This window comes from Tamilnaduibacter salinus (assembly GCF_003096655.1).
Classification (GTDB): domain Bacteria; phylum Pseudomonadota; class Gammaproteobacteria; order Pseudomonadales; family Oleiphilaceae; genus Tamilnaduibacter; species Tamilnaduibacter salinus.
Genome location: NZ_QEKQ01000003.1, coordinates 1 through 57,671, shown reverse-complemented (window position 1 = coordinate 57,671; position 57,671 = coordinate 1). Strand labels below are relative to the sequence as shown.

Genomic DNA, 57,671 nt, shown 5'->3' with positions numbered 1-57,671 from the left:
CCGGGTCGACTTCCTGGAATCGCTGATCGACAAGGCCGGCTCCTCATCGCGCCTGCCTTCCATCGGCGAGCTCGAACGACTCTGGTATGAGATGCAGCAGGAGATGGTCGCCTCAGGGGAAGTGGCCCGTTATCCAGCGAACGTCGTGGCGGACAATGGCGAAACCAACGAACAGTCGGTCGTACGCGTCGGCACCTTCAATGTCGTCTCAGACGGTCAATACCTGCGCTGGGAGCCGGAGACGAGCCAGCTGGTGCAGCTGCCGCGCCAGCCGGGGGCCCGTTACACGGCTCAGGCGGAAGACTTCAGCCAGGCATCGGCCGGTGAGCTGAGCGACTTCTGGGTGGATCCGTCCGGCGGGTCGCTGCTGTCCCTGCTGATCCAGGCGCCGGAGCTGAAGGATCGGATCAATCAGGGCGGTGTGATCGGTTACATCATCATTGGCATCGGCGCGTTCGCCCTGCTGCTGGCCCTGGAGCGACTGATATCGCTGGGTTTGCTGACCATGAAGGTCCAGCGCCAGGCGAGGACCGACCAGGCGAGCCCGAAGAATCCGCTGGGGCGCGTCATGCAGACCTATCAGGACCATCGCAACAAGGATACCGAGACGCTGGAGCTGAAGCTGGGCGAGAGCATCGCCCGGGAGACGCCGAAACTGACTCGCTTCCTGCCGTTGCTGAAGATCATCGCGGTGGTGGCCCCGCTGCTGGGTCTGCTCGGTACCGTCACCGGCATGATCAATACCTTTCAGGCCATCACCCTGTTCGGTACCGGCGATCCCAAGCTGATGGCCGGTGGCATCTCCCAGGCACTGGTCACCACGGTGATGGGCCTGGCAGTGGCGATCCCGACGGTGCTCCTGCACACGGTGGTGAGCGGTCGCAGCAAGCGTCTGCTGCAGATCCTTGAGGAGCGCTCGATCGGCATCATTGCGCGGCGCGACGAACAGCAGGGACAGACTGCCTGAGGAGCGAACCAGCATGCTCGTAGCCCTGATAGAGGCGTCTGAACAGATCCTCCAGTTTCTCGAGCGCGGAGGCGATGTCCTCCTCGTGATTCTGGGGGTCATATTCTTCATGTGGCTGTTGATCCTTGAGCGCCTGATGTACTTCACCATCGGCCACCGTCGGGTGGCGGATGGGGTTCTGGCGAGCTGGGAGGCTCGCGGCGAGCGCCAGTCCTGGGTGGCCCACCAGGTCCGACAGGATCTGGTGTCCGAGGCCGCCATGGGCCTGCGCCAGTCCCTCGGGCTGATCAAGTCGCTGGTGGCGATCTGCCCGTTACTGGGCCTGTTGGGCACGGTGACCGGCATGATTGAGGTGTTCGACGTGATGGCCGTGATGGGCACCGGCAGTGCCCGGGCCATGGCCTCCGGCATCTCCAAGGCCACTATCCCGACCATGGCCGGCATGGTGGGGGCGCTGACCGGCGTGTTCGCCATCACGGTTCTGCAGCGCAGTGCGCGCCTGAAAACGGTGCGCCTCGAAGATCAACTGACCTTTGACCACTGAGACCGATCATCATGCGTAGACCGTTTCGTTCCATTGCCAACAACGAGGCCGAGGAAGAGGAGGGCATCGACGTCACGCCCATGCTGGACGTGGTGTTCATCATGCTGATCTTCTTCATCGTCACGGCCTCTTTCGTCAAGGAATCGGGCATCGATGTGAACCGGCCCGAAGCCTCTACGGCCCAGCCGAAAGACCGCGCCAACATCCTGGTGGGCATCGACCCGGATGGCGACGTGTGGATCAACCGTCGGAACGTCGAACTCAATTCCGTCCGGGCGAACATCGAACGCCTGCACGCCGAGAACCCGCAGGGATCGGTGGTGATCCAGGCGGATGAGGAAGCGGCGACGCGTTACCTGGTCGCCGTCATGGATGCTGCCCGTGAGGCGGGTGTCTATAACGTGTCCATCGCCGCGCAGGAGCCGTAATGACCGCGATTCAGACCGTCTCCCGCTATGCCCTGGCGTTTGTGGTGGCCACCGTGGTCACCTTCGCCGTGTTCTTCCTGATGCAGACACTGATCGCATCGGGCGAGGGCGTGCTGTCCGGCGACGACGAGCGCTTTGTGGTGGACTTCGTCCGCGTCCAGCAACAGGAGCAGGTGAAGGAAAAGGAACGCCAGAAGCCGGAGCCGCCCAAGCCGGAGAAGGAACCGCCCAAGCCGCAGACCCCACAGAACCAGGCGCAGCAGCAGGCGGTGTCCGGAGAGAGTCTCAGTATCGGGCCGGTGGCGATGGACACCAGCCTGAATCTGGATGCCGGTATTTCCGGCGGTGGCAGCAGTGAGTACCTGCCCATCGTGAAGGTGCAGCCGAATTACCCCCGCCGGGCATTGCGCCGTGGCATCGAGGGGTACGTGGTGGTGGAATTCACCGTGACCCGCTCCGGTACCGTCAAAGACCCACGCGTGGTTGAGGCGGACCCGCCGGAGCTGTTCAACAGTGCCGCGCTTGAGGCGGCAAAGAAGTTCAAGTACCGACCCAAGATGATCAATGGCGAGGCCACCCAGGTGGCGGGTGTCCGCAACATCATCCGGTTCCAACTGGATAAAAAGAGGTGACCGTCATGACCCAGCGTGTTCTGACATCCTCGTTAGCCATTGCCCTCACCGCGGCCTGTTACATGGGTGGCGGTGCGGTGCTGTCCACAACCGGGATGCCGTCTCCGCTCGTATCGGCCCAGGCGGCTGACAACGACAATGTTCGCCGGACACCGGCGATGCGCCAGAACATCTACAAGCGCTTCAGCCGGATCCGGGAGCTGGCCAACCAGGGCCAGATGGCCAAGGCCTTCGAATCACTGGAGGACCTCCGCAGCGGCACGGACATGAACAGTTATGAACGGGCCCTGATGTGGAACCTGACGGCCTTCCTGCACTATCAGGAAAACAATCAGGCGGAAGCCGCACACGCCTATGAGAAGCTGCTCGAGCAACCCAACCTGCCCCTGAGTCTGGAGCAGGATACCTGGTACAGCCTCGCCAAGCTCCGCATGGTGCTCGAGAACTACCGCGGCGCCCGGGAGGCGCTGAACGAATGGTTCGCCCTGAAGGAGGAACCGGGGGCTGACGCGTACATCATGCAGGCGCAGCTGCGTTATCAGTCCGAGGCCTATCGTGAGGCCCTCGAATCGATGGATCGCGCCATGGCGCTCAAGGGCGGTCGCGCCAGTGACGTGCCTGAGAACTGGTACCTGTTGCAGCGGGCCTGTTACTACCAGCTCGAGAACTATCAGGGTCTGGAAGACGTGCTTGGGAAACTCGTCGCCCACTACCCGAAGCGCGATTACCTGATGCAACTCTCGGCCGTTTACGGGGAGCTGGACCAGCCGGAGAAGCAGCTGGCCGTGAAGGAGGCAGCTTACGAAAAAGGCTTCCTGACCTCGGAACAGAATGTCATGAGCTTTGCCCAGTTGCTGATGTCCCAGGACGCGAGTTTCCGGGCGGCCCGGGTGATCGAGAAGGCCATCGATGAGGGGCAGGTGCCCGCATCGACCCAGAACCTTCGTCAGTTGGGGGATGCCTGGCTGTTGGCGAAGGAATACGACAGCGCCCTCAAGGCCATGGGGCAGGCCGCCGAGCAGGCTGGCGACGGCAGCCTCTACTTCCGGATGGCGCAGGTGTCCGTGGATCTGGGGCGATGGGAAGACGCTGAAACCTACTCTGAAAAAGCCATCGCGGTCGGCGGCCTGGACAGCCCCGGCATGGCCCATGTGCTCAATGGCCTGGCACTGTTCAACCAGGACGCCTTCGATGGTGCTCTGAGTGCCTTCCAGAGGGCATCGGACTACAGCGCCACCCGGAACATGGCGCAGCAGTGGCAGGAATACGTCAGAAAGTCCCAGAAGCGTCAACAGGAGCTGGAAGCATCGATCCCAAAGGATGATCCTCCGAAACCGGCGTGAGTAACCGCAGCCCGGCGGTTGCGACTGTCCATGAGTGACGATTCACGTTAAAGTGTTCCCGCGATGGGACGCACCCTAACGGATACAGTCTTCACGCATACTGGACGGAGCACTCGGAGGCGATGGACGATCTGCACCACATCGTAGTTGTCGGTGGCGGCGCCGGCGGACTGGAGCTGGTCACGAAACTGGGCAAAACGCTGGGCAAAAAGAAGCGCGCGCGGATCACCCTCGTAGACGCCGTGCTCACTCACGTCTGGAAACCGCTGCTCCATGAGGTCGCGGCCGGGTCACTCGACTCCCACGCCAACGAAATCAACTTCCGCGCCCATGCCCGCAAGCATCACTACGAATTCCAGTTGGGGCGCCTGAATGGCGTGGATCGCGACGAGCAGTCCATCATTCTGGCGCCGATCACCGGCGAAGACGGGGAAGAGGTCGTCCCAGAGCGCCGTCTGGCCTACGACACGCTGGTGATCGCGGTCGGCAGCACCGCCAACGATTTCGGCACGCCCGGTGCCCAGGAGCACTGCCTGTTCATCGACAGCCTGGCGCAGGCCCGTCGGTTCCATAACCTGATGCTCAACGCCTTCCTTCGCCGCAATTATGAGGCCAGACAGGGTGAGTCCGGCGAGTTGCCCATCACCATCATCGGGGCCGGTGCCACGGGCGTGGAACTGGCCGCGGAATTGCGGTTGGCGTCCCGGGAACTGCCTGTCTATGGCATGAATCAGCTTCGGCCGGACGATGTCCGGATCACCGTGGTCGAGGCCGCCGAACGCATCCTCCCGGCCCTGCCGCCACGCCTGTCCGCGGCCGCCACCAAGGAGCTCAATCGGCTGGACGTGCCGGTCGTGGCGGGTCAGCCGGTTCAGGAAGTGTCATCCGATGCGATTACGCTGGCGGACGGCACCGTGATGGCGTCGGCCATGACCATCTGGGCCGCGGGTATCAAGGCGCCTGCGTTCCTCGCCGAACTGGATGGACTGGAGGCGACGAAGACCAACCAATTGGTGGTCGAGCGCACCCTACAGACCACCAGGGACGCCAATATCTTTGCCTTTGGTGATTGTGCGGCCTGTCCACAGCCGGAATCCGACCGGCCGGTGCCACCGAGGGCGCAGGCAGCGCATCAGGAAGCCGATACGCTCTACGACAACCTGGTCAAGCGCCTCAACGGCGAACCGATGGTCGAGTTTGAGTACCGGGACTACGGCTCGCTGATCAACTTCAGCCGCTACACCACCGTCGGCAACCTGATGGGCAACCTCTCAGGCCGCAGCCTGATGGTTGAAGGCAGGATCGCCCGCCTGTTCTACGTCTCGCTCTACCGCATGCACCAGGTGGCCCTCCATGGCGTCCTGCGCACCGGCATTATCTGGCTGATGGACCGGATCAGCCGCGCGATGCACCCCCGGTTGAAGCTGCACTGACGGAATTGGCCACCGGATTCGTCGTCGCTGGATAACCGTGTCTGGCCGGTCCGGTGGGATACTGTGGGGCCATTTCGCGGACTCCGGAGAATGATCCCATGCCCCCCACACCGCTGACCGACTGGCTGGGTTTCAACCCACACCTGGTGACGCTGGCCCTGGCCCCGGCGTTTCTGCTGGCCATGGCCGCCGAATACCGACAGCTTCGCCGGGATGCGACCGTACCGGCGTCCGGGCGCTACACGCTGGTGGACACCATCAGCAATCTCACGCTGGCGGGGCTTTATCAGGCCAGTGATGTGCTCTCCGCATTGCTGACCATCGTGGTCTTCAATGCGTTATTTGACGTGCGCCTGTTCGACATCCCGTTTAATGGCTGGACTGTCCTGTTGCTGTTTGTTGTGCAGGACTTTTTCTACTACTGGTTCCATCGGGCGCATCATCGCATCCGCTGGTTCTGGTGCTCCCATGTCGTGCATCACTCCTCGGAAAAGCTGAATCTCTCGACCGCATTCCGTCAGAGTGTCACTTACCCCATCACCGGCATGTGGCTGTTCTGGCTGCCAATCGTGCTGATCGGCTTCCCTCCTGAAACGGTGATTTTCGCCGTCGCGATCAGCCTCGCCTACCAGTTCTTCATCCACACCCAGACGGTCGGCAAGCTGGGCTGGCTGGAGTGGGTCTTCAACACGCCGTCCCACCACCGGGCGCATCATGGCCGGGACCCGGAATACATCGACCGGAACTACGGCGGCATCCTGATCATCTGGGACCGCCTGTTCGGCACCTTTGTTGAGGAGGAGAGAACGCCGGACTACGGCATCATTGGCCAGATTCACAGCCACAATCCTGTCACGCTGAATTTTCACGAGTGGCGCGACATGCTGCGGGATGTGGCGACGCCGGGCCTGTCGTGGCGCCAGCGGCTGCGGGTCCTGTTCGGCCCGCCTGCGGCGACCGCTACCATCCATCGTGAACGACGGGCCATCCCGCCGGAAACTGCTGTCGACGCCTGATGTCAGGATAACGGGCGTGGGGAGTTGGAGCGGGTGAAGGGAATCGAACCCTCGTCGTAGGCTTGGGAAGCCTCTGCTCTACCATTGAGCTACACCCGCTGAATGGTGGACGCGTTGCCACGCCCACAAGGCTAACCGGAATATACGATGCGATCAAAGCCGTTACAATGGTCCGCAGCGGTGCGACTGTCTGCTGCGCAGGCTCCCGGGGCCGCCGCCGCAGCCCGTCACGATCCTCGCCAAAGGGAGACTCGATGGACCCGACACTGATTCTGATCGGTGCTCTGATGCTGGTGATCAGCATCCTGCTCAGCCCCCTGTCCAGTCGGCTGGGCATGCCGGTGCTGCTGATCTTCCTGGTAGTCGGGATGCTGATGGGGGAGGACGGCCCCGGCGGTCTGGCCTTTGACGATTTTGAGCTGGCGTTTGTCGTCGGCAACCTCGCCCTGGCATTGATTCTTCTGGATGGCGGGATGCGGACCCGGGCGGAGACCTTTCGGGTTGGTCTGAGGCCCGCACTGCTGCTTGCCTCTATCGGCGTGTTGATCACGGCGACCGTCGCGGCGGTGACCGCCTGGTGGTTGTTTGATCTGCACTGGATGACGGCCGCGCTGATCGGCGCCATCATCTCTTCCACGGACGCCGCGGCGGTCTTCTCCCTTCTACAGGGCCGGGGGTTGCACCTCAATGAGCGGGTCGGGGCGACGCTGGAAATCGAATCCGGCAGCAATGACCCGATGGCGATTTTCCTCACCTTGCTGCTCGTCACGCTGATCGACGGTGACATGGCCTCGGGCTGGAGCAGCCTGCTCCTGCTGGTGGAGCAGTTCGGGATTGGGTCGGTGCTCGGTATTGTTGGGGGCCGTTCGATGGTTTGGGTCCTGAACCGCGCCAGGCTGATGCCTGCCCTCTACCCCCTGTTGGTCGCTGCCTATGGTCTGGCGCTGTTCGCCGCGACCAACCTGCTGGGCGGCAGCGGTTTCCTGGCGATCTATCTGGCCGGCGTGGTGCTCGGCAACCGTCACGTCCGGATGATGCCAATGATTCTGCAGGTGCACGACGGGCTGGCCTGGCTGGCCCAGATGTCGCTGTTCCTGATTCTGGGGCTGCTGGTGAACCCCAGCCAGCTTCTGCCCCTGGCCGGTGGCGGACTGGTGCTGGCTCTGGTGATGATTCTGGTGGCCCGCCCGCTGGCCGTTCTCTCGACGCTCTGGCCGTTCAGTTTCAATCTCCGGGAACTGTCGTTCATCAGTTGGGTGGGCCTGCGCGGTGCCGTCCCGATCGTGCTGGCGCTGTTCCCCGTTATGCACGGCATTGACGAAGCAGGACTGATTTTCAACATTGCGTTCTTCGTGGTGCTGGTGTCGTTGGTCGTTCAGGGCAGTTCGCTGGCGTCACTCGCCCGTTGGCTCGAGCTGGAGGTTCCGGCGGCCGGGGAACCCCACCGGCGTTTGCCGCTGGATGTGCCAGCCGCCGGTGACCATGAGCTGATGCTGTTTCCGTTGCAGGGCGAGCGCTGGGAGCGCCCCTGTCCGGTGGGTCGGCTCAACCTGCCGGAGGGCAGTGATCTGGCCGGGGTGTTTCGCGAACGGGAGTGCCTGCACCCGGAGCCGGCGCTCACCGTGGGCAAAGGGGATGTCGTCGCCGTATTCGCCCGACCCGCCGCGCTGGATGAGCTGGGGCGCTCGCTCAGCGGTCGTGAGCCGCCACGCTATTTGGCTCAGCGCGCTTTCTTCGGTGACTTCGTGCTCAACGGTGACGCGCTGCTCGGTGACGTGGAAGAGGTCTACGGTATTGAGTTCGATGCGTTGTCTCCGGAACTGACGCTGGCGGACTGCTTTGCCCGGCGTACCAAGGGTCACCCTGTGGTGGGCGATCGCGTGCGTCTCGGTCCCGTCACCCTGGTTGCTCGCGAGACGGAGGCGGACCGGGTGACGCGGGTTGGCCTAAGGATGGACGAGGGCGCTCGCTCGTGAGGCCGTGGGTGTCGATCCGTTCATCGCTCCGTCAGCTGCTCTATGCTATAAACGAACTCGTTAGTTATCAGGTTGACGGTAATCGGATGTTCAGAACGCTCTGCCTACTGATCGCGACGTTACTGGCATGGCCGGCGGCTGCCGATGAGCTGGCCATGGCCAACACGCGCTATGAGTCGGTGCCTGAGAGCACGAAAACGGGGACATCGCCGCCGGTCTCCGAGGTCGTCGTGCGAAAGGGAGACCGGGAGCTGTTGCTGATGTCCGGCGAGAAGATTCTGCGCCGCTACCGGATCTCGCTGGGTGATCGCCCCGAGGGGCATAAGCTCTGGGAAGGGGACGAGCGCACGCCGGAAGGCCGATACACGCTCGACTGGCGCAACCCGAACAGCGATTACTACAAGTCCATTCACATTTCCTACCCGAACGCAGAGGATCTGGAATTGGCACGCGCCTGGGGGCTCGATCCGGGCGGTGAGATCATGATTCACGGCCTGCCGAACGAGGCTGATGACATGGCCTTTGCCTATGAGGGGCTGGACTGGACGGATGGCTGCATTGCAGTCAGCAATCAGGCCATGGATGAAATCTGGTCCCTGGTCTCGGATGGAACCGAAATCCGTATTCTGCCGTGACACGAATAGCAGTCCCGGGTTCCTTGCGGCAGGCTTACAATCCGGTAAGCCGGCTGGCGCTGTTAGACGTATGGATTTACACTGTTTTGCAGTTTCTCTTTGGTCATACAGTGTTCTACACTGAGCCGGGTTTGACCGGAGACTCGTATCCGACGAAACCTCTTCCCGGAGGAAGACATCAACACCAACAAGGGGTAAGACAATGCGTAAGCTCACTTTCGCAGGTATTGCAATGGCCACGGCCCTGACCGCGGGTTGCGCCAGCACTGGTAACAACCAGGAAGCCATTGATGACGCGATGTCCACGGCGAACTCTGCCGAGCAGACCGCCAGCAACGCTCTGAGCACTGCCAATTCCGCTGAGAGCCGCGCCGACGCTGCGTATGCCAAGGCAGAAGAAGCCATGGCCGCTGCCATGGATGCACAGCAGTCTGCTGACGAGGCAAACGAGCGCGCCAAGCGTATGCTTCAGAAGGCCAGCATGAAGTAAGTATCGGCTGGATAACTGGTGGTGTCCGCCACCAGTGGCCTGAAGAAAACCCGTGTGACCTGAATCGGTCACGCGGGTTTTTTATTGGCTCAGGCGTTTCAGGCGGGCATCCAGCTGCTGCCCGTTAATGAGATGATCGGTGATAATCTCCAGGCGGCTTTCGGATTGTTCTGGCACTTCTGACGTGGTGATGGTTTCCCCTGCCGCGTTGATGGCCCGCCAGCCTTCGGTTGTGTTCAGAACCCCTTTGAAGCGTCGCCATTGGGGTTCGTGCGCCAGAGCGTGCAACCCGGCGAAGTCCAGTTGTGTGTCAGGGTGAATGCGCCAGCCGCAGCTGAAGTGCCCCTCACCCTGGTTCAACGCCTGTTGCCAGGGCACGGAGTCAAGATCTTCCCATTGCCGTCGGGGCGGTGCGTCGTGCGTGGCATGACCGACCGGCGGTGTGATCGACAGATCGGCATGGCGCTCGTCCAGCCATTCGGGCGGAAACCGCCCCTGCGTCGTCTGGTGTACCCGTCGTTTCGGGGGCTGTTGTGAGTGGGCCCAGCGCTCAAACCCGGCGAGGGTGGGCTCATCGCAATGATCGGTCTTGTTCCCGATCAGCACATCGGCGATGTCGGTTTGTGCCCGGAAGTTCTCGTTCGCGAGCACCTTCGGGTTGTCGAGTTTGGCCGGGTCAATGATCGTCACACACGTCCTGATATCAAGGACGTCTTGATAGAAGGTCGATGTCAGCGTTTCAAGGATCTGGTGCGGATGACCCAACCCGGTGGGTTCGATCAGAAGCCTGTCGGGGCTGGACGCTTTGATGAGCATATTCAGCCCCATCTGCATCGGTAGTCCGGCGACGCAGCACATGCATCCGCCGGGGACTTCCCGGATCGTTGCACCCTTTTGGTCCAGCAACTGACCGTCGATGCCCACCTCGCCAAATTCGTTGACCAGAACGGCCCAGTGTTCGCTGGCCGGTTTGCGCTCCAGAAGGCTCTGGATGGTGGTGGTTTTACCGCTGCCCAGGAAGCCGAAGATCAGGTTCGTTGGAATCTGTTTGTGCATTCATTCCTCGCTGAGGGTTGCGCATAAAATATGTTATAACATATCGTTTATGATTCTCGAGCGCATTGAGTGGCAGAGCAGATGCTCAGCTGACAGATGTCGGCATTTATTGCAATGTTATAACATGTTTGGAGGTCAAATGAGATTCAAGCAAGCGGTTCCGGGTCGATCGCTGGTACTGGCCGGCTCGGTCAGCCTGGTGGTGACAGCCCCAATGGGGTGGGCTCAGGACGAACCGGTCCCATCGACTCAGTCACTGGAAGAAATCGTGGTTGAGGCCGGCGCGCCGGCTCCGGGGTCGCCCCTGATGCAGGCGGCCCAGGTGGATGTCCTCCAGGGTGCTGAAAAGGACCGTCGGGAAGCAACGTCTCTGGGCAACATGCTGGATGACATGCCGGGCGTGGATACCGTCAGCGCGGGCAATCAGGTGGGTAAGCCAGTCATCCGGGGGCTGTCCGGGAATCGGGTTCGCGTGCTGTCCGGTGGTATTGGTGTGGATCACCAGCAGTTCGGGACTCGTCACTCCCCGAACATCGAGCCGTTCCTGAGTGACCGGATTGAAGTCGTTCGCGGAGCCGCCAGCCTGCTGTATGGCTCCGATGCGATCGGGGGTGCCGTCAACGTGGCGCCTCTGGCACTCGAATTCAGCGAGGATGGTGAACGTCACTCCAGTGGTGACGCCCTGTTGGGTTACGCCACCAACAACGATCAGAGCGATCTGGGCCTGAAGGCCAGCTCCCGCGGTGATCGCTGGACAGTCGCGGGTGGCATCATCCGCCGCAACGCGGACAATCTCACAGTGCCGGATGATCCGACTTTTTTCCCGCCGCCTCCCAGTGATCCGGAAAAGCGTCGTGCGCCGGCCTACACCGGCACGCTGGACTACACCGACTTCGATCAGCTGAACGGTCAGGTGGGCGTTGGCTATCGGGCCGGTTTCGGTGAGATCCGGCTTCGTTACACGGGCTGGCGGAATGAGCAGAATTTTCTCCTGCCCCCACCGGCTGGTAACAAGCCGCCCTCGCAGGGCCCGGAAGGGGTGGGACAGAATCTCGAAAATGACGACATCCGCCTGGATGCCCGTCTGCCGGTTGATGCGACCTGGACGGTGGAGCCCACGTTGGTCTGGCAGAACAATCTGCGCCAGTCGAACGCGGCCGGCACGCCACGTGACCAACTGTTCGACGGGACCATCGATATTGAGTTTGACCAGTACACCACCCGCGTGGAAGCCCGGCACAAGCAGATCGGGCTTTTGGATGGTGGTCGCCTCGGCGTGGCATACCGGACCAGGGATCAGGTGTCACGGGGCAGCACCCAGCTGACGCCGGGCGGGACGGTGACGAACGTGGGCGTCTTTGCCTTTGAGGAAAGCACGATTGGTCGTCTGACGCTTCAGGCTGGCCTGCGTCAGGACTGGACGGAAACGGTGGCAAAAAGCAGCAAAACTGCCGCACCCACCACGTTTGCCAGCGAGGATGAGAACGATTACGCCGTCACGACCGGGTCTGTCGGGGGCGCCTACGCGATCACGGATCAGCTCACCCTGGCGAGCAACATCAGTCGCGGTTTCCGGGCGCCCACCTTGTTCGAGCTGCACGCCGATGGGGTGCACGCCGGAGTGGCGGCCGTCCAGCAGGGCAACGCGGATCTGGAGGCGGAAAAATCCCTGAATACCGATCTGGCTCTGCGCTGGCGATCCGAGCGTCTGAGTGCCAGCGCCACGGTCTACCGCAACGTCATCGACCATTACATCTTCCTGCAGGACACCGGGACCACCCAGAATGGTCTGCCCGTGTTCAGCTACCAGCAGACCGATGCGGTCCTGACGGGGGCTGAGCTGACGGCAACCGCTCAGCTCACCGATACGCTCGAGCTGGGAACCACCTACAGCACGGTGAACGGTGAAAACGACCGGACAGGGAATGATCTGCCGCTCCAGCCGGCCGATGAGGTGTTGGTCGAGGGTGTCTGGCGGCCGGGCCACCTGGGATGGCTGCGCAGCCCGTATGTCCGTCTTGGCGTCCGCCACAATGCCTCGAAGGATGCGGCACCGGGTGAGCCGTTCGCGCAGTTCGATAACGCGCCGTTCGGAACCGCCTCAACGGACGCCTACACCGTCGCCGATCTGGGTGTCGGTTTCGGGGTGGGGCGCCGCTCTGGCAAACCGGTCCGGATTGATCTGTCCGTCCGCAATCTCACCGACGAGAGCTACCGGGATTTTCTCGACACCTATAAGGGCTATGCCCTGAGCCAGGGCCGGAATGTCAGTGCCACCCTGCGCGTGCCGCTGGGCGGTTGATTCAAACCACTTGGAATGCGCGGGGCGACCATGCCCCGCCCGACCAACAGACTGAAAGGAGACTCGCAATGGGCTCTGCGGTACCGTCTCAATGGCTGGATCGGCTTGCCATTGGCATGTCGACACTGTGCGCGCTGCACTGCCTGTTACTGCCGTTTGCGCTGGTTCTGATTCCGACTCTGGGGGCATCGTTTCTGGGTGATGCTGCCTTCCACCGTGCCCTGCTCTGGCTCGTCATCCCGTCCAGTCTTCTGGCCGTCGGCCTTGGCTGCTCCCGTCACCGCGACCGGCAGGTCTGGGGCTATGCACTGGCGGGCCTGACCGTCATGACGGTCGCGGCTTTCTGGGGACACGGCCTCTTTGGTGAATGGGGCGAGAAACTCGTTACGCTTTCAGGCGCTGGACTGCTGTGTGTGAGTCATCTGCGCAACCATCGTCTGTGTCGGCAGGATCACTGTGATCATGAGGCCGGTGAATGCTGAGTGGCTGGAGACGACACCCCGGGATCACTCCCGGGGCATCAGTCCGTCGATCAGGCTCCGTCGGTAGGCCCGAAGCGCCGGCACCAGCGATATCAGCAGCGCGCACAGCGGCACGGCGCCAAGCAGCCCCCACTCGACGGCGCTGAGCGGACGGAGTGATAGCCGGAGCCCGAGCTGGGCCTCAATCAGCGGCATCATCAGGGTGAGCCCGCCGTAGCTGGCGCCAAGTGCCAGCGCGACGCTGACCATCGCGATCAGGACCGATTCAATACTGAACAACGCCGCAATCAGTCCCGGAGGGGCACCGATGGCGCGAAGGACGGCCATTTCGCGACGGCGATGGGCCTGTGTGGTGAGCAGCACCGCGGTCATGCCCACCAGACTGGTCGCGACCACGAACCCGGTGATGGCCAGCAGTGCGGTCTCAAAACCATCCAGAAGCTGCCATAGGCGGGATAGGGCCACGCCCGGCAGGATCGCCGTGAGCGGCTCATCGTGCCACTGGTTCCAGGTGCGCTGGAGGCGGAAGGTGAGTACCTTGCGCTTGACGCCCACCAGCGCGGCGGTGATCTCACCGGGCGTGAGATCGGCCTGGCGGGCCTGTTCCGCCGAGGTGGTCTGCCCTGGCACCGGGACCCCAGCCTGCCAGCCCAGATGAATGGCCTCTATGGCCTCAAGGCTGACGTACAGAGCGTTGTCGACCGGTGTTCCGGTTGGATCGAGAACGCCGACGACGGTGAAGGGTTTGTCGTCGTGCTCTACGAAGCTGGTGCTGCCTGTGCCGTGCGAGAGAATGATCTCGTCGCCCAGCTGATAGTCATGCTCGCGGGCCACATCCGCCCCGATCACGACGTCGAAAACGTCTGAAAACGGGCGACCGGGTGAGATGGTCAGCTGTTGCGCCTGCCCATATTCAAAGTGCTCGAAAAACCCGGTGGTGGTGCCCACCACCCGGTGGCCTTTGTGGGAGTCGCCCAGGGACATGGGCACCATCCAGTCCACCGCATCGTTCTGGCGGATGGCCTGATACGTTGACCAACGGACGTTGTTGGTGGCGTTGCCCACATGGAACACGGAGTAGAGCAGGAGGTTCAGTGGACTGCTGCGGGCTCCGACAATCAGATCCGTGCCGCTGATGGTGCTGACGAACGATTGCTTCACTTCGGTCCGCAGGTACTGCACACCGAGCAGCAGCGAGACGCTCAGCGTCAGAGTCAGGACCACCAGAGACAGTGTGCCTCGACGATGCCAAAGGCTGGCCAGTGCAAGCCGGATGGTGGTGCGGACCATCATGCGGGCACCTCCTGCCATTGCTGCATGTCATGATGCTGCGAGAAGCGTCTGCCCAGGGCCGGGTCGTGGCTGACAAACACGATGGTGCTGTTGGCCTGGCGGGCCTGGTCCATCAGCAATTCAAGGAACCGGTCGCGATTGTCGGTGTCCAGAGCTGAGGTGGGTTCGTCCGCCAGGATCAGCTCGGGCGCGCCCAGTAATGCCCTCGCGGCCGCTACGCGCTGCTGCTGCCCGACGCTGAGCGCGGTGACCGGTGATCGCCAGAGCGATTCCGGTACGGCGAGCGTCTGGAGCAGGTGCCGGGCGGCGTCATAGAGTGCGTCATGAACGCGTTCGCGGCGGCGTCTCGAGAAGTGTCCGGGCAATTGCACGTTGTCGATCGCGGGCAGGTATGGCACAAGGTTGAACTGCTGAAAGATAATGCCGATGTGATCGGCCCGCAGCCGGTCGCGCTGGCGTCGGGAGCGACTGGAAAAGTGCTGCCCAAGCAATGTGATCTTGCCGCTCTGGGGGACGGTCAGGCCGGCGAGCAGAGCCAGCAGTGTGCTTTTGCCGGAGCCGCTGGCCCCGTGCAGGAAGCCGTGTTCGCCGGCCCGTAACTGCAAGTCAGGGATGTGCCAGGCGGTGGCGTTGCGGGGCCACTGGAAATGCATGTTGTTGATTGTAAGAACAGCGCTTGCCGTCCGGGCATCATCAGGGGTGGTCATCGTTGCCGTTGTCCAATTCATCCAGTCAATTCATCCAGTAAAGGAGCGTGTCATTGAGCCGGAGTCACCGTTTGAGCAGTGCCATCGTACTCGTGGTCCTCTCGTCAATCAGCCTGGCTGTCACCGCAGAACAGTGGCAGGAAATGGAATGGCCGGAGCTGATGCCGCCAGAGGATCTGGAGATGTTGGAAACCATGCCACAGATTGAGCACACCGGCGATGGACCGCCTCAGCTTCCGGACGCCATCATGGAGGGGCGCGTGCGAACGGAACTGGATCAGACGCCCATCCGGATCCCCGGGTTTGTCGTGCCCCTGACCGCCAGCCCGGACCAGACCATCACTGAGTTCTTTCTGGTGCCCTATTACGGGGCGTGTATCCACGTACCGCCACCCCCGCCGAATCAGATCATTCACGTCACCTATGACGATGGATTCCAGATCGAGGCGCTCTATAACCCGATCTGGATTGAGGGCGTGCTGCGCACCGAATCCATGAGCAATGACGTGGCCGAGGCGTCCTATGCGGTCACCGCCGAGTCGATCGAGCCCTACGAAGAGGCCCCGTCACCGTGACAGCGTCAGGGTCGGTCGATCGGTCGTCAGGCTCGCGCCGCCCTGTCCGCTTCCAGAGACCCAGGCCGCCTCAATCACCTCGATTCCCGCAAATTCGGTGAAGAGACCCGTGGTCAGTGTCTGGCCGGCCAGCGGCTCGTCACAGGCGAGCGTCTGCATGACATGGAACTCGCTGTGGCTGGATGCCTCTGCGTGGTCATCGTCGTCATGGTGACTGTGTGCCTCATGGTGGTCTTGCTCTCCGTGATCACCGTGGTCCCCGTGATCGGCCTGATGCGTTTCCGGATCAGCGCGCCCGGCGAGCCGTTCGACGCGACTGTCGGTGATGGCACAGGTATCGCCGCTTCGGTCGAGCAGGGCGTGGTGTTCCAGGTGCCCGGTGGCGTCGGTGATCGCCTGACGTTGCTCAGGCGTGCGCGGATCATGCTCGAAACCGACCAGGTTCATGGCTGGCGACTCAAATCGGATGATTGCGGTGCGCCCCTCAATGGCCACTTCCAGCCGTGCCTTGCCATGCTCATGGGCGCCGGGGTTGCTGGCAGCGGCGGCGAACGCTGCGCTGGTTGTCAGTAAGCCAAGCATGAGAGCAAGGTGGGCACCTGATCGGTTTCGGGTAGACATTGCGAACTCCAGGAAATGTAATAACATTACTATTATGATCGAAACGCGATCGACGTCAAGCGTGGACCGTGGGCGAGGGCGCAGTGCCCACGGTCGCTTACCGATCATGCCTTGTCGGTGTCCGGGCTCCCGGATGCGCCTTTGGCTGGGGTGTTGCCGCCCATGAAATGCGACATCATGTCCAGCGGCAGAGGGAAGACAATGGTAGAGCTGTTGCTGGTGCTCATGTCCGACAGGGTCTGCATGTACCGCAGCTGCATGGAGCCGGATTCCTGGCCCATAACGCGTGCCGCTTCGACGAGCTTTTCAGAGGCCTGCAGTTCGCCCTCGGCGTGAATCACCTTGGCGCGACGTTCCCGCTCGGCCTCGGCCTGCCGGGCGATGGCCCGGATCATGGAGTCATCCAGATCCACGTGCTTGATTTCCACGTTCGCGACCTTGATGCCCCACTCCTCGGTCTGTGTGTCCAGGATTTCCTGAATGTCGTCGTTGAGCCGGTCCCGCTCGGTCAGCATTTCATCCAGGTCGTGTTTGCCGAGCACCGAACGCAGTGTCGTCTGGGCAAGCTGACTGGTGGCCCCAGCAAAGTTCTCCACCCGGATGATGGCCCGTTCCGGGTCGACCACGCGGAAGTACAGCACCGCGTTGACCTTGACGGTGACGTTGTCTCTTGAAATGACATCCTGCTCGGGCACATCGAGTGCAATGACCCGCAGATCGACTCGGGTGAGCTGTTGGATGCCCGGAATCACGATAATCAGGCCCGGTCCTTTGACGCCCTGGAAGCGCCCCAGGAAGAAGACCACGCCGCGCTCGTATTCCGGCAGAATGCGAATGGCCGCGGCCAGTACGATCAGCACCAACACGGTTGGTGCCACATAGGGAATCAGACTGCCAAGCATAAATGCGCCTCCTTTTCGGGACGTTGGGGAACGCTCCGCTGATGATCAGCATGTGTGTTGTGATGGCCGTCCATGATGGCGGCCATGCCGTTGTTACTCACCGTCAGTCGGGGAGACCTGAGCCGTCAGCCCGTCCACCCGGTTCACCCGGACCTGTGCGCCCGCCGCGATCGGCGCATCACTGATGGCATTCCAGCGTTCACCGTGCATCTGGACATGGCCGTGATAGCGGCCATCTCCGGCCTGCTCAAACCCATCCTGAGCCAGCGCGATTTCGCCGGGAATCCGCTCCGGTCCGCCGGCAACGGGGCGTCGGCGCAGTGCCAGGAAGCGGGTGACCACCCACAGCAGGAAAGCGCCCGCCACGGCGGCCGTACCGCCAATCACGGGGAGGGAGACGGCCTGGTGCTGCCCGTCCATAAGTATGACCGATCCCACCACAAAGGCGACCAGTCCCCCGATGCCCAGTATGCCAAAGCTGGGCATGAACGCCTCGGCGACGATGAACGCCAGCCCCAGCAGGATCAGTGCGAGCCCCGCATAGTTGACCGACAGAACCTGGAATGCGAACAGCGCCAGGATCAGGCAGATGGTGCCAATCACCCCTGGCACGAGGCTGCCGGGGTTGGCCAGTTCGAAGATGATGCCGTAAAAGCCGATGATCATCAGGAAGTAGGCGACGTTCGGATCGGTGATCACCGACAGCAGTCGGGTGCGCCAGTCCGGGTCGACACGCTTGACGGTCATGTCGGCGGTGGACAGGGTCTGCTCACCGTCTGACATCACGACCGTGCGGCCATCAATCGCCGTCAACAGCGCGGAGACACTGGGTGCTGTGAGGTCGGCCACATTCATATCGACCGCCTCGGCGGCGCCCAGGTTGACCGCCTTGCGCACCGCCTTCTCCGCCCAGTCGGCGTTGCGACCATGGCGGTTGGCCAGCTCGCGGATGTAGGTGGCGGCGTCTTCCAGCATTTTTTCATCCATGCCCGGCTTTGCCGCCGGTTGGTCGCTGTTGTCCGGTATCTCTGTGCCTTTTCCGTTTTGATCGCCTTCCGGTTCGGTGGCATCCGGCGGTGGGTCCTCGCTGCCTGGCATGCCTCCCATCCGAACGGGTGTGGCCGAGCCGAGTTGGGTGGCAGGGGCCATGGCCGCAATATGACTGGCAAGCAGAATGTACGTGCCGGCGCTGGCGGCCCGGGCGCCGGAGGGAGCCACGTAGGTGGCGACCGGTACCGGGGAGGTGAGAATGCTCTGGATGATGTCGCGGGTTGCCGTCATTAACCCGCCCGGCGTGTCCATCTGGAGGATAACGAGACCGGCGCCCTTTTCCTCGGCGCGCTCCAGGCCACGAAGGAGGTAGTCGGCGGTGGCGGGGGTAATCGCCCCCTCTATCGTGAGCAGATGGGCCTGCCGGTCACTGGAGGGTTGCGCGAGACTCCAGGCCGACAGGATCAGTCCTGTCAGAAGGGTGATGAGCAGACCGGATCGTAGGGATCGGGGCATGCGGCAGCTCCTGTCTCAAAATGCGGAACCCGGCCAGTCCGGCCCATGGTGCATTCGGCAGGGCTGGTCAGGAATCCGTCTGGGTGTCGGCTTTGGCCATGGTCGTGACCTGCTCGCCCACCATCACTGGGACGCCTTCCGCCTGGTCAATGGCCAGCTCTACGGCGGCGCGACGGAATTCAATGTCCGGATGTTTGCCCAGCAGCTTGTCCATCTCGGTCATCACCGACCGCCAGAGGCGATCCTTTTCAGACGCTCCGAGGGATTCACCCGATCGGTGCACTTCCAGCCAGACTTTGCCCTGGGAGATACCCACTTTTACGGGCTGATCGATGAATCGGACCGGTGTCCCTTTAGACACATCATAGATGATGCTGGCGATGTCGTCGTTGTACATCCGGATGCAGCCATGGCTGACCGGCATGCCGACCCCGAACTGCTTGTTGGTGCCATGGATCAGGTAACCATCAGCGGCCAGTTTCATGGCAAAGGGTCCGAGCGGATTGTCGGGGCCAGGCGGGACCATCCGCGGTAGCGGCGTGCCGTCACGGCGGTACTCCGCGCGGATGCTGGCCGGTGGATACCAGGCGGGTGACTCCAGATTCATGGTGACCTGGGTTTCGGTCAGCGGCGATGGCGTCTGGGACTTGCCCACGCCTACTGGAAACGTCCGCACGCCCTGCTCCGTGAAGTAGTAAAGACGGAATTCGGCCAGATTGATCACGATACCCTGTCGGGGGCTGTCCGGCAGCACGTAGCGGGTCGGCAGTGTGATGCGGGTGCCGTCCCCCGGCAGCCACGGATCAACGCCGGGGTTGGCCTGAACGAGTTCCATGAACCCCAGGCTGTGGCTATCGCCGATATCGGCAAAGGTGTCTTCGTACTCGGTCGTCAGCGTCCTTGTCGATCCCGCAAGATCGCCCTGGATGTCGAGTGGGCGGGGCTTGTCAGCCCCGGCCTGCTGCTGGCGTGTCAATCCGTTTTCCACCGGTTCAGCCGCCGTCATCCCAACAACGCTCAGAGCGGTCAGCAGAACGGTGATGCGAAGAACTGTCATTCCAATGCCTCAAGTCCATACCATGCCCGGCTCCGGGCCGACGAGCGATACCGGGTCGGGCCCGGCATGACAGCTCGGCCGAATGGCCGGAGACGCTCTGGAGAATAACATCATCCGGCCCCATGCGGGTATGACAACCCTGTCATCCCGCGGCGTGTCGATAGCCGGTCCCGGTCGGTCACTGGCGAAGTCTGTGGATGGGGACCAGCGCCAGCAGGATGCAGCCGGTCATCAGCCACCAGACCGCGTGGAACGCCTCAACAGTGGGCATGCCGTTGCGCTGATCGCCAAAGGCCAGTGTCAGGGCCGCGGCATTGACGCCGTAGGCGCCCCCGAGCATCCGCATGAAGTTGATGATGCCAGAGCCATGACCGAGTTCCTGTGTGGCCAGCGGGTTGAGTGCGCCCGTGGACAGGGCCGGCAGCATGAAGCCCAGACCGATGCGGCCGATGACGGCCCAGAGCGCCAGCCATCCGAATCCGAGCGCGATGTCCGAGAGCGCGAACAGGCTGGTGGAGACGGCAAAGATCAGAATGCCCGCGACAATCAGGCCGCGCGCCGGCCGACGGTCGGCGAGTCGGCCGGCGACCGGGAACACGATGCCCAGGACAACCCCCGCCGGCAGCATCAGCAAGCCGGCATCGGTTGCGCTGTAGGACAGCGGCGGTGACTGGACAAATAACGGGATCAGGTAGGTTGAACCGAACAGGGCGAGGCCAAGCGCCAGTGCACCCAGGCAGGCGGCGCGGAACGCCGGCTGGGCCATCAACGGCAGATGCATCAGTGGGTGTGTTGCGCGCCTTTCCCGGCGCACGAACAGGGCCAGCGAAAGCAGTGTCAGGACGATTTCGGCCACGATAACCGGCACTTGCTGGCTGCCATGTTGCAGCCGGTTAAGGGCATCCAGCGACAGGGCGATGGTCAGTGACAACCAGAGAAGGCCGGCCCCATCAAACGGGACATGCCGGAGCGGATTGACCGGATGCGGGATGAAGCGCCGGACCATGAACAGCCCCAGGAGCGTGACAGGTGCTGGCGCGAACATCACGAAGCGCCAGTCGAGCTGATCCACCAGAAACCCGCCCAGGACCGGTCCCAGCGCCGGCGCCAGAATCACGCCCATCCCGTAGATGCCCATGGCGCGGCCACGCTGATCCCTGGGGAAAACCCGGAAGACCAGGTACATGGCCATTGGTTGCATGAGACCGGCCATGACCCCCTGTCCGACCCGCGTGAGAATCAGCCAGCCAGGGGACGGTGCCAGACCGCCCGCCACGGAAATCAGTGTGAAAAGGGCCATGGCCGCGCCCAGGGTGCGACGCAGACCGAACCGGTCCAGAAACCATCCGGTGGCCAGCATGCTGGTCGTCATGGCGGCAATGAAGCCGGTTGCGAACCAGTGGGCAATGCCCTGGTGGATGGCAAAATCCGCCATGATGTCGGGCAGTGCCACATTGACAATGGTGGCACTGAGGACGGTGGCCATGGTGCCGAGCATGACGGTGGCCACCGCATACCATCGCCACTGATCGCCGTGGCGCTCCCGCAGGGCATCCAGCGTGAAGTCGGTCAAAACGTCTCCACTTGGTTGGGGGCGGTCGGTGTGACGACTTACTGGTCCGGGTTCTCCTTGATCTTTTCACTGTTGGCGAGGATGCCTTCAAAGACCTCCAGCGCCACGGCGATCTTCTCATCCGGGATGCCGTCCAGCATTTCCTCCCGCATGGCCTGTGCCCGGGTGTTCATGTCGTTCATGAACCGGTGGCCCTCGTCAGTCAGGAACAGCCGGCGGGCCCGCCGGTCGTGCTCGCACGGGCGGCGTTCGATGAGGCCCTGTTTCTCAAGGCTGTCGAGCAGACGGACCAGGGTCGGGTTCTCGATCGCCATCAGATTGGCCAGTTCCCGCTGGGTCAGCCCTTCGCCGCCGCGCTCCAGGTAGAACATGGTGCTCCAGCGGGCCTGGGTAACGCCGAGGTTTTTCAGGCGTTCATCCAGCATTTTACGCCAGCGCCGGGTCACTCGTGCGACGGCGAATGGAAACTGGTCTCTCATGCGGGGATACTCCATTGGAAATCGCGTTAACAGATCGCATCGGCCGCCATCAGTCGTGGACTGACACGCGGTGCGCCATTTGATATGACGCCATAATAGTTTGCTAATTGTTCCAACAGAAACCCGTCAGGTAAAGAGGCCCGAGTGGGTGAAAACCGAAAGTCGCCTGTCAGGACGTGCCTTTTACCCCGGATTTAACGATGTTTAACATTAATGAGGCGTAACCACCGGTTGGCATCAAAGTTGGTAGGATGCCGGAAGATTGAAGGCTGGCCAGGGATTTGGCCGGGTGTGTCCCAACGCGTTATTGAGCAAGATTGCATGATGAAGAAAACAGACTGGCCCATTCGCTGGGATCTGCTGCTGCGCTACCGGCTGATTGAAATCATCGCTCTGTGGGAAGGGCGCCTGACGACCAACCACATCTGCCACGCGTTCGGAATTGGCCGTCAGCAGGCCTCCAAGGACATCAACACCTACCTGCGCGAGGTGGCGCCGGGCAACCTGGCGTATGACCGTCATCGCAAGGGCTATGTGCCGGCGTCTGACTTCCAACCGGCTGTGACGCGTGGCGAGCCCGGAGAGTATGAGGAATTGTTGGGGCGCCACGAGGCCTTGAGTCAGACGTTTGAGTCGCTGGATATTGGCGCGCCTGACACGGGGGTGGTTCCGGTCATCCGCCGACAGGCCCGGCCGGAGATGGTTCGCGGGCTGGTGCGTGCCATCCGGGAGGGTCGCTGCGTGGACCTGCAGGTCGTGTCGCCGGAGTGCCCGAGTGGCTGGTCGGAGCGGTTTGAGCCGCACCATCTGGTGTGCGATCGGGGCAGCTGGCTGGTGCGTGGCTGGAGTCAGGCATCTGACGCCTTCTGTAATCGCCTGGTGCACCGCCTGCGCGGGGAGCCGCGGTTGCTTGCCCGTCGCAGCCAGCACCACAGTGACGACGACGAAAGCTGGCACACACAGGCGCGGCTGGTGATTCGTCCGGCCCGTCACCTGAGCGATGGTGCCCAGTCGGTGATCGCTGACGACTACGGCATGGCAGAGGGCCGGATGGTCCTGGACGTGCGGGCCGCACTGGTGCCCTGGATTCTGGACCAGGCCGGCCTGGCCCATTCTCCAACGCTCGATCTGGAGCTGGAACTGGCGAATACGGAGGAACTGACACCCCTGTTAGGTCAGGAGGAGCTGGCCGGCATCGCCTCGGCGTCCTGAACCTCTGCAAACGTGGGTGTCTCGCAGCGGTGGGGGCTATCGCAGCGAGCGATGCCAGGCGCGGATCTCCTCCGCCCACTGCTCGGCACGGCGTCGGTTGTTGCCAGTGGGCAAGGCGACGCTGTGGTGATCCGGGTCCTCCAGCCGCAGAACCACTTTGTGCTGCCCGCCGCCTTCGTCGATCTCATGGCTTTTCAGGTCCACGCCGAGTAGCTGGTGCGCGTCATAGACCCGGTAGTCCCCGGGCCAGACGATGGCGAAGCGCTTTGTACCCTGTTCGGTCACCAGTGAGATGGCGGACGACCAGTGTTGGTCCGGTCGGAAACCGCTTCGTTTCAGGGCACCCAGCGACTGGTCCTTGCGGCGTTTCTGAATCAGGGCGATGGCAAGGATCGCGGCCAGCCCCAGCGCGATCCAGACGATCATGCCATTCATTGCAATGCCTCCCACCTCTGATGACACTATCGGAAACCCTACCGAAACAGGACCGGCCGCGCGAATGGCTAACAGGACGTCCCTGCTCTTACTGCTGTTGTTCCCCGGCGTCGTTGCGGGCCAGTGTGGCGACCCCGCTACCCCGATTTCGGCCGTTCAGGGGGACGACTGGACCTCGCCGATGGCAGGCGACACCGTGACGGTGGAAGGCATCGTGACGCTGGATGCCCGTGGCAAGACCGGTCTCGGGGGCTTCTACCTGCAATCGGGGGAATCGGGGGCGGATGACGACCCCGCCACGTCAGAGGCGGTGTTCGTCTATACCCGTGACTCGCAGTCCGGCACAGGGCGACGGGCGCGTGTGACTGGCGTGGTCAAGGAATACGAAGGGCTGACCGAGCTGTCACCCGTCCATGATGTGACCGACTGTGGACCGGCGACGCTCCCGGCGCCGGAATCACTGATGACGGCCTGGCCTCTGTCCGGCCGGAACGCCGAGCGGCTGGAAGGCATGCGCGTCGGCTCGGACAGTCCGCTGACCGTGATCGATACCTATCAGCTGGCCCGGTTTGGCACGGTCACACTGGCGTTGGCCCCCCAGTATCAGCCCACCCGAACGCGGTCGCCCGGTCCGGCGGCCCTGGAACTGAAGGCGCGGCAGTCGAAACACCGGCTGCTGTTGGACGATGCCCGGGCGGTCCAGAATCCGGTGATGGTCCACCCGCCCGAAGCGGGCCTGTCAGCCGATCGCACGCTGCGGGCCGGCATGCGGCTGGGCATTGAGTCTGCCGTGCTCGACTATCGCTACGATGAGTGGCGCCTGCAGCCGATGCAGCCACCAAGGGCGCTGGCGGGCAATGAACGACCCAAACCGCCAGGGCCGACGGAGCCGGGGGTCTATCGGCTGGTGTCGTTCAATCTCGGCAACCTGTTCAATGGTGACGGTCAGGGCAGTGGGTTCCCGACAGAGCGAGGGGCGGACACGGCCCGTGAGTGGCAGCGTCAGCGTGCCAAGCTGGTGGCGGCGATTGACCGGCTGGATGCGGATCTTCTCGTGTTGTCGGAAGTGGAAAATGATGGCGCCGGTCGTCATGCGGCACTGGCGGAGCTGGTCCGGCTACTGGACGGAGACTGGCGGTGGGTCCTCCCCGGGCGGGGCGGTCCCGGCACCGATGCGATCCGGGTCGCCCTGGCGTATCGGGCCGATCGGATCAGAACGGTGGGAGAGCCCGAGACCGTCACCGGAGGCCCCTTTGACGCCCTGAGCCGGGTGCCGCTGATTCAGCGTTTCCGGCCGGTCGATAGCGGGCAGCTCTTCCGGGTGGCCGCCAACCACTTCAAGTCGCGCCGCTGCCAGGGGGCGACCGGCACGAACCGGGCGGCTGGCGACGGTCAGGGGTGTTATAGCGCGGCCAGGATGGCCTCGGCGAAACAGCTTGCCAGCGCCCTGTCCAGCTCTGATAGGGCAGTCCCGACCGTTATCGGCGGCGATCTCAACAGCTATGTCCGTGAAGACCCGATCCGGACCTTGCAGGCCGCCGGCTATGGCGTGCCGGTGAACCCGCCGCCGCCCACCTATCGCTATCGGGGCCGCGCCGGCACGCTTGATTACCTGATGATCGATCAGGCTGGCCATTCGCGCGTTGACGATTATGGTGTCTGGGCCATCAATGCGAACGAACCCCGGGCGCTGGACTACAATCTTGAGTACCATCCGAAGGGGCGGGCTGAGCGATTGTTCGAGCCCGGCCCCTGGCGTTCGTCCGACCATGATCCGGTCTATCTGGATCTGCGGCTCCGGCCCTGACCTTGCCGGTTTGCCGAGCCGTCGCCGGGGCCGGTACGTTCAGCCATTCCGGAACATTGCCGGGGCGTTACACTCATTCCGTCTGAACCATTCGCAGGAGCCCTCATGTCCGTGGACACCTCCCTGACCCATACGATTCGCGACACCCTGAAGCAGATGGTCCGCTGGCCGGATCCCTGGCCACTGTTGCGGGCGGGCCATCGGGTTCTGCAACGGGCGCGGCGACGTGAGGATCAGGTCGACGGTCACCGGATCGTCTGGCTGGAACAGGGTCATCCGTCGCCGGATCGGCCGACGGTCGTCCTGCTGCATGGCCTGGCGGCCATGAAGGAGAACTGGGCGCTCTGGCTCCCCATGCTGCCGAAGGACTGGCACGTGCTGGCCGTAGACCTGCCGGCATTTGGCGAAAGCGACTACCAGCCCGGGGCGGATTACGGTTATGTGGCTCAGGCGCGGCGGTTGCTTGACTGGCTGGCGTCGATGGATCTGGGGCCGGTGCATCTGGTCGGCAGCTCCATGGGTGGCGGCATCGCCACCATGATGCGCGGGGAAGCACCGGATCGGGTGGCGTCCCTGTCGGTGCTGAACAGCGCGGCGATTCCCGCCCATGCGGATGTGGACCTCAATGGGACGCCGGACCGGGACGGGTCCCTGATGATGCCCGAGGACTGGCAGGGCGTGTATCGCATGTTCCACGGCGTCGGGGACGGCCGCCCCAACGCCATGAGTCTCGCCATGATGGGCGCGCTGGGCACCGACCTGATGCGACGGTCCGGCCAGAACCGCCATGTTTTCTCCGACCTGTGCGATGATCCCTTTGCCGCCGTCCGGGTTCTGGACCCGGACGTCAGCCCGCTGCTGGTCATGTGGGGCGACCGGGACCGGGTCACGCCGCCTGGTTGTGTGGATCATTTCCGCCACCACACACCACAGGCTGAGATCCATGTCTTCCGGGGCGTGGGGCACCTGCCCATGATTGAGCGTCCGCGCCAGTCCGCGGATGTTCTGATCCGATTCGTGCGTCGGCACCACGCCGGCTGACCGCTCCTCGCTGTTAGAAATTGGCGCACAATAGTGCGCCCAAAAACTGCCAAAGGTCGTCTCGATCCCCGATTGACTTTGCCACTTCTGTATACCGTCACATCGGTCATGGGGTGGACGCTCTGTTCAGTTCATAATCAGTCGACATCACAATAATGACGCTGAAACGGGGAACTATCATGCCGGCCGCTGTGAATCACGTGCGGGACCTGGGATTGCCTGCCATCTACCTGCACACCATCGCCGAATTGCTCCGCGCCCGGGGCGTGGATGACCACGGGCTGCTGACTCAGGTTGGACTGGATCCCGAGCGTCTCAAATCGCGCGACGTCCGGGTCTCCATGTCCCAGGCCAGCGAATTCGTCACGCGGGCTGTCGTGGAGAGTGGCGAGCCGGGACTGGGCATTCTGGTGGCGGGTGAGATGCGCCTGCCACTGCAGGGCTCACTGGGCATCGCTGCAATGAACAGTCGTACGCTGGGTGAAGCGCTGGACGTGATGGTCCGCTTCCTGGCCCTGCGGGCGCCCTACATCCGGGTAACCCGCGAGGACGACGGTAGCCATACCGTTCTGACCGTCGACAGCGAGGTGGATCTGGGGCCGCTGCGCGGATTCATCATGGATGCCATGCTGTTCAGCTGTGTCAATATGGGCACCCAGCTACTGGGCGTTCCGGTTCCTGGCGCGCGGGTCCGTCGTCGTGGTCGCGAGCCGGCGTATTTCCAGCGTTTTCATCATCGGGTGCCGCTGCCGGTCGACTATGAGTCCGACAGCGATGCGATCGTGATCCCCTCTTCCGAACTGGCTACGCCGATCCGGTTCAGCGATGAGCAGGCGGCGGCCGTCTCCCGCGAACAGTGCGAGCAGGCCCTGCGTCAGTTGACCGAGGACGCGGGGTTCCCGGCCCGTGTCCGCCGTGTCATTGAAACCAGCTACCCTTTCCCGCCCAAACTCGGTCGTGTCGCCGGCATTCTCTATGTGTCCGAGCGCACCCTGAAGCGGCGCCTTCAGGAGGAAGACGCCAGCTTCCAGAGCCTGGTGGACGAGGTCCGTCTGGATCGTGCGCGCGGGCTGCTGCGCAATACCTGCATGAGCCTGAGTCAGATTGCGGATGTGCTTGGGTATGCCGATGCGGCCAACTTTACCCGGGCCTTCAAGCGCTGGACCGACCTGAGCCCCAGCGCGTATCGGAGTGGGCAGCGTGCCTTGTCCCGCGCGAGCTGAATCGGCCCTTGTGACACTCTCATCTTTCCCCTTTGGCCATATCGGTGACCGCACGATGTGGTAGAGTTTTTACTCTATTCACGACAAGGGGTGACACCATGAAGCATCTCGAGAACCGCGTGGCGGTGGTGACAGGCGCCGGTTCCGGTATCGGTCGGGCTCTGGCGGAAAAGCTGGCGGAAAAGGGCTGCCAGCTTGCGCTGTCGGATGTGAACGACACCGGGCTGCAGGAAACAGCAAAAGCCTGTGGTACGGCGACCGTGAAAACCTACCACCTGGACGTGTCCGACCGGGACGCGATCTACGCCCATGCCGAGGAAGTGGCGCGGGACTTCGGTCAGGTGAACCTCGTCATCAATAACGCCGGTGTGGCCCTGTCTGCTTCCGTTCGGGAGATGACCGACGAGGACTTCCAGTGGATCATGGACATCGACTTCTGGGGGGTTGCCCATGGGACGCGCGCCTTCCTGCCGCACCTGATCGACTCCGGTGATGGCCACGTGGTCAATGTCTCCAGCGTGTTCGGCCTCATCGGGGTGCCCAAGCAGAGCGCTTACAACTCGGCCAAGTTCGCGGTGCGTGGCTTTACCGAAGCCCTGCGCCAGGAAATGGCCATTGAGGAACAGCCGGTGGCGGTCAGCTGCGTCCACCCTGGTGGCATTCGCACCAACATTGCGCGGTCGGCCCGGATGGGCAAGTCGGAGAATGCCGATGCCCAGCGTGAAGGGTTCGAAAAACTGGCCATGACCACGCCCGAGAAGGCGGCCGAGATCATTATCCGGGGCATTCTCAAGAACGAATCCCGTATCTTGGTTGGTCCGGATGCCTGGGGCATCGATGCGATCAACCGGGCGCTCGGCGCCGGCTACCAGTCTCTGGTGGCCCGATTCTCGAAAAAGAGTCTTTACGGGGCCTGAGCACCGATTGCGACCCGAGGACCGCTCACCGTCAACCTAACCTAACGTGCCCCTCCGGATCATAGGCTGTCCCAGCACAAAAAAAGGGGTGGGTCGTCAAGACCCACCCCTTTTTATTGGAACTGACGGATCAGTTCAGCTTGCGGCGATTGCCATCGCGGTATTCGGGGGCCGCGTAGGCCAGGATGTCCGCCTTGAAGCGTTCGATCAGGGCGCTGTTGTCGTGGTCCCAGGGGTGGAAGCCCGGCTTGAAGTATTCCAGCCAGGTCGGAATCAGGCTGGAGAAAACGCCGTCCACGCCCCACATGCGCCACAGACCCTTGGCGGTGTCCTTCACCGAGAAGCTGCGCTTGTCGTTCCAGATCATGCGCACCGTGAAGTAGGCGGTCATGACGCCGAGCAGCGAGGTGCTGACGATCTGGTAGAAGGAGCGCTCCAGGTAAGTGCCGCCGACCTGCTGGAACACGTCGTAGGTCACCGCCTTGTGCTCGGTTTCCTCAATCGCGTGCCAGACCCACAGCGGGCGCATGGTCTCGTGCATGTCCTCACGCACATCGCTGCGCTCCAGCAGCATGTCCGCCATCATCGCGGTCATGTGTTCCAGGGCGCAGGTGATCGCGAGCTGGTGGCGCTTGGGCAGGCGCTTGGCAAAGCCCTGGAGCAGCAGCCGCAGGTGATGCTCCAGCTCCTCGACCGGCATGTCCTGATCGCGCACGTGCTGGTTCATGGCGACGTGCTCGAGTGAGTGCATGGCTTCCTGCCCGATGAAGCCGGCCACTTCCTTCTTGAGCTTCGGATCATTGATCTGGTCCCGGTAGTAGCGCACCGAATCCACGAAGAACTGCTCCCCCTGCGGGAACAGGACCGACAGCGCGTTCATCATGTGGCTCAGGAACGGGCTGTTGTCCAGCCAGTACTTCGGCACCGTGTTGTCGAACTCAAAGCCCATGCGTTGGGGTTTGATGGTGACGTTTTCCGGTGTCCGCGTGGTTGTCGTATTTTCAGCCGTTGCTGTGCTCATGTTACTCCTCCTGCCTGCCAGTGAGCCGATTTCAGACTCGCATTGGCGGTGTCTCTTGTGTTGGATTTAGTGTCGTCTTTGCAAGCGGGTGGCGCCATGCGCAAAAAGGACTCGGTTCGTGGATATTGGGACAAGCCTGTCCCGGGTTGACTGAGCTGACGGCCCGGGCCGGGCGGAGAACCGAATAGAGCGGGCGGTGGGGTTCTGTTAGCATCATTGCCAGAGGGGACAAAACCTTTGCCCTTTCGGACAAACCACAGAAGGATCGCCAATGGCCAATACCCGTGCGGAACGTGAACGTCAGATGCTGGGCATGTTTCTCGTGCCGGGGGTCTATATGCGTGTAATGGGCGATACGGTTCGCCAGCTCGGCCATGATGACCGGCCACTCTACGAGGGACTGGGGTTCACGCGGGACGACCTGCAGGCCACGGACAGCCGGATATTTGTGACCGATGCGATCCTGATGGCCGAACGCGCGGTGGCCCTTGCCGGCGATCAGGGCCTGAGTTTCGCACTGGCGCGCGAGCTGCGCGTCACGATCCATGGCACCCTGGGGTTTGCGGCCTTGACCAGTCCCACCGTGGAAGGCGCCCTCGACTCGGTCCGTCGCTACCTCCAGCTTCGGGCCCCGTTCCTCAGTGTGATCATCCGCGAGATGGAGCAGGAGACGCTGGTGCAGATGCGCACCGAGTTTGATGTGCCCTCCCTGTATCACTTTCTGGCGGAAACGGTCATGGCGACGCTCGTCATGCTGGCCGAACAGCTGGTGGACCCGGAGGATGCCCGGGCTCACGGCTTTGAGCTGGAGGGTGGCAAGCTGCCCGGCGTCTCGGCGCGTCTGACGTGTGCGGAGCCGCCCTACTACCGTTATTTCGCCGATCAGTTGCCGGTCCGGTTTGAGTACGGACGCGAGACGGAAATGATGATCTTCCCGCGGGACTTTCTGAAGATCCGGATGCGGCTGGCGGATGCGGACGCATCGGAGATGGCCCGCAGCCAGTGTGAGTTCGAACTGCAGAAGGCACTGAAGGAGCAGGGCGACATCGTCATCGCCATCCGCAACATGCTGCAGACGATGCCGGGCCCGCTGCCGTCGCTCGAAGAAATGGCAGAGCGCTTCTTCGTCTCCTCGCGGACGCTCAAGCGTCGCCTGGCGGACCGGGAAACCACCTACCGCGAGATCATGGAAGAAGTCCTCAAGGATCGCGCCATCCAGTTGCTGCGCTACACCAATCAGTCGGTCAGCGAGATCGCCTACGAACTGGGTTATGCCGACCTCTCCAACTTCAGCCGGGCTTTCCGCAAGTGGACCGGCAAATCGGCGAGCGAATTCCGCGAGGACGGCCCCGATCCGGCGCCGGAGCTGGGGCCATAGTGTCTCGTGAGACAAATGTCCCGTCCGCATTACGGAATCGTCAGTTGCGTCCCCGATGGTTATTTGGCCACATAATGCCGTTTTGAATCGCCTCAGGAGAGCGTGAATGCCCCACACCGATACCCACAGCAAACTGTTCGGCTACCTGCTCTGGATTTTCGGCTTTCTTGGCGCCCACCGGTTCTACTACGGCAAGCCGGTGACGGGCACGATCTGGTTCCTGACGTTGGGGCTGCTGTTGATCGGCTGGATTGTGGACCTGTTCCTGATTCCGGGAATGGACGACGAAGCCGACCTGAGATTCCGTGAGGGCGAGACCAGCTACAACATCAGCTGGCTGCTGCTCACCTTTCTGGGGGTCTTTGGTGTGCATCGCATGTACATGGGCAAGTGGATCACCGGCATCATCTACCTGTTCACCGGTGGCCTGTTCCTGCTCGGTGTGCTCTATGACTTCTGGACGCTGAATGATCAGGTGTCGGTGAAGAATGCCGGACAGATGGGTTAGGGCCACGGAAAGACACTGAAAGCACGGAAACGCCCTGCGGGCGAGAATGAGAAAGTTGCAAGTAGCAAGTACATTCGGGCCCAATCGAGTCGTTGAAAAAGTGCCAAGACAGCGCTTGCCCGCGCTTGTGACTTGCCACTTGTCACTCTCTCCTTCCCGCAGCATCGGCCTTAAAACGTGCAGACGTTAAGATCTTAAAGCCTTTTTTCCGTGCTTTCCGTGTCTTTCCGTGGCAGATCACTGAATCCCCGCCGCCTGTTCCAGTTCAGCCAGCCCGTCCTCCAGATGATCCAGCATCCGCTGCAGGCTTGGCAGCGTGCGCCGGCAGCCAATCAGACCGAACTCGACCTGGTCGCAGTAGCTGGTGAGGGTCATGTTCAGGGCCATCCTGTCCATGGCGATCGAGACGGGGTACATGCCCTCCAGTTTCGCGCCATTCCAGTAGCCGGGCTGTTTCGGGCCGGGTACGTTGGAAATCACTACGTTGAAGGTCTGCCATTTGGGGGCCATGCCCGTCAGCAGATGGAATCCGGCCGGTGCCAGCGTCAGTGCGGTGTAGTTGATGATCTCCTCGGAGGACATGCTGGCGTAGCGGTCCTTGGCGGTCTGGATCGACTCGCGGATATGGCCCAGCCGCTGGACCGGGTCCGCCAGATGGGTGCCCAGCGAGGCCAGGATCATCCCCACCTGGTTGCCCGCATCACCGCCACCGGACCGGTTGTGGAGCGACATGGGAATCATCGCGATCAGTGACTGATCGGGCAGGCCGTCCTGATTCATCAGGTATGTGCGCAGGGCGCTGGCGGACATCGCGGTGACGATGTCATTGACGGTGGCGTGGTAGGTGTCGGCCAGCGCCTGGATGCGAGTCAGGCTGAACGACTGGGCGGCAAAGCGGCGCGAGCCGGTGATCGTCTGGTTCAGCAGGCACTGGGGCGCGTGAAACATCGAGTCGTAGTCCGGGTGCTTGCGGGCTTCGTTGATGGTTTTCATCAGCTCCCGTGCGACGGTCGGGATGGTGCCGAGCTGTTTGCCGGACTCGCCCAGCAGCCGACCCATGGCCTGCACCACGGAGGACCGAGATTGGTCAGTGCTGCGTCGGCGACGCTCCGGCAGCGCCCAGAATGGTGCCTGCTGCCGCTCTTCCGGCGATTCGGACACCATCTGCTGCAGCATCTTCATCGCCGAGACGCCATCCACCAGTGAGTGGTGCACTTTGGCGTAGACGGCAAACTGGCGGTCCCGGAGCCCCTCAACCAGGTGGAACTCCCAGAGCGGGCGTTGCCGGTCCATCAGATGGCCATGTTCGGCTGAGACGAACGCCAACAGTTCACGAATTCGCCCGGGCGTCGGCAGGGCCTCGAACCGGAAGTGATGCTCCAGGTCCAGATGCCGGTCTTCGTCCCAGTAGGGCTGCCCGAAGCGCGTCACCAGTCTTTGGTTGAACGGCTGGGAGACTCGGCGCTCTTCCCGGAGTTGGCTGGCGAGCTGTGCAACGTAATCATCCGGCGCCTCTTCCGGAAAGGAAAAGAGCAGGAGGCCTCCGACGTGCATGGGTTGCTGGCGCTTTTCCAGCCACAGAAACAACTGGTCAGCAGGGCTGATGGCTTTCACAGACGACGCATCCTTGTTGTGGTTGTTGGGGGACGGTCGTCAGTGTTGCAGTAAATGGATAATGGGGAAAGCGCCCGTCAGGCGGCGCTGGCGGATTCCGATGCGCTGTCCCGAAGGGACAGCTGCACCTGGTTGCCTTCGGTACGAACCGGGAATACCGGCACCCGGGCCTCCTCCTCCAGACACTCACCCGTGCGCAGGCTGAAATGCTGCTTGTAGAGCGGTGAGGCGACCACCGGTTCGCCGTCGACGTCCCCCACGATGCCCCGGGCAAGCACATCGGCCCTGGCGATGGGATCGAAATGGCCGATGGCGCTCAGCTCCGGTTCGCAGCCCGGGCGCCAGAAGATGGCCACGGGGCCGCGCTCGGTCCAGGCGGCAATGCCGGAATGGGGAATCAGGTCGCTGGTCTGGCAGATAGTCTGCCACTGGTTTGATTGGCTCATGCTCGTTCATCCTGTGTCGTCGCTGGGACGGGGTTGGATCGAGCCCATGGCGGGGAGCCCCTTCACAGACGCGCTGCAAGTACGTCCATGTACGCTCCACTGATGCCGTCCAGGCATCAGAGGGTCTGTGAAGGGGCTCCCCGCCATGGGCGGCGCCCCCGTGGTTCAGGCCACCTCGGTTTCATCCGCCGGCCGGCGCTGGCCGCGCTCGGTGGTCCAGTGCTGGACCGGGTCCTTGCGGTCGTCGTTGACGAACTCGCGGAAACGCTTGCGCTTCTCCGGGTCCTCGACAGCGGCTTTCCACTCGCACTGATAGGTGTCGACGATGCCTTGCATGTGTTCCTCCAGTTCATCGCCGATGCCCAGGCTGTCCTCCAGCACCACCTCCTTGAGGTAGTCCAGACCGCCCTCGAGGTTCTCCATCCAGACGCTGGTGCGTTGCAGCCGGTCGGCGGTGCGGATATAGAATATCAGCAGCCGGTCGATGGTCCGGATGAGCTGTTCGTCGTCCAGGTCCGTAGCGAACAGGTCCGCATGGCGCGGGCGCATGCCGCCATTGCCACAGACGTAGAGGTTCCAGCCGGCCTCGGTGGCGATCACCCCGATGTCCTTGCTCTGGGCCTCGGCGCACTCCCGGGTGCAGCCGGAGACCGCGAACTTGAGCTTGTGGGGTGAACGCAGGCCCTTGTAGCGCTCCTCCAGCCGGATGGCCATGTTGGTGCTGTCCTGTACGCCGTAGCGGCACCAGGTATTGCCCACGCAGGACTTCACGGTACGCATGGACTTGCCGTAGGCGTGTCCGGTCTCGAAGCCGGCGTCGATCAGTTTTTCCCAGATCTCAGGCAACTGGCTCAGGGTGGCGCCGAACAGGTCCACGCGCTGGCCCCCGGTGATCTTGGTGTAGAGGTCGTACTCCTTGGCCACCTCACCCAGCACGATCAGCTTCTCCGGGGTGATCTCACCGCCCGGTACCCGGGGGACAATGGAATAGGTGCCGTTCTTCTGCATGTTGGCCATGAAGGTGTCATTGGTGTCCTGCAACGGCACATGGTCGGTGGCCATGATGTGCTCATTCCAGCAGCTCGCCAGAATGGAGGCCACGGCGGGTTTGCAGATGTCACAGCCATCCCCCCGGCCGTACTGGTTGATCAGCGTGTGGAAGGTGCGGATGCCATTGACCCGGACCAGATGGAACAGCTCCTGGCGGGTGTGAGGGAAGTGCTCGCACAGGTCGCGGTTCACCTCCACGCCGCGTTTTTCCAGCTCCGATTCGACCACATTCTTGAGCAGGCCGACGCAGCCACCACAGCCGGTGCTGGCTTTCGTCTCGGTCTTCACCGCGGCCAGATCCTCGCAGCCGGCATCGATGGCACCACAGACATCGCCTTTGGTGACGTTGTGGCAGGAGCAGATGCCCGCCGTGTCCGGCAGGGCGTCCGGACCCAGCGCCGGCGCGCCGCCCTCACTCTCGGGCAGAATCAGGGCTTCCGGGTGGTCCGGCAGTTCGATTTCGTTGAGGGCGTACTGCAACAGCGTGTCATACGGGCCGTTGTCGCCGACCAGAATGGCACCGAGCAGTGTCTTGCCATCCTCACTGATGACCAGCCGGCCGTAGGTGCCGCCCTGCTCGTCGTTGAACCGGATGTTGCGGGCACCCGGTGTGGCGGCGTGGGCGTCGCCGATGGAGCCCACATCCACCCCCAGCAGCTTGAGCTTGGTGCTCATGTCGGCGCCGGTGAAGGCCGCGTCCTCGTCCTGATTCAGCCGCCCGGCGACCGTCCGGGCCATGGTGTAACCGGGGGCGACCAGGCCGTAGATCGTCTGGTTCCAGAGCGCGCATTCCCCGATCGCGAAAATGGTTGGATCGGAGGTGGTGCAGGTGTCGTCAATCACGATCCCGCCGCGCTCGCCGATTCCCAGGCCGCAGTCCCGGGCGAGCTTGTCCTGCGGACGAATGCCGGCTGAGAAGACGATCAGGTCCGTGTCCAGGTGGGACTCGTCGCTGAAATTCATCCTCAGGCGCGCCTCGTCCCCCGGCACGATGGCCGTGGTGGCTTTTTCGGTGTGGACCTGAACGCCCAGCGCCTCGATCTTGCGTTTGAGCAGGGCGCCGCCATCGGCGTCGAGCTGGACGGGCATCAGGCGCGGTGCGAATTCCACGACGTGGGATTCCAGCCCCAGACTCTTGAGGGCGTTGGCGGCTTCCAGTCCCAGCAGCCCACCGCCAACCACGACGCCCGTGCGTGCCCCCTGGGCGCTGGCGCGAATGGCGTCAAGGTCTTCGAGCGTCCGGTAGACCAGGCAGTGATCCTGATCGTGCCCATCGATGGGCGGCACGAACGGATAGGAACCGGTCGCCAGGACCAGGGCATCGTAGTCGTATGCCCCCTGATCCGTGACAACGCGCTGTCCGTCCCGGCCGATGCGGGTGACCGGCTCGCCGGGGTGGAAGTCCAGCCCCCACTGGTCGTAGTCCGCCCGCGTGGCCATGGCCAGATCCGCGTGGGACGAGCCGTTGAAGTATTCCGACAGGTGGACCCGGTCATAGGCCAGGTGCGGTTCTTCGCCAAACACAGTGACCTGCCAGTCGCTGGCGGCCGGTGTGGCCATGAACTGCTCCAGGAAGTGGTGGCCAACCATGCCGTTGCCGATCACGATGAGTTGTTTCTGAGCCATGGTGTGTCTCCCTCTCAGACGTCGCAGTGAGCGGCGCCGAATGCCAGTTGCTGACGGATGGACGTCAGGTCGTTCTGTTGGGTGAGCTGGTCGTGGTACCAGGGACCGTCCCGGGTCTCGCCATAGAGCACCGCGCCAGCCAGTCGGTTCGCCCGCAGCAGCAGGTGGCAGTACCGGTCGGTGTCCCGGTCGTGCCAGACGATGGACTCGGTGTCCTCGTCCGGCTGGTTGAGACCACAGGAGAAAATCGGGATGCCGCTGATCTTGAGTCGGGTGGCCACATCGCCGGGCTGGAAACGGGCGTCCGCGCCACACAGATGACGAGCGAGGGCATCGGCCTGCTGATAGCCGGGCTCGACCAGTCCAAACGTGTCCTGGCCGAGCTGGCAGCACTCGCCGAGCGCATAGACGTCCGGGTGGCTGGTGCGGAGGCGGTCGTCCACGAGGATGCCGCGGTCACAGGCCAGTCCGGCGTCCGCGCCCAGTTCGCGGTTGGGCGTGATGCCGGTGGCGATCACCACCAGGTCGGTGCTGATCACCGTGTCGTCGGCGAACTGAACCGCCCTGGCCCGGCGTCCGCCCAGAATCGCCGTGGGGGATTGGCCGGTTTCCAGGCTCATGCCCCGGTGCCGCAGCGCCTGATGGAGCAGGCCGCTGGCGGTGGGGTCGAGTTGGCGATTGAGCAGCCACGGGTTACGGTGCACCACGGTGACCGCCATACCGCGTTGTCGTAGCCCCTCGGCGGCTTCCAGCCCCAGGAAACCGCCGCCGATCACGACCGCACGCCGGTGATGCTGGCTCAACGCGACCAGTTGTTCGGTGTCGTCGATGTCCCGGAACGTGTAGACGCCCGCCAGATCCTCACCGGGCAGGTTGAGCCGGCTGGCCCGTGAGCCGGTCGCGATCACCAGATCGTCCCAGACGAGGGTCTGGCCGGACGCGGTGGTCGCGGTTTTTCCCGCCGGGTCAATGACGCTGACCGGATCGCCGGCGTGGCGGTGAATACCGCTGGTCCGGAACCAGTCGTCCGGTTTCAGGGTGATGCCATCGAGACTGGCGTCGCCGGCGAGTACCGACGACAGCAGGATGCGGTTATAGGCCGGGACCGACTCGGCACTGACCACGTCGATGCGATCATAGGGGCAGTCGGCGGACGCGACCAGCGTCTCAAGCAGGCGCTGGGCCACCATGCCGTGTCCAATCACCAGAAGTCTGCGTGTCTTCATGGGATGCCCCGTTCAACGAAAAAAGCCGGAGTCTCTCCCTGATACCGTCGATAATGACGGAATGCAGGAAGAGAGTCCGGCGACAATGCCAACAACAATGTGTTTGGGTGACCGGTGAACCGTATCACCCATAGTGGACAGAGCGAGATCTGTGCCAGATTGAACGCCCCTAAGAATCAGTGAGTTACAGAGTCGCCCAGCGGTTACTCTGCACCGAATCGGGGCGCTTCGCACCGGTAGAGGTCAGATTTCCTCGGCCAAGACGTCGGTGGCTGTCTCCCGCTCGGATGATTCGGGGGGTGTCTGCGGAGCGTGCTCGGACGGGAACACCTGTTTCTCGTACAGGAAACGCAGGACCCGCTGGCGATAATGCACATAATCCGGATGGTCTGCCAGCACAACCCGGTCGCGCGGGCGTGCCAGATCAATGTCGACGATCTCGCCGATGGTCGCGGCGGGGCCGTTGGTCATCATCACGATGCGATCGGAGAGCAGAACCGCCTCGTCCACATCGTGGGTGATCATGATCACGGTGCTGTTGAGTTCCTGCTGGATGCCCATCAGCGTGTCCTGCAGATGGGCCCGGGTCAGGGCGTCCAGGGCACCGAATGGCTCGTCCATCAACAGGACGCTGGGTTGCATTGCCAGCGCGCGGGCAATCCCCACCCGCTGGGCCATGCCGCCGGAGATTTCCCCGGGACGCTTGTTGGCGGCGTGAGTCATGTTCACCAGCTCCAGGTTGTGGTGGACCCAGTCGGTCATTTCCCGTTTGCCCATGCGCTTGCGAAACACCTGCCGGACCGCCAGCGCGACGTTCTCGAAAACCGTCAGCCAGGGCATGAGCGAGTGGTTCTGGAATACCACCGCACGCTCAGGGCCAGGCGCGTTGACCTCCCGCCCGTCCAGCACGCATCCGCCGCGGGTGGCCTGTAGCAGGCCGGCGACCACATTGAGCACGGTGGACTTTCCACAGCCGGAGTGGCCGATCAGCGAGACGAACTCGCCCCGTTCGATGTGCAGGTGAATGTTGTCGAGTGCCTTGAACGGCCCATTGGGGGTGTCAAAGCTCATCTCGACGCCGCTCAGTTCCAGGTGATGTTTGGTCATGACGGACCTCCGTTATTCGTTCCAGGCGACCTGGCGCTGCAACAGCAGCATGATGCGATCGAGCAGATAGCCGATGAAGCCGATGGCGAGCACAGCCACCATGATGCGGCTCAGCGAGTCACTGCTGCCGTTCTGGAATTCGTCCCAGACGAATTTGCCGAGGCCGGGATTCTGGGCCAGCATTTCAGCGGCGATCAGCACCATCCAGGCGATCCCCAGCGAGACGCGCAGTCCGGTGAAGATCTGTGGCACGGCGGCCGGGAGCACGACCTTGCGGGTGTGGGTCAGGAACGGCAGCCGCAGCACGCGGGAGACGTTGACCAGATCGGGATCGACGCTGGATACTCCGGTGCTGGTGTTGATCAGCGTTGGCCAGAGGCTGCAGAGAGTGACGGTGATCATCGAGGTGATGAACGCCTTCTCAAACAGTGGATCCTCGCTCACATACACGGCCGACACGACCATGGTCACCAGTGGTAGCCACGCCAGGGGTGAGACGGGCTTGAAGATCTGGATCAACGGATTCGCGGCGGCCGCAAAATGCCGGTTCAGGCCAATCAGTATCCCCAGCGGGATCGCGATGACCGAAGCCAGCAGAAAGCCGGCCAGCACCGTGATCAGGCTGGTGCCAATCTGGTCAATGAAGGTGGGGGCCCCGGGGTAGTCCCGGATCTTCACCTCGGCGTCGGGGTTGTCCGCGAGAATCCGCTGGTTGCGCGCCTCCTGCATTTCGATATAGCGCTCGGCCCGCTGTCGCTCGTTCTGGTGTTCCTGCCAGAGCTGACCGGCCTGGTGCCAGACCTGCCCCGGACTGGGGAACTGGCCGAGTGAGGTGTCGATGCGTGGAGCCACCAACTGCCAGCACATCAGGAACAGGACGATGCCCACGACCGGCAGGGTCAGCGCCTGCATGAGGTCGCGGCCGGAACGGCCCGGCAGCCGTTCGCGCAGCCGGGCCATCAGGGTCATGGTGGGTGTCAGGGTGCTCATGATGGCTCTCCCTCCTGGTTACAGGGTCGTGTCGCCTTTGAGGCCGATCTCAAACCGGTCGATGTAGGCATTGGGTGATTTGGGCGTAAACGGCACACCGTCGATCAGTTCGCCCTGGCGCGGGCGGACGATATTGTCCTTGTCCATATCCGGGAAGGCGCTGGCGGGCAGGGTGCCGTCGGCGATCAGTGACTTCGCGGCTTTCTCATAGATGTCCGCGCGGTAGACCTTTTTCGCGGTCTCCATGTACCACTGGTCGGATTTGGGTTCGGCGATCTGCCCCCAGCGACGCATCTGTGAGAGGTACCAGATGGCATCCGACGGATACGGGTAGGTGGCGTAATCCCGGAAGAACACGTTGAAGTCCGGAACCTCGCGCACATCGCCCTGCTCGTACTCAAAGGTGCCGGTCATGGAGTTGGCGATCACTTCTTCATCCGCGCCGACATAGTTCGGGCGGGCCAGCAGTTTTGCAGCTTCCTCGCGGTTGGCGTTGTCGTTCTTGTCGAGCCAGTGGGCGGCGCGCAGCATGGCCCGGAGCAGACGCAGGTGGGTGTTGGGGTTCTCTTCCGCCCACTGACGGGTCACGCCATAGACCTTCTCCGGGTTGTTGGGCCAGATTTCGTAATCGGTGATCACCGGCACGCCGATGCCCTTGAACACGGCCTGCTGGTTCCAGGGCTCGCCCACGCAATACCCCTGGATAGTCCCCGCTTCCATGGTGGAGGGCATCTGAGGCGGCGGAGTGACGGACAGGTGGACATTCGCCTCGATCGTGCCACTGGTGTCGCCCTTGTGGGGCGCGTAGTAGCCGGGGTTCAGACCGCCGGCGGCGAGCCAGTAGCGCAGCTCGTAGTTGTGGGTGGATACCGGGAAGACCATGCCCATCCGAAATCGCTCGCCATCGTCACGAGCGGCTTCCACCACCGGTTTGAGGGTGTCGGCGCTGATCGGGTGCTGTGGGTTACCGTTGGCGTTGTCCGGAATCTGCGGGGCCATCTGTTCCCAGACCCGGTTGGAAACGGTGATGCCGTTGCCGTTCAGGTCCATGCTGAAAGCGGTGATGACGTCGGCTTTGGTGCCATAGCCGATGGTGGCACCCAGCGGCTGTCCCGCCAGCATGTGGGCGCCATCCAGCTCACCGGTGATGACACGATCCAGCAGGACTTTCCAGTTGGCCTGGGCTTCCAGTTCCACAAACAGTCCTTCGTCCATGAAGAAGCCCTGCTCCCAGGCAACCGCCAGCGGCGCCATGTCCGTCAGTTTGATGAAGCCGATTTTCAGGTCCGGTTGCTCGGCCGGTCCGATGGGCTGGCCCGTGGCGATGACGGGCGTCATCAACAGCGCCGTAAACCAGTGTCGTAATGCCATGGTGCTCTCTCCCTAGGTGCGGGTCGTCAGGCATAAAAAAGCGCCTGCCCTGACCGGCCCCCTGAGAGGCCGGTCAGTGACAGGCGCCAATGCCTGTTGCGAACAGAGTATGTTGAGGTGACAGGGGTGATGCCCGTCTCTCAGAGGGTAGCAGGGGGCGTGCCAGTTTTATTAAATGCTTTAAAAACAATCGGTTGAGGCTTTATTGCCTGTTTGTGAAGACGCTGCCCCGACTCATTCGGGGGCGTTCTGGGAGGGATCTGCACCGACCGTGTGCAATGGATCTTCTTCCGGGCGAACGGATTCATCATGGTGTCGCATGGCAAACTGATAGTGCTCCGGTTGGAAGATGTCACCCAATGTCGACAGACTGATGGCCTCCAGCTCATGCCAGTGCGCGAGCCGGTTCGCGATGCGACCCATATCGACCAGATTCGGCTGCCCGTGTGGGCGGGCCGGGAAGGACTGGCGCAGACGGGGGTGAAACAGTGGACACGCCTCGTCATCCATGGCCAACAGTTCCTCTCCGAGGTAGTGCGGGGCGGCCATGCTCTCGCGCAACGGTTCGCGATGCCCGGGCGCATTGATCCATCCGGCGGCGCGCGTCAGCGCACGGATCAGGGGCCCATGGACCGCCGGGTTCTGTTCGGTCCAGTCGGCCCGCATCCCCAGGACTTTCTCCGGCGAGTCCGGCCAGATCTGATGGCCCGAGTGATAGATGGCGCCCAGGCCAGCCTGCTCCAGTAAGGAATTCCAGGGTTCACCCACGCAACAGCCCTCAATGGCATGGGCTCGAAAAGCATCGGCCATCTGCGGGGGTGATACCGGGACGATCTGGATGTGATCGGCGGCGTCCGGGCCGGCGCTCTCGATCCAGTCCCGCAATTGGAGATCGTGGCAGGACCAGGGGGCGACCGAGGCCAGCCGGATTGGCCACTGTCGTTCACGCGCGATGGCCAGCAGTGCGCGGGCAGAGCCGAGAGGATCGTCTTGGTGGGCTCCGCGATCATTGAGGGCCCGAACCAGTGACGTGGACAGAGTGATGCCATTGCCGTTGTGGCTGAGGACCAGACTGCTGACGACCGGCATGGCCGGTCGGTCCACCGCCAGGGACATGGCAATGGGCATGGGGGCGAGCATGTGGGCGCCGTCCAGGAGTCCGAAACTCACCTTGTCGCGCAGGGACGCCCAGGAGGCCTCGCGGGTGAGCTCGACCTGCAGGCCTTCTTCCCGGAAATACCCCTGTTCCAGCGCCACGATCAGCGGGGCGCTGTCCAGCAGTGGCACAAAACCGAGGCGGACCCGGAAACCGCCCTGCTGGTGCAGTGAGGTGATGGAGGCGGTCATCAGGACGCGTCCCGGACAGCGCGTTCCTCCGGCGCCAGCAGTTCGATGACCCGCTGGGCGATTTCGCCAACCCGGGCACTCTGATCCATGGCGGTCTTGCGCAGGATGCGATAGGCGGTGTCCTCGTCGCAGTTCTCGTGTTTCATGATCAGTCCCTTGGCGCGCTCGACCTGCTTTCTTTCCGCCAGCGCGGTGCGCGTCTCGTTCAGTTCTTCCCGCAGCGACTGGAAGGCTTCGAACCGGGCGACGGCCGTATCGACGATGCTACGGACCCGATCCGGCTGGACGCCGTCCGCCACATAGGCGCTGACACCGGCCCGCACGGCGGCCTGAATGGTGTCCCGGTCGCTCTGTGCCTGCGCAAAGAACACGATCGGGCGCGGCGCGTGATCGTTCAGGGTGCTCATGTTTTCCAGGGTGTCCCGATCGGGCAGATCCATGTCGATAATGACCATGTCCGGCTCGTCGCGATGGACGGCGGCGGTCAGGCCCTGGGCATCCGGGCGGTGGCGAATGACTTCGTGGCCTTCGGCGGCCAGGGCGTCGCGGACCATGCTGGCCCGTTCGGGATCTTCATCAATCAGGAGTACTCGAAGCGTATCCATAGTGTGTCCTCGTCGTGTTCCTCCCGGGCGGTGAGCAAGATGTCTGCCAGGCCATCGTCCGACTGGCAGGCACTTGTCGGCACAGGCGTTTGGCGAGGCCAGCGGATGATCGCCCAGTGCGACCTCACGTGGATCCGTGACCCGTAATGGCGCGCGCTGCACTGATTTGGTGATCATGGGCCCGTCTCAAGGACCGTCGTTGGCCTGATATGGCGCATGGCCCTGTAATTGCTTGAGGACTGGCAGATCGCGACGTAACACAACGATGGCAAAGACGCCCGTCTCCGTGACCGCCTCCTGGCAGGCCACGGTTGCGGGCGTTTTTTTATGGAGGATCGCCCGTGAATGAGGCTCTGAGTGCATCCTGTCGAACCACCTGCCCCTACTGCGGCGTGGGGTGTGGCGTGCTCGCTGCGGACAATGGTGACGGCCCGTCGGTCACCGGTGATCCGGACCACCCGGCCAACGCCGGACGGCTGTGTGTCAAAGGCGCCAGCCTTCACGAAACGCTGGGCGCAGAGGGCCGTCTCACCCGCCCGATGGTCAATGGCCAGGCGGTGAGCTGGGAGACGGCCCTGTCGCGCGTCAGCGACGCGATTCGCCAGAGCACGGCTTCCCATGGTCCGGAGTCGGTCGGCCTGTACCTGTCGGGCCAGTTGCTGACGGAGGACTACTACGTCGCCAACAAGCTCGCCAAAGGCTATATCCGCACGCCGCACGTGGACACCAACTCCCGACTCTGTATGTCCTCCGCCGTCGCTGCTCATAAGCGGGCGTTTGGCGCGGACGCGGTCCCCGGCTGCTATGAGGATCTGGAGCTGGCGGATCTGCTGGTGCTGGTGGGCAGTAACACCGCCTGGAACCACCCCATTCTCTATCAGCGCATGAAGGCGGCTCATCGGGATGGCCGGCGGGTGGTGGTCATTGATCCACGCCGGACCGCGACATCCGAGCTGGCGGATCTGCACCTGTCCCTGCGCCCGGGCACCGACACGCATCTGTTCAATGGGCTGCTGGCGGCGCTCGAACGCCGCGGTGTGCTCGATCAGGCCTATCTCGATGCGCACTGCGACGGGTCGGAGTCGGCGCTGGCCGCTGCGGGCCAATCCGCTCCGGATGAGGCCTCTGTCGCCCAGGCCTGTGATCTGCTCCCGGAGGATGTCACCCGCTTCTTCGACTGGTTTGCCGCCACGGACCGGACGGTGACTGTGTTCTCACAGGGGGTGAATCAGGCGGCCAATGGCACGGACAAGGGCAATGCCATTATCAACTGTCATCTGGCCACCGGGCGTATTGGTCGTGCCGGTGCGACGCCGTTCTCCGTGACCGGCCAGCCCAACGCCATGGGCGGCCGTGAAGTGGGTGGTCTGGCGAACACGCTGGCCGCCCACATGGACTATGGGCGCCCCGACCACATCGCCCGGGTGGCCCGGTTCTGGGGCGTCACCGAGCTGGCGGATGGGCCGGGCCACAAGGCGGTGGATCTGTTTGATGCGGTGTTGCGTGGCGACATCCAGGTGCTGTGGATCATGGCCACCAACCCGGCCGTCAGCCTGCCCGACAGCGAACGGGTGCGAGAGGCGCTACGCCGTTGTCCGACGGTCATTGTCTCCGACTGCATCGCCAATACCGACACGACCGCGTATGCCGATATCCTGCTGCCGGCGACAGGCTGGGGAGAGAAGGACGGCACGGTGACCAACTCGGAGAGACGGATCTCACGCCAGCGGGCTTTCCTGCCGCCGACGGGCGAGGCGCGTCCGGACTGGTGGATTATCAGCGCCGTGGGCCGGGCGCTTGGCCATGAGCGGGCGTTTGGCTACGAATGCCCGGCCGATGTCTTCCGCGAGCACGCGGCCCTGACCGCCGAAGGCAACCAGGACGGTAGCACCCGTCCTCTCTGTCTGAGCGGACTGATGGATCTGACGAACGACGACTACGACCAACTGGCACCGGTGCAATGGCCGGTGACGCCAGCCGCTGCGTCGGGTACCGGCCGACTGTTTGCCGACGGGCGTTTCGCGACGGACAACGGCCGGGCACAGCTGATCGCGGTGACCCCGGAAGGACCGGTGCAGCACCCGGATGACGACTGGCCGTTGGTGGTCAACAGTGGCCGGCTGCGCGATCAGTGGCACACCATGACCCGGACCGGACGGGCCCCCCGTCTGTGGCAGCATCGGGCCGAGCCGTTTATCGAGGTCCATCCGGCGGATCTGCTGCGATTTGGGGTTGAGGAGGGTGCTCTGGCCCGGTTGAGTGGTCCGCATGGCGCCTTCGTCGGGCGGGTGCGGCGTTCCGATCAGCAGCGCCCCGGCGAGGTGTTTGTGCCGATCCACTGGAACCAGCAGTTCGCCAGTGAGGCACTGGCCTCAAGCCTCATTGCCCCGGTGGTGGACCCGGTGTCCGGGCAGCCCGAATCCAAGCACGGCATGGCGACGATGGCGCCCGTGGCGACGCAATGGGAAGCCCGATTGCTTTGCCGAACCAACGCCTCGCGCCGATGGCACGCCGAGCACTGGTCAAGGGTGCCTCTGCCCGGATGCGACAGCTGGTGGCTTGCCGGTGAACATGCCGTCGACTGGGACAGCGAAGTGGGCCGCTGGCTGGGCGGCGAGCCGCAGGTTGCAATGAGCGATCCCGCCTGCGGGCGCTACCGTGCGGCCCGTTTCCACGAGGGGCGTTTGATGGGCGTCCTGTTGGTTGAACCGGCGAATGGTGACTTCCCGGCGCTGGATTGGCTGGCGGAGTGCTTCACCCGTGAACGACTGACCGAGGAGGAACGTCGGTCACTGCTGGCGGCGCGGGACGTTTCCCTGCCGGACACCGGGCCGGTGGTGTGCAGCTGCTTCCAGGTGGGTGAGAAGCAGATCGAAGCCGCCGTGGCCGACGGGATTGAGTCGGTCGAGGGCCTTGGGCAGACGCTCAAGTGTGGCACCAACTGCGGCTCCTGTATTCCGGAGCTGAAAGCGTTTCTGGTGGCGGAGACCGGGTAGGTTGTTTGAATAATGTAGCCGATGTCTCCGACTTCGGAGTCGCCCGTCAGGGCGACCGATCTCCACCCTCAACCACGGGCACTTGGTCGTCCCTGACGTCAAATGCGACCGTGACATCCCTTTACAACACCCTTTGAATGTTCGGCGACATTGATTCCGCGACCCGATGTCTCAGAGCTTGCTGAGCAGCGACGGCGGCACGCGGTACCGATACCGGCGCCAGCGCCCGGTACCCTCCACCGTGCAGGTCTTTCGGTTCACCCGGATCACCCGCCCTTTCCGCTCACTGTCCTTCAGCGGGAAGCGCACGGTGTCGCCCACCTCGAACGCCGGGGCCGGCGGTGCTTCCAAAGTGGGCAGCGTCATCGGTTCGGTGGGCAGATCAAGGTCCGCCGCCCGGGCACGCTCCAGCAGACAATCCTTCACGCCCTCGCTACCGCCGCTGGCATGCAGCTCGTCCAGGATGCGGTAGAAGGTGGTGTTGTGGACCGACCCCCGCTGGCGGCCGTTCGACACATGCTGGAGCAGGTGCGCGAACTCGTGGCAGCAGGTGTGGGCCAGCAGATGCAGGGTGGATACATCGCCCCGGAAATAGTGCCGGCGGCGGATTTCGCGGGTAGAGAGCCAGGGCTGGCAATCGACCGAATCGAACGTGGCCGCAACCATTTTGCGACCAAAGGTGATCTGATGCCGCCGGCTCCGGGGGTCGAACTGGTGATAGGTGGCCTGTCCGGAACCGATCCGGCAGGTCAGCTCGCTGCCCGGCTCCCGGTATTGAATCCAGTCGCGGGCGGGGCGCCATAGGACGGTTTCGGTGGCCTCGCACATCAGGCGGGCGAGGGCCTGGCTGGTCTGGGGAGCAGTCATCCCCCAGATTTTACCACCCTTGGGCCGGATCGGAACCGTTGCGACGAAGGCCCTGTTTCAGAGCGCACTGTCGTTGCTGGGCTAGGGCCATAGTGACGCGCTTTGGCCGGTTGGGACTGGCGCGGCCAGCGCACGACCGATAGGGTAAGCGGAGTTTTCCCGACACGCAGGTTCCGACCATGACCACGATTGGCACCCCGCTTTCCGCTTCCGCCTCTCGCGTGCTGCTGCTCGGTAGCGGCGAGCTGGGCAAGGAAGTCACCATTGCCCTGCAACGCCTCGGTTGCGAAACCATCGCCGCGGATCGCTATGACAACGCCCCGGCCATGCAGGTGGCGCATCGTCACCATGTGTTCAGCATGCTCGATGGCGAGGCACTGCGGTCTGTCGTCGAATCCGAACAGCCCGATCTGATCGTGCCGGAAGTGGAGGCCATTGCCACCGACACGCTGCTGGCGCTCGAGAAAGAGGGGTACCGGGTGGTGCCGACAGCCCGGGCGGCCTGGCTGACGATGAATCGCGAAGGCATTCGCCGTCTCGCGGCCGAAGAGCTGAATCTGCCCACATCGCCCTATCGGTTTGCGCAAACCGACGCGGACTATCGCGCGGCTGTCGAGGCCATCGGTCTGCCCTGTGTCGTCAAACCGGTGATGTCCTCATCCGGCAAGGGGCAGAGCCTGGTGCGCACTGAGGCCGACATCCAGCCGGCATGGGAGTATGCCCAGTCCGGTGGCCGGGCCGGCAAGGGGCGGGTGATCGTTGAGGGTCTGATCGAATTCGATTATGAGATCACGCTGCTCACCGTCCAGCATCGCGATGGCGTCAGCTTCTGTGCCCCAATCGGCCATCGCCAGGAGGGCGGCGACTACCGCGAGTCCTGGCAGCCGCAGGCCATGAGTGAGGCGGCCCTGGCCGAGTCCCAACGTATTGCCGAGGCGGTGACCCGGGCGCTGGGCGGTCGCGGTATTTTTGGTGTGGAGCTGTTCGTCAAAGGCGATACGGTCTGGTTCAGTGAGGTCTCCCCACGGCCGCATGACACCGGTCTTGTGACACTGATCTCCCAGAACCTGTCGGAATTCGAGCTGCACGCGCGCGCGATCCTGGATCTGCCCATCCCGACGATCCGTCAGTATGCTCCCAGCGCGTCGGTGGCCCTGCTGGTGGAGGGCGAGTCCGATCAGGTGACGTTCAACGATCTCCATCGCGTACTTGAAGAGCCGGATACCGACCTGCGCCTGTTCGGCAAGCCGGAGGTCTCCGGTGAGCGCCGGATGGGCGTGATCCTGGCGCGGGGTGAAAGCACGGATGAAGCCGTTGAGAAGGGCGTTCGGGCCAAGCGGAAGGTGAGTGTGACGCTCTGAGAAAACGCTGAGGGGCGCGGAAAGCTTAGAAAGTTTTAAGGTTTTAAAGTCTTAAAGATGATCCCTCCAGTTTCGGGCATCAGTATCCCCTTTCAGACTTTCAGACTTTCAGACTTTCAGACTTTCAGACGTTAAAACCTTAAAACCCTCACACCTCTTCTTTGTCACCAGAAGGGCGTTTCCGTGCGGCTTATCGGATATCCACAACCCGACTGGCCTTCCTGTATTTGACCGTCCATCCGGACCAGACGGGCAGCTCCCAGCGCTTGGGGTCGCCCTTTCGGTTTCCGCTCATGTATTCGGCGATCACCTGTTTGGCGGCCACCCGGTAGTGGATGCGCATTTTCAGGTCGGCCAGGCGTACGGTGCGGGGGTACTTGTCATCCAGCCACGGGCGCTCCCATTCCGGCACGCCGTTGAACCGCAGATCGTCCGCTTCCAGCAGTGCCCGGTCGTCCAGTGATTCCACACCGAGTGTCGCCAGGGCGTCGACAAGCCAGTCGAACGGTTCCGGGACCTCACCCTTGCCATGGCCGAGTCCGACATAGAGCGCCCAGGCGGCGATGTCGTCGTTCAGGCGCTCCCCGGCGGGTGGTAGTACGTTGCCGTTCAGGATGAGCCGGGCCAGGACCTCGCGTGCGGCCTCGCCTTCTGGCTGCGTCTGTTCGGTGTGGATGATGCGATCGGCATACCGCCACTGACGTGTGACCCACGGGGTATCGTCTTCCCATTCCATCGGGCCGGATTCGGCTTCCGCAAGCCCCGTCTCCACCAGTGCTTCCAGCGGAACCGGCGCCAGGCAGGTGGCGAGGGTGATGGTCTGTCGGGTGCCCTTGCCGGGAATGCTGTGGCTGTCGAAGACCAGTGCCGCTTCGGCATCGCCACTGAAGCGGCTGTCATCGCCGATCCAGCACTCCTCCCGACCATTGCCCATCGCCTCGCGGCGCTGGTGTTTCTCCCGCCGAACGAAAACGGCATCCGGGCGTGCCCGCACGGCGTGACGCAGGATGGTTCCGACCGGCTCGTCGACGCCTGATGGCAGGTCCGGCAGGGCCAGAATTCGGCGCATTTGCCGCGCCAGTTTCCGGGCTTCGTCACGTGCCGCCGCGTGGGGCTGGGTCTCCGAGGGCGGTTTGCTCCGGATCGCCGCGACCAGCGTCGTGGCGTCGCAGGGCTCGGCCTGCCACTCGTTGAGTGCCTTGCGGCCGTCTTCGCTCCGGGGCAATCGCAGGGGGCGACGGTGGGCGCTGAGGGCGGCCGCGAGATCCACAATGAATCCCCGGCCGGCTTCGTCCGGCATGGCGATGATCAGGTGCGCGAAGAAGGTATCGACCGGCAGCGAGAACAGGGCGCGGCCCCGCTCGGTTGTCCGGTCCTCATCATCCAGTGCGCCGAGCTGGTGCAGCTGATCCCGGGCCTGTGTCAGCGTGTGGTCGGGCAACGCATCGGCGAACCGGAGTGACCCGATGGCATACCCGCCACAGGCGGCGGCGAGCACCAGGTCAGTGAGTTCCTCGCGCTGGATCTCCGGACGGGTCAGCGCCTCCAACGGTGCCCGTTCTCCCCAGAGGCGGATGGCCTGTCCGGGGGCCGTCCGCCCGGCACGGCCCTTGCGCTGGTCGGCATTGGCCTGGGAAATGGGGGCCAGCGACAGAACGGTCCGCCCGTTGCGCTGATGGGTGCGACGTTCGAGGCCCGAATCGATGACCCACGTTACGCCCGGGATGGTCAGGGACGTTTCCGCCACATTGGTCGAGACGATCACCCGCCGGCGCTGACCGACATTCAGCGCCCGCTTCTGGTCCTCTGGCGGGGCATTGGCGTGCATCGCGATGACATCCGCGTCCACCGACTGCAGCGCCGACACCGTCTGCTGTATTTCCCGGCGGCCGGGCATGAAGACCAGCACGTCGCCGTCGTCTGTCGACAGGGCCCGGTGCACCGCGTCCGACGCTCTGTGGGGCAGATCCCGCAGCGACGGCATCTGGCGGTCGTCCCGGGACTGGTAGCCGACTGAGACCGGGAAGCCACGCCCTTCCGACGTCAGTAGCGGCGCTTCCAGATAGTCCGCCAGTCGCGGACCGTCGAGGGTTGCTGAGGTCACAACCAGCCGCTGGCGACCCTGCTTCTGGAGCATGGCGAGCAGCAGGTCGGTATCCCAGCGCCGCTCGTGGAACTCATCCAGGATCACCGTCCCGAAGCGTGCCAGATCGCCATCCCGGAACCAGCGCAGGGCGATGCCCGGTGTTACGAAAAGGATGCGAGTGTCCGGCGTAAAGGCCTGATCGAATCGGATCGCATAACCGACGCCCTCGCCGAGCGACTCCCCCTCGCTCTTTGCCACGAACCCGGCGAGCGCGGTGCAGGCGACCCGGCGGGGCTCCACCACCAGTACCGGACCATGCTCGCGGGATGCCCACACGGGCAAACGGGTGGACTTACCGGAGCCCGTTGCAGCGGACACCACAACATGCCCCAGCCTCAGGGCGTGCTGGACGTCGTCTCGCAGCGTCTCGATGGGAAGGGTGTCGTGCGTTGCCATGATGCAATCTGTTGATGTTGTGGCCTCTGGCCAGCGGATGATACCGGTCCGGCGTGCGACAATGCCACCGCCCCGGATGCCGCTCCATGGCGGCACGGGAGCTCGTTTCACCGTCAGTTACGCGCTGCAAAACGATGCAAACTGATTTGCATCTGAGCCAATAAGATTTAATCTGATGAAGAAATGGTAACTGGCAATGTCGATTTGAAACGATCAAACCAACAGCGATCCATTGACGTAGCTTCCAACCTGATCGTGCACGTTCAGGACCCGGGTGCTCGTATCTGGCCCGGGTCTTGCCTGTCCTCTCTATCTGTTTCCTCAGGAAAAACCAAAAGCAACCAGAAGGACGAAAACCATGCGTAAGCTGACGAAAGCGGCTGTGCTCTGTGCAGCTGCACTCCCGACAATGGCTCAGGCCGACTGCGGTGAGGTCTCCATCACTGAGATGAACTGGGCTTCCAACGAAGTCGTCACCGGCGTGGCCAAGTTCCTCATGGAACAGGGCTACGGCTGTGAGGTGTCGGTTGTGCCGTCCGATACGGTTCCGGCGGTCACCTCGGTCGCCGAGAATGGCGAGCCGGATATTGTGACTGAGCTATGGGTCAACTCCACCGGCGAGGTCTACGAGCGACTGAAGAGTCAGGGCAAGATTGAAGAGCTTGGCAAGGTTCTTCGCCCGGGCGGCGTCGAAGGCTGGTGGATTCCTACCTACCTGGCTGAGGAGCATCCGGAACTGAAAACCATTGAAGGCGTCATGAACAACCCTGAGCTCGTTGGCGCTCGTTTCAACAACTGCCCGGACGGCTGGGGTTGCCGTGTGGTCAGTGACAACCTGATCCGTGCCCTGGATCTGGAAAGCTCCGGTATCGAGGTGTTCAACCACGGCTCTGGCGAGACGTTGGCGTCCTCCATGGCAAGCGCCGTTGAGAACGAAGAGCCCTGGTTCGGCTACTACTGGGCACCGACCGTTCCGCTGGGCAAATACGACATGACCAAGATCGACATGGGTGGCTACGACAAGGAAGCCCATGAAAACAACCAGAACCAGGATTCTGAAAACCCGGGCGTGTCTGATTTCCCGGCAGCGCCGGTCCTGACGGCCGTCACGACCGATTTCCGCGATCGTGAGCCGGAAGTGGCTGAAATGATGAGCAAGCTGCACTTCGGCACGGATCAGATGAGTGCCCTGCTGGCCTGGAAGAGCAACAACAGCGCGTCCGGTGAAGAAACAGCTGTGCACTTCATTCAGAACAACCCGGACGTCTGGTCCGAGTGGCTGAACGATTCTGCCCGCGAGAATCTCTCAAGCCTGTTGAACTGATCAAAGCCAACGCCGGGCGGGGACTTCCCCGCCCGGATTGTTTCAGACACCCATTCATCTGGCGGTTCTGTCCGCGGGACGATCACCCATGGCAACCTACGATTTTGTTTTCTCCACGCTCGGCCTCAAGGAATGGTGCGGCTCGAGCCAAAGCAGCGCGCCCACATCAATGGCACAGCTGCTGTCCAAAACCAAAGGCGAGGAGGCCACGGAAACCAGCCTCTGGGAGCTGCCGTTTCCCTCAATGGACGCCCTCAACAAAGCCTGCCCGGCGTTTCCCCAGTCACGGGACCTGACCCGTGGCCTCGAGCAGGGCTTTCTGGCGATCAAAGACACGCTGAGCGTCGTCCTCGACCCGATCACCCAGCCGTTGAGCTGGTTTCTGGACGGGGCGCTCTATGGAATGCTCAACACGCCCTGGTGGATCATCATTCCCATCCTGCTGGCGGTTGTGTTCGTTGTGACCAAGTCCTGGAAACTGGTCGGCTTCGTTGCGGGCAGCATTTTCCTGCTGGCCTTCATCGACCACTATTCCTATGCGATGCAGACACTCTCAATCATCTTTGTCTGCGCCCTGATCTGTGTGCTCGTTGGCGTGCCCATTGGCATTGCCATGTCCCGAAGTGATCTCATGCAGCGCATGACGATACCGGTTCTGGATATGCTTCAGACGTTGCCGCCATTCGTGTACCTGATTCCGCTGATCTTCCTGTTCAGCGTGACCGAATCGAAGCTCTACGGCATTGCGATCATTCTCTACGCGATCGTGCCGGTCATCCGTCTGACCAACCTGGGCATCCGGCTGGTGGACAAGGACGTGATCGAGGCGGCGGACGCGTTTGGTATGACGCCCCGGCAGAAGCTGTACAAGGTACAGATTCCGCTGGCCCTGCCCAACATCATGGCGGGTGTGAACCAGACGATCATGATGAGTCTGGCGATGGTGGTGATCGCCTCCCTGGTTTCCGCACCGGGTCTGGGCGTGCTGGTACTGCGCGGTATCCGCAATCTGGAACTGGGCGTTGGTCTGGTTTCCGGTCTCGGTATCGTGATTCTGGCCGTCATTCTCGATCGGGTGACCAAAGCATCTCTGGCGCGGATCAACGCCGCCCAGTCGCAGTAGGGAGGAAACATCGTGTCAGAGAACGTCAAGATCTCGATCAAACATCTGTACAAGATATTCGGCGAGACGCCGCAGCTGGCCCTGAAGCAGGTGTACAACGGCATGGGTAAGCCGGAGTTGTTGGAGACGTACAACCATGTGCTCGGTCTCCAGGACATCAACGTTGACATGAAAGAGGGTGAAATCACCGTCATCATGGGGTTGTCCGGCTCCGGCAAATCCACGCTGATCCGCCACCTGAACCGGCTGATTGAGCCCACGGCGGGGAAGATCATCGTGGACGGGGAAAACGTCCTGAAAAAGGATGAGAACGAACTCCGCCGACTGCGCCAGGAAGGCATGTCGATGGTGTTTCAGAAGTTCGCGCTACTGCCGCACCGAACGGTGCTGGAGAACGCGGGCATGTCCATGGACGTGCGTGGTTTCACCACTCGTGACTACGAAAAAGAGGCACTGTACTGGCTGGATCGCGTCGGCCTGAAGGGGAACGAAAACCAATTCCCCCACCAGCTGTCCGGCGGCATGCAGCAGCGTGTGGGGATCGCCCGCGCGCTGGTCTCGAATGCGCCGATCATGCTGATGGATGAGGCCTTCTCGGCTCTGGATCCACTGATCCGCTCGGACATGCAGGATCTTCTGCTGCAGCTTCAGGAAGAGCTGAAGAAGACGATCGTGTTCATCACGCACGATCTGGATGAGGCCCTGAAGCTGGCGGATCATCTGGTCATCCTGAAGGAGGGCGGCGTGGTTCAGCAGGGCGACCCGCAGGACATCCTGCTCAACCCGAACGACCCGTACATCGTGGACTTCATTTCCGACATCAACCGGGCCCGCGTGCTCCGGGTCCGGTCGGTCATGGATCCGCAGATGCCGGAGGGGGATCACTACGCCGGGGACATCACGGAAGACGAGAACCTGGAGTCAGTCCTCAGCCGTTCCGAGGGCGATACCAATCTGGACTACCGTGTTATCGGCGGCGACGGCGACCCCGTCGGCACACTCCATATGAAGGATCTGGCCAAGGCTCTCGTGCCAACGGCTGCTTCGGAAGAACGGGACCAGACCCTCTGAGGCCAGAGGGCCGGTTTGGGCGGGAGCGATGAACTCCCGCTCGTCCCTCCGACTCACCCCTTGTCAAAGGTGTTCACCGCGAAGCGCCAGTACAGACGCTTCGAGGCGAGCCGCGCTCGCCTGATCGGCCCACACAGGCTCCCCGATCGCCAGCTGGATTCGGGACCAGACCCGGCGAAACAGTCGGGCCGTGGGTCGTCCGCCTTTCCTGCTGAAAAAGCTGCCCCAGAGCCCGCGTCGAGCCATTGGAACGACCGGCACCAGTGTGCGTTCGATTATCCGTTCAATGCCGGGCCGGAGTGTAGCCACCGTACCATCCGAGGTCAGCCCGTCTATACAGTCGTATTGAGAGCGCGAAAACGAGAGGTCACGCTATTACATGGCGGGCGGCCAGAAACTGCGCTAAGGTGTTGCTATTGCGTGGTTTTTCGCTCGGAAACCATCCGTCAGAAAGCGGAGTTATGTGGACGTCACGTTTATTCAATATCGAAGAACGCGATCTAATCAGCTGTTATGAATGGGAGCTCTGAGTGACACCTGAGTGCAAAGACACATGGTTGTTCATCAATAGTTTTGCTCCATGGCTTTCGGCTGTTGGTACTGTGGTGATTTCAGGTGTCGCTCTGTGGTTGTCCGTCAGAGATCGTAAGGTTCAACTCAGAGCAACTCTCTCCTCGGGGGTAATTCCACAAGATGATCCCCAGGTTTTGAATTTTTTCGTTTACACGCTTTCATGCGTCAATGTAGGCCCACGCCAAGTAAGCGTGACAAATTACCACTGGAGGTACAGAAAATATCCCTTCACAGGAAAGCTGAACTTCTGGACCTTTCCATATCTTGATCGCCGCGTCAGCCATATGTGCTCAAAGCTTCCAAAGCAACTATCAGATGGGGAGCAAGTCCTGATATTTCATCCTTCAGATTTCTTTGCGGAGCTGAAACAAAGAGAAGAGTTTCTATTCGCTGATAATGCACTAGTAGCGTTTTATCGGATAATGACGTTTAACCTCTATGTGGACACCAGCATTGGGAAACCAGTGAAAGTAAAGGTTAGTTGGAAGTGGCGGCGCAATCTTTGGCGGGAATACAAAAAATTCATAACAAATGCAGGCAAGGGACGCTCCTGACGTCGCGCCCCTGCTGCAAGCGTTATGCGTAATCATGAATATTCGACTTAGAAGTTTTTCGGTGGCTTTCGGTCTAGCTCCTTTAGTAATCGCTCCGCAGCTACTAGTGATCATGCTTTGCGAGTATTTTCAGGTCGTTTGGCCAATTTTCGTCATGGTTCCCATCTTAGCTTTAGTTTTTGGTCTGGGATGGGTCCACTACATCACTGGTATGAAGTGCAAAGTATGCAGTGGGCATTACGGGGTTTCTTTCAGCTTTATCAGCGCCTTGTCGATCCCAGAAAGATGTATGAATTGTGGTGCTCCTGTCGACAGCGCATAACAATGCACTGTTGCCGGACAATTTTTCCACCGCTTTGCGGTTCCAAAATTGCCGCAAAGTTTTAGCGTTATGTTTCACCATACATCAAGAACCATTCTATGAATAAACCAGTAAATCATCATTTTGTACCACAACACTTTCTTTCAGCATGGGCAATAGGAAGAAACTCTAAAAAATTATGTCGTTATAGAAGAATCTCACATACAGGTAAACTAGAAACTAAAGAAGCTTCCATCAAGCATTCTGCAAACGCGAAGAATCTCTACGAGATTGTATTGCCTGATGGCGCCTTTGAAATTGAATCAACACACGTAACACCAAAACTAGACGAGGTCGGTTATAAGGCATTAAATTCTGCGCGATCTTTACATTACTCGAAAATCCCAGAAAAAACTAAAAAAGACCTTGCATTTTATCTTACGTGCTTAGAAGCAAGGAATCCCGCTATTCTTGATTTAATGGCTCCGACAGATGAAGAGTTTCAAATAATTAAGAATTCGATGAATAATGGATCAAGTAAATCTGTAAATGAGGTTTTTAGTTATATTGGCGAATCACCGTCAAAAGGTGTAATGGCTTTTGCGTTATTTGTTATAAACGAGATAACATCATTTCAGTCTGAGCCATTTCATCATGGACTTTTAAACGCTAACGTTGAAGAATTTGATTTTGATGCGGACTGCCTGATTACAAGTGACTATCCAACATTTCGAATGGGGCACTATAATAGGGACGTGTTATTCGCTGTAGCTGTAAACCCAAGAAAAGCCCTTGTTTATTCAAAAAATGAATTTGCTAAAGTTTTCAAGATGCTCCCAAAGAATGAGCAGATCAAAATGATTAACCTTCTAACTATCGCGAAAGCAAGCGCAGCCTATGCGCACAATGATAGTTTTTCACCTTTCGTAGAGGATCATTTGGGATGGGCTTTAGCTGATAGCAGCCAGGAATATATTCAGCAATATATACTGAAAGCACTAAGCCAGTAGAAACATAACAAATGGTTTCAGGTGACGCTTACAGCGCACCTGAACCAAGCGTTATACGAATAAAAGAGGACTGAATGTCTAACGTTAGACCCCAGCGAGACGGAAATATACTTCAAGTAAAACAAAGGCCCACCTCGTACACTCGTCACCCAGTAGTCAAAGGTGAAAGACGTTTTGGTCTCCAGACAAGAGTATTTGCTACCAACCCATGGTCTGTTATTCGGGGTGCCTTAACGGAGATAGAGGACGACAATGCCAAACATCAAGCCAACTCGTTTGTCGAGCAGGCAGAAGACTTTTATCGGGCCTATCAGTCTGCACATGAAGTTTCATCAAAGCCTCTTCTTGTCTATTACGCATTACTGAATCTAGTGAAGGCATTTGTGCTTTTCAAAGAGGTAAAGTTTGAATACGGAAAAGCGCAGCACGGTATACAGGAAGGTGTTCATCCGAATGGACAAGAATTTGATGACTCATTCTTGAAGGCGTTTCGGTCTAGAGGAAGTCAGGTAAATATTTTCGATGATTTCAAAACAGCTTTTATGGGTGCTGGGCTTCCAAATAGAGAGAAAGTTTTCGATTTAAAAAATATTCATCCTCAAATTCTACAAGGCCATCGCCTATGGGCGTCCGCTCATTCGTGCCAAGAGCGGTTTGTCGAAATTGAGAGAATTGACTTCATGCAGGATGCCGGTGAGAAGAAGATTTGTCTGGTGCTCAATTTTTACGCAGATGATTTGACTCGCTTTGGCATCAGCAGGAAGCGACTTTTGGAGGAAGGAGGTTTAGCTGGTGCTTTTCACAACGTTAAATCTAGCGAAGTGAAAGATGACCGTCTCCTCCTTAAATTTGAGCAGTCGCAACCCCTCGATTACACCGGTCGCCCAAGTGACAGGCTTGAAGATCTGATTAGGGAACCTCTGAATAACCGGGCTTGAACACCGATTCCCGGTCTCTATCCGGAGATGAGCCGATTTCAGCGATAAATCCCCAGTCTATTTGTTCATC

50 protein-coding genes and 1 tRNA gene (1 of these 51 running past the window's edge) are annotated in these 57,671 nt (G+C 61.9%); 28 read left to right on the top strand and 23 right to left on the bottom strand.

All coding sequences use genetic code 11. From position 1 onward, the window contains the following. The 7 genes from C8D92_RS05315 to C8D92_RS05285 form a co-directional block, all read left to right on the top strand. Positions 1-967, top strand: the 3' portion of a protein-coding gene (locus C8D92_RS05315) for a MotA/TolQ/ExbB proton channel family protein (RefSeq protein ID WP_095610840.1). The gene continues 413 nt to the left of window position 1, outside the view; 967 of the gene's 1,380 nt are visible here — the last part of the coding sequence; the start codon falls outside the window, past its left edge; the stop codon is at positions 965-967. Positions 968-980: 13 nt separating this feature from the next. Then, a complete protein-coding gene (locus tag C8D92_RS05310) occupies positions 981-1,511 on the top strand; it encodes a MotA/TolQ/ExbB proton channel family protein (RefSeq protein WP_116918655.1) in 531 nt (176 codons plus the stop codon). Between the two features lie 11 nt (positions 1,512-1,522). Beyond that, entirely contained in the window at positions 1,523-1,939 is a 417-nt protein-coding gene (locus C8D92_RS05305) for an ExbD/TolR family protein (protein WP_095610842.1), read from the top strand. Further along, the gene (locus C8D92_RS05300) at positions 1,939-2,571 is read left to right on the top strand and encodes an energy transducer TonB (RefSeq protein ID WP_116918654.1); all 633 of its coding nucleotides are present in this window, start codon (positions 1,939-1,941) and stop codon (positions 2,569-2,571) included. Before C8D92_RS05305 ends, C8D92_RS05300 begins: the two co-directional genes overlap by 1 nt. Positions 2,572-2,576: 5 nt before the next feature. After that, positions 2,577-3,914 carry a tetratricopeptide repeat protein gene (locus tag C8D92_RS05295; RefSeq protein ID WP_116918653.1) on the top strand — a complete coding sequence of 446 codons (1,338 nt, stop codon included), beginning with the start codon at positions 2,577-2,579 and terminating at the stop codon, positions 3,912-3,914. Positions 3,915-4,036: 122 nt separating this feature from the next. After that, positions 4,037-5,347, top strand: coding sequence for an NAD(P)/FAD-dependent oxidoreductase (locus tag C8D92_RS05290; RefSeq protein ID WP_095610845.1), 1,311 nt, complete (start codon positions 4,037-4,039; stop codon positions 5,345-5,347). Positions 5,348-5,445: 98 nt separating this feature from the next. Beyond that, complete coding sequence (locus C8D92_RS05285; protein ID WP_116918652.1) at positions 5,446-6,363, top strand: sterol desaturase family protein; 918 nt, start codon at positions 5,446-5,448, stop codon at positions 6,361-6,363. 25 nt (positions 6,364-6,388) lie between these two features. Here the strand turns inward: C8D92_RS05285 and C8D92_RS05280 are convergent. Beyond that, positions 6,389-6,462 (bottom strand) — tRNA-Gly (locus C8D92_RS05280). 155 nt (positions 6,463-6,617) lie between these two features. On the opposite strand from C8D92_RS05280, the gene C8D92_RS05275 reads away from it, so the two are divergent. The 3 genes from C8D92_RS05275 (at position 6,618) to C8D92_RS05265 (ending at position 9,464) form a co-directional block, all read left to right on the top strand. Further along, positions 6,618-8,339, top strand: coding sequence for a potassium/proton antiporter (locus C8D92_RS05275; protein ID WP_116918651.1), 1,722 nt, complete (start codon positions 6,618-6,620; stop codon positions 8,337-8,339). An 86-nt stretch (positions 8,340-8,425) separates the two neighbouring features. Further along, on the top strand, positions 8,426-8,974 hold the full coding sequence (locus C8D92_RS05270; protein ID WP_116918650.1) for a L,D-transpeptidase family protein: 549 nt from the start codon (positions 8,426-8,428) through the stop codon (positions 8,972-8,974). 202 nt (positions 8,975-9,176) lie between these two features. Further along, a complete protein-coding gene (locus C8D92_RS05265) occupies positions 9,177-9,464 on the top strand; it encodes an Lpp/OprI family alanine-zipper lipoprotein (protein WP_095611436.1) in 288 nt (95 codons plus the stop codon). Positions 9,465-9,545: 81 nt separating this feature from the next. Here C8D92_RS05265 and C8D92_RS05260 read toward each other — a convergent pair whose 3' ends face one another. Beyond that, positions 9,546-10,520 carry a CobW family GTP-binding protein gene (locus tag C8D92_RS05260; RefSeq protein WP_116918649.1) on the bottom strand — a complete coding sequence of 325 codons (975 nt, stop codon included), beginning with the start codon at positions 10,518-10,520 and terminating at the stop codon, positions 9,546-9,548. Positions 10,521-10,659: 139 nt separating this feature from the next. On the opposite strand from C8D92_RS05260, the gene C8D92_RS05255 reads away from it, so the two are divergent. Next, a complete protein-coding gene (locus C8D92_RS05255; RefSeq protein ID WP_095611434.1) occupies positions 10,660-12,822 on the top strand; it encodes a TonB-dependent receptor in 2,163 nt (720 codons plus the stop codon). Between the two features lie 68 nt (positions 12,823-12,890). Further along, entirely contained in the window at positions 12,891-13,304 is a 414-nt protein-coding gene (locus C8D92_RS05250) for a MerC domain-containing protein (RefSeq protein ID WP_095611433.1), read from the top strand. Positions 13,305-13,328: 24 nt separating this feature from the next. Here C8D92_RS05250 and C8D92_RS05245 read toward each other — a convergent pair whose 3' ends face one another. Together C8D92_RS05245 and C8D92_RS05240 are read right to left on the bottom strand one after the other, a co-directional pair. Next, positions 13,329-14,597 (bottom strand): ABC transporter permease, encoded by a 1,269-nt coding sequence (locus tag C8D92_RS05245; protein ID WP_095611432.1) that lies wholly within the window; start codon positions 14,595-14,597, stop codon positions 13,329-13,331. Next, positions 14,594-15,304, bottom strand: coding sequence for an ATP-binding cassette domain-containing protein (locus C8D92_RS05240; RefSeq protein WP_228151206.1), 711 nt, complete (start codon positions 15,302-15,304; stop codon positions 14,594-14,596). Before C8D92_RS05240 ends, C8D92_RS05245 begins: the two co-directional genes overlap by 4 nt. A 71-nt stretch (positions 15,305-15,375) precedes the next feature. Here C8D92_RS05240 and C8D92_RS05235 point away from each other — a divergent pair, with 71 nt between their 5' ends. Further along, a complete protein-coding gene (locus tag C8D92_RS05235; RefSeq protein ID WP_228151204.1) occupies positions 15,376-15,879 on the top strand; it encodes a DUF3299 domain-containing protein in 504 nt (167 codons plus the stop codon). On the opposite strand, the gene C8D92_RS05230 is transcribed toward C8D92_RS05235, so the two are convergent. The 6 genes from C8D92_RS05230 to C8D92_RS05205 form a co-directional block, all read right to left on the bottom strand. Then, positions 15,871-16,500 carry a ZrgA family zinc uptake protein gene (locus C8D92_RS05230; RefSeq protein ID WP_165819234.1) on the bottom strand — a complete coding sequence of 210 codons (630 nt, stop codon included), beginning with the start codon at positions 16,498-16,500 and terminating at the stop codon, positions 15,871-15,873. The two genes, C8D92_RS05235 and C8D92_RS05230, sit on opposite strands and share 9 nt — an antisense overlap. A 104-nt stretch (positions 16,501-16,604) precedes the next feature. Then, positions 16,605-17,402 carry a slipin family protein gene (locus C8D92_RS05225; RefSeq protein WP_095611429.1) on the bottom strand — a complete coding sequence of 266 codons (798 nt, stop codon included), beginning with the start codon at positions 17,400-17,402 and terminating at the stop codon, positions 16,605-16,607. A gap of 93 nt (positions 17,403-17,495) precedes the next feature. Continuing rightward, complete coding sequence (locus C8D92_RS05220) at positions 17,496-18,908, bottom strand: NfeD family protein (RefSeq protein ID WP_095611428.1); 1,413 nt, start codon at positions 18,906-18,908, stop codon at positions 17,496-17,498. A gap of 67 nt (positions 18,909-18,975) precedes the next feature. Beyond that, positions 18,976-19,965 carry a L,D-transpeptidase family protein gene (locus C8D92_RS05215; protein ID WP_095611427.1) on the bottom strand — a complete coding sequence of 330 codons (990 nt, stop codon included), beginning with the start codon at positions 19,963-19,965 and terminating at the stop codon, positions 18,976-18,978. A 178-nt stretch (positions 19,966-20,143) separates the two neighbouring features. Further along, positions 20,144-21,538 carry a DHA2 family efflux MFS transporter permease subunit gene (locus tag C8D92_RS05210; protein WP_095611426.1) on the bottom strand — a complete coding sequence of 465 codons (1,395 nt, stop codon included), beginning with the start codon at positions 21,536-21,538 and terminating at the stop codon, positions 20,144-20,146. Between the two features lie 38 nt (positions 21,539-21,576). Further along, positions 21,577-22,017: a MarR family transcriptional regulator gene (locus C8D92_RS05205; protein ID WP_095611425.1), complete on the bottom strand. Its 441-nt coding sequence runs from the start codon at positions 22,015-22,017 to the stop codon at positions 21,577-21,579. 321 nt (positions 22,018-22,338) lie between these two features. Here C8D92_RS05205 and C8D92_RS05200 point away from each other — a divergent pair, with 321 nt between their 5' ends. After that, positions 22,339-23,229, top strand: a complete 891-nt coding sequence (locus C8D92_RS05200; protein WP_095611424.1) for a BrxR family helix-turn-helix transcriptional regulator — start codon at positions 22,339-22,341, stop codon at positions 23,227-23,229. A gap of 36 nt (positions 23,230-23,265) precedes the next feature. Here the strand turns inward: C8D92_RS05200 and C8D92_RS05195 are convergent, their stop codons facing one another. Continuing rightward, positions 23,266-23,664, bottom strand: coding sequence for a hypothetical protein (locus tag C8D92_RS05195; RefSeq protein WP_095611423.1), 399 nt, complete (start codon positions 23,662-23,664; stop codon positions 23,266-23,268). Between the two features lie 64 nt (positions 23,665-23,728). On the opposite strand from C8D92_RS05195, the gene C8D92_RS05190 reads away from it, so the two are divergent. From C8D92_RS05190 to C8D92_RS05175, 4 genes are all read left to right on the top strand, one after another. Further along, positions 23,729-25,471, top strand: coding sequence for an ExeM/NucH family extracellular endonuclease (locus tag C8D92_RS05190; RefSeq protein WP_165819233.1), 1,743 nt, complete (start codon positions 23,729-23,731; stop codon positions 25,469-25,471). A 105-nt stretch (positions 25,472-25,576) separates the two neighbouring features. Continuing rightward, entirely contained in the window at positions 25,577-26,512 is a 936-nt protein-coding gene (locus tag C8D92_RS05185) for an alpha/beta fold hydrolase (protein WP_116918645.1), read from the top strand. A 179-nt stretch (positions 26,513-26,691) separates the two neighbouring features. Further along, complete coding sequence (locus tag C8D92_RS05180) at positions 26,692-27,735, top strand: AraC family transcriptional regulator (RefSeq protein ID WP_095611420.1); 1,044 nt, start codon at positions 26,692-26,694, stop codon at positions 27,733-27,735. A 98-nt stretch (positions 27,736-27,833) separates the two neighbouring features. After that, positions 27,834-28,652: an SDR family NAD(P)-dependent oxidoreductase gene (locus tag C8D92_RS05175; RefSeq protein WP_116918644.1), complete on the top strand. Its 819-nt coding sequence runs from the start codon at positions 27,834-27,836 to the stop codon at positions 28,650-28,652. A 130-nt stretch (positions 28,653-28,782) separates the two neighbouring features. Here C8D92_RS05175 and C8D92_RS05170 read toward each other — a convergent pair whose 3' ends face one another. Further along, entirely contained in the window at positions 28,783-29,673 is an 891-nt protein-coding gene (locus C8D92_RS05170; protein ID WP_095611418.1) for a metal-dependent hydrolase, read from the bottom strand. Between the two features lie 271 nt (positions 29,674-29,944). Here C8D92_RS05170 and C8D92_RS05165 point away from each other — a divergent pair, with 271 nt between their 5' ends. After that, the gene (locus C8D92_RS05165; protein WP_095611417.1) at positions 29,945-31,051 is read left to right on the top strand and encodes a helix-turn-helix transcriptional regulator; all 1,107 of its coding nucleotides are present in this window, start codon (positions 29,945-29,947) and stop codon (positions 31,049-31,051) included. Between the two features lie 106 nt (positions 31,052-31,157). Continuing rightward, a complete protein-coding gene (locus tag C8D92_RS05160) occupies positions 31,158-31,559 on the top strand; it encodes an NINE protein (protein ID WP_095611416.1) in 402 nt (133 codons plus the stop codon). Between the two features lie 237 nt (positions 31,560-31,796). Here the strand turns inward: C8D92_RS05160 and C8D92_RS05155 are convergent, their stop codons facing one another. From C8D92_RS05155 to C8D92_RS05115, 9 genes are all read right to left on the bottom strand, one after another. Further along, on the bottom strand, positions 31,797-33,173 hold the full coding sequence (locus tag C8D92_RS05155; protein ID WP_116918643.1) for a WS/DGAT/MGAT family O-acyltransferase: 1,377 nt from the start codon (positions 33,171-33,173) through the stop codon (positions 31,797-31,799). A gap of 77 nt (positions 33,174-33,250) precedes the next feature. After that, positions 33,251-33,619, bottom strand: a complete 369-nt coding sequence (gene nirD, locus C8D92_RS05150; protein WP_116918642.1) for a nitrite reductase small subunit NirD — start codon at positions 33,617-33,619, stop codon at positions 33,251-33,253. Between the two features lie 165 nt (positions 33,620-33,784). Then, positions 33,785-36,295, bottom strand: coding sequence for a nitrite reductase large subunit NirB (gene nirB, locus C8D92_RS05145; protein WP_116918641.1), 2,511 nt, complete (start codon positions 36,293-36,295; stop codon positions 33,785-33,787). Positions 36,296-36,309: 14 nt separating this feature from the next. Beyond that, a complete protein-coding gene (locus tag C8D92_RS05140; protein WP_116918640.1) occupies positions 36,310-37,521 on the bottom strand; it encodes an NAD(P)/FAD-dependent oxidoreductase in 1,212 nt (403 codons plus the stop codon). 243 nt (positions 37,522-37,764) lie between these two features. After that, complete coding sequence (locus C8D92_RS05135) at positions 37,765-38,628, bottom strand: ABC transporter ATP-binding protein (RefSeq protein WP_116918639.1); 864 nt, start codon at positions 38,626-38,628, stop codon at positions 37,765-37,767. Between the two features lie 12 nt (positions 38,629-38,640). After that, positions 38,641-39,588, bottom strand: a complete 948-nt coding sequence (locus C8D92_RS05130; RefSeq protein WP_409456187.1) for an ABC transporter permease — start codon at positions 39,586-39,588, stop codon at positions 38,641-38,643. A 48-nt stretch (positions 39,589-39,636) separates the two neighbouring features. Continuing rightward, positions 39,637-40,989 carry a CmpA/NrtA family ABC transporter substrate-binding protein gene (locus tag C8D92_RS05125; protein WP_116918638.1) on the bottom strand — a complete coding sequence of 451 codons (1,353 nt, stop codon included), beginning with the start codon at positions 40,987-40,989 and terminating at the stop codon, positions 39,637-39,639. Positions 40,990-41,223: 234 nt separating this feature from the next. Then, entirely contained in the window at positions 41,224-42,336 is a 1,113-nt protein-coding gene (locus C8D92_RS05120; protein WP_116918637.1) for a CmpA/NrtA family ABC transporter substrate-binding protein, read from the bottom strand. Further along, positions 42,336-42,941 carry an ANTAR domain-containing response regulator gene (locus C8D92_RS05115; RefSeq protein WP_116918636.1) on the bottom strand — a complete coding sequence of 202 codons (606 nt, stop codon included), beginning with the start codon at positions 42,939-42,941 and terminating at the stop codon, positions 42,336-42,338. Before C8D92_RS05115 ends, C8D92_RS05120 begins: the two co-directional genes overlap by 1 nt. Positions 42,942-43,282: 341 nt before the next feature. On the opposite strand from C8D92_RS05115, the gene C8D92_RS05110 reads away from it, so the two are divergent. Next, positions 43,283-45,937, top strand: coding sequence for a nitrate reductase (locus C8D92_RS05110; protein ID WP_116918635.1), 2,655 nt, complete (start codon positions 43,283-43,285; stop codon positions 45,935-45,937). 171 nt (positions 45,938-46,108) lie between these two features. On the opposite strand, the gene C8D92_RS05105 is transcribed toward C8D92_RS05110, so the two are convergent. Continuing rightward, positions 46,109-46,804 (bottom strand): hypothetical protein, encoded by a 696-nt coding sequence (locus C8D92_RS05105; protein ID WP_116918634.1) that lies wholly within the window; start codon positions 46,802-46,804, stop codon positions 46,109-46,111. A gap of 179 nt (positions 46,805-46,983) precedes the next feature. Between C8D92_RS05105 and purT the strand changes: the two genes are divergently transcribed. Next, positions 46,984-48,165 carry a formate-dependent phosphoribosylglycinamide formyltransferase gene (purT, locus tag C8D92_RS05100; protein ID WP_116918633.1) on the top strand — a complete coding sequence of 394 codons (1,182 nt, stop codon included), beginning with the start codon at positions 46,984-46,986 and terminating at the stop codon, positions 48,163-48,165. 190 nt (positions 48,166-48,355) lie between these two features. Here the strand turns inward: purT and C8D92_RS05095 are convergent, their stop codons facing one another. Next, entirely contained in the window at positions 48,356-50,707 is a 2,352-nt protein-coding gene (locus C8D92_RS05095) for a helicase-related protein (RefSeq protein WP_116918632.1), read from the bottom strand. Positions 50,708-51,065: 358 nt separating this feature from the next. On the opposite strand from C8D92_RS05095, the gene C8D92_RS05090 reads away from it, so the two are divergent. The 6 genes from C8D92_RS05090 (at position 51,066) to C8D92_RS05070 (ending at position 57,601) form a co-directional block, all read left to right on the top strand. Next, positions 51,066-52,031: an ABC transporter substrate-binding protein gene (locus C8D92_RS05090; RefSeq protein WP_095611353.1), complete on the top strand. Its 966-nt coding sequence runs from the start codon at positions 51,066-51,068 to the stop codon at positions 52,029-52,031. A gap of 88 nt (positions 52,032-52,119) precedes the next feature. Further along, positions 52,120-53,154 carry an ABC transporter permease gene (locus tag C8D92_RS05085; protein WP_095611354.1) on the top strand — a complete coding sequence of 345 codons (1,035 nt, stop codon included), beginning with the start codon at positions 52,120-52,122 and terminating at the stop codon, positions 53,152-53,154. A 12-nt stretch (positions 53,155-53,166) separates the two neighbouring features. Further along, entirely contained in the window at positions 53,167-54,225 is a 1,059-nt protein-coding gene (locus C8D92_RS05080; protein ID WP_095611355.1) for an ATP-binding cassette domain-containing protein, read from the top strand. A 530-nt stretch (positions 54,226-54,755) separates the two neighbouring features. Next, positions 54,756-55,352, top strand: a complete 597-nt coding sequence (locus tag C8D92_RS15575) for a hypothetical protein (RefSeq protein ID WP_133243105.1) — start codon at positions 54,756-54,758, stop codon at positions 55,350-55,352. 420 nt (positions 55,353-55,772) lie between these two features. Beyond that, a complete protein-coding gene (locus C8D92_RS05075) occupies positions 55,773-56,663 on the top strand; it encodes a DUF4238 domain-containing protein (protein ID WP_116918631.1) in 891 nt (296 codons plus the stop codon). 74 nt (positions 56,664-56,737) lie between these two features. Beyond that, entirely contained in the window at positions 56,738-57,601 is an 864-nt protein-coding gene (locus C8D92_RS05070) for a YaaC family protein (protein ID WP_116918630.1), read from the top strand. Positions 57,602-57,671 lie beyond the last annotated feature (70 nt).

What these genes read in the sequence shown, in the direction of transcription:
- C8D92_RS05310 (WP_116918655.1), top strand. Translation starts at nt 981, where the DNA reads ATGCTCGTAGCCCTGATAGAGGCGTCTGAACAGATCCTCCAGTTTCTC.
- C8D92_RS05305 (WP_095610842.1), top strand. Translation starts at nt 1,523, where the DNA reads ATGCGTAGACCGTTTCGTTCCATTGCCAACAACGAGGCCGAGGAAGAG.
- C8D92_RS05300 (WP_116918654.1), top strand. Translation starts at nt 1,939, where the DNA reads ATGACCGCGATTCAGACCGTCTCCCGCTATGCCCTGGCGTTTGTGGTG.
- C8D92_RS05295 (WP_116918653.1), top strand. Translation starts at nt 2,577, where the DNA reads ATGACCCAGCGTGTTCTGACATCCTCGTTAGCCATTGCCCTCACCGCG.
- C8D92_RS05290 (WP_095610845.1), top strand. Translation starts at nt 4,037, where the DNA reads ATGGACGATCTGCACCACATCGTAGTTGTCGGTGGCGGCGCCGGCGGA.
- C8D92_RS05285 (WP_116918652.1), top strand. Translation starts at nt 5,446, where the DNA reads ATGCCCCCCACACCGCTGACCGACTGGCTGGGTTTCAACCCACACCTG.
- C8D92_RS05275 (WP_116918651.1), top strand. Translation starts at nt 6,618, where the DNA reads ATGGACCCGACACTGATTCTGATCGGTGCTCTGATGCTGGTGATCAGC.
- C8D92_RS05270 (WP_116918650.1), top strand. Translation starts at nt 8,426, where the DNA reads ATGTTCAGAACGCTCTGCCTACTGATCGCGACGTTACTGGCATGGCCG.
- C8D92_RS05265 (WP_095611436.1), top strand. Translation starts at nt 9,177, where the DNA reads ATGCGTAAGCTCACTTTCGCAGGTATTGCAATGGCCACGGCCCTGACC.
- C8D92_RS05260 (WP_116918649.1), bottom strand. Translation starts at nt 10,520, where the DNA reads ATGCACAAACAGATTCCAACGAACCTGATCTTCGGCTTCCTGGGCAGC.
- C8D92_RS05255 (WP_095611434.1), top strand. Translation starts at nt 10,660, where the DNA reads ATGAGATTCAAGCAAGCGGTTCCGGGTCGATCGCTGGTACTGGCCGGC.
- C8D92_RS05250 (WP_095611433.1), top strand. Translation starts at nt 12,891, where the DNA reads ATGGGCTCTGCGGTACCGTCTCAATGGCTGGATCGGCTTGCCATTGGC.
- C8D92_RS05245 (WP_095611432.1), bottom strand. Translation starts at nt 14,597, where the DNA reads ATGATGGTCCGCACCACCATCCGGCTTGCACTGGCCAGCCTTTGGCAT.
- C8D92_RS05240 (WP_228151206.1), bottom strand. Translation starts at nt 15,304, where the DNA reads ATGACCACCCCTGATGATGCCCGGACGGCAAGCGCTGTTCTTACAATC.
- C8D92_RS05230 (WP_165819234.1), bottom strand. Translation starts at nt 16,500, where the DNA reads ATGTCTACCCGAAACCGATCAGGTGCCCACCTTGCTCTCATGCTTGGC.
- C8D92_RS05225 (WP_095611429.1), bottom strand. Translation starts at nt 17,402, where the DNA reads ATGCTTGGCAGTCTGATTCCCTATGTGGCACCAACCGTGTTGGTGCTG.
- C8D92_RS05220 (WP_095611428.1), bottom strand. Translation starts at nt 18,908, where the DNA reads ATGCCCCGATCCCTACGATCCGGTCTGCTCATCACCCTTCTGACAGGA.
- C8D92_RS05215 (WP_095611427.1), bottom strand. Translation starts at nt 19,965, where the DNA reads ATGACAGTTCTTCGCATCACCGTTCTGCTGACCGCTCTGAGCGTTGTT.
- C8D92_RS05205 (WP_095611425.1), bottom strand. Translation starts at nt 22,017, where the DNA reads ATGAGAGACCAGTTTCCATTCGCCGTCGCACGAGTGACCCGGCGCTGG.
- C8D92_RS05200 (WP_095611424.1), top strand. Translation starts at nt 22,339, where the DNA reads ATGATGAAGAAAACAGACTGGCCCATTCGCTGGGATCTGCTGCTGCGC.
- C8D92_RS05195 (WP_095611423.1), bottom strand. Translation starts at nt 23,664, where the DNA reads ATGAATGGCATGATCGTCTGGATCGCGCTGGGGCTGGCCGCGATCCTT.
- C8D92_RS05190 (WP_165819233.1), top strand. Translation starts at nt 23,729, where the DNA reads ATGGCTAACAGGACGTCCCTGCTCTTACTGCTGTTGTTCCCCGGCGTC.
- C8D92_RS05185 (WP_116918645.1), top strand. Translation starts at nt 25,577, where the DNA reads ATGTCCGTGGACACCTCCCTGACCCATACGATTCGCGACACCCTGAAG.
- C8D92_RS05180 (WP_095611420.1), top strand. Translation starts at nt 26,692, where the DNA reads ATGCCGGCCGCTGTGAATCACGTGCGGGACCTGGGATTGCCTGCCATC.
- C8D92_RS05175 (WP_116918644.1), top strand. Translation starts at nt 27,834, where the DNA reads ATGAAGCATCTCGAGAACCGCGTGGCGGTGGTGACAGGCGCCGGTTCC.
- C8D92_RS05170 (WP_095611418.1), bottom strand. Translation starts at nt 29,673, where the DNA reads ATGAGCACAGCAACGGCTGAAAATACGACAACCACGCGGACACCGGAA.
- C8D92_RS05165 (WP_095611417.1), top strand. Translation starts at nt 29,945, where the DNA reads ATGGCCAATACCCGTGCGGAACGTGAACGTCAGATGCTGGGCATGTTT.
- C8D92_RS05160 (WP_095611416.1), top strand. Translation starts at nt 31,158, where the DNA reads ATGCCCCACACCGATACCCACAGCAAACTGTTCGGCTACCTGCTCTGG.
- nirD (WP_116918642.1), bottom strand. Translation starts at nt 33,619, where the DNA reads ATGAGCCAATCAAACCAGTGGCAGACTATCTGCCAGACCAGCGACCTG.
- nirB (WP_116918641.1), bottom strand. Translation starts at nt 36,295, where the DNA reads ATGGCTCAGAAACAACTCATCGTGATCGGCAACGGCATGGTTGGCCAC.
- C8D92_RS05140 (WP_116918640.1), bottom strand. Translation starts at nt 37,521, where the DNA reads ATGAAGACACGCAGACTTCTGGTGATTGGACACGGCATGGTGGCCCAG.
- C8D92_RS05135 (WP_116918639.1), bottom strand. Translation starts at nt 38,628, where the DNA reads ATGACCAAACATCACCTGGAACTGAGCGGCGTCGAGATGAGCTTTGAC.
- C8D92_RS05130 (WP_409456187.1), bottom strand. Translation starts at nt 39,588, where the DNA reads ATGGCCCGGCTGCGCGAACGGCTGCCGGGCCGTTCCGGCCGCGACCTC.
- C8D92_RS05125 (WP_116918638.1), bottom strand. Translation starts at nt 40,989, where the DNA reads ATGGCATTACGACACTGGTTTACGGCGCTGTTGATGACGCCCGTCATC.
- C8D92_RS05120 (WP_116918637.1), bottom strand. Translation starts at nt 42,336, where the DNA reads ATGACCGCCTCCATCACCTCACTGCACCAGCAGGGCGGTTTCCGGGTC.
- C8D92_RS05115 (WP_116918636.1), bottom strand. Translation starts at nt 42,941, where the DNA reads ATGGATACGCTTCGAGTACTCCTGATTGATGAAGATCCCGAACGGGCC.
- C8D92_RS05105 (WP_116918634.1), bottom strand. Translation starts at nt 46,804, where the DNA reads ATGACTGCTCCCCAGACCAGCCAGGCCCTCGCCCGCCTGATGTGCGAG.
- purT (WP_116918633.1), top strand. Translation starts at nt 46,984, where the DNA reads ATGACCACGATTGGCACCCCGCTTTCCGCTTCCGCCTCTCGCGTGCTG.
- C8D92_RS05095 (WP_116918632.1), bottom strand. Translation starts at nt 50,707, where the DNA reads ATGGCAACGCACGACACCCTTCCCATCGAGACGCTGCGAGACGACGTC.
- C8D92_RS05090 (WP_095611353.1), top strand. Translation starts at nt 51,066, where the DNA reads ATGCGTAAGCTGACGAAAGCGGCTGTGCTCTGTGCAGCTGCACTCCCG.
- C8D92_RS05085 (WP_095611354.1), top strand. Translation starts at nt 52,120, where the DNA reads ATGGCAACCTACGATTTTGTTTTCTCCACGCTCGGCCTCAAGGAATGG.
- C8D92_RS05075 (WP_116918631.1), top strand. Translation starts at nt 55,773, where the DNA reads ATGAATAAACCAGTAAATCATCATTTTGTACCACAACACTTTCTTTCA.
- C8D92_RS05070 (WP_116918630.1), top strand. Translation starts at nt 56,738, where the DNA reads ATGTCTAACGTTAGACCCCAGCGAGACGGAAATATACTTCAAGTAAAA.